At 72.5% G+C, this 57671-nt stretch carries 46 protein-coding genes (1 of these 46 running past the window's edge); 27 read left to right on the top strand and 19 right to left on the bottom strand.

What is annotated here, in order from left to right:
- From ABZ851_RS25490 to ABZ851_RS25475, 4 genes are all read left to right on the top strand, one after another.
- Positions 1-17, top strand: the 3' end of a protein-coding gene (locus ABZ851_RS25490) for an LPXTG cell wall anchor domain-containing protein (RefSeq protein ID WP_361132010.1). Its footprint begins 706 nt before the window's first position; 17 of the gene's 723 nt are visible here — the last part of the coding sequence; its start codon lies beyond the left edge, outside the window; the stop codon is at positions 15-17.
- Between the two features lie 101 nt (positions 18-118).
- Positions 119-1132, top strand: coding sequence for a hypothetical protein (locus tag ABZ851_RS25485; RefSeq protein WP_361131747.1), 1014 nt, complete (start codon positions 119-121; stop codon positions 1130-1132).
- A complete protein-coding gene (locus tag ABZ851_RS25480) occupies positions 1129-2352 on the top strand; it encodes a hypothetical protein (RefSeq protein ID WP_361131744.1) in 1224 nt (407 codons plus the stop codon). The genes ABZ851_RS25485 and ABZ851_RS25480 overlap by 4 nt, the downstream gene beginning before the upstream one ends.
- The gene (locus tag ABZ851_RS25475) at positions 2352-3830 is read left to right on the top strand and encodes a hypothetical protein (protein ID WP_361131741.1); all 1479 of its coding nucleotides are present in this window, start codon (positions 2352-2354) and stop codon (positions 3828-3830) included. Before ABZ851_RS25480 ends, ABZ851_RS25475 begins: the two co-directional genes overlap by 1 nt.
- A gap of 136 nt (positions 3831-3966) precedes the next feature.
- On the opposite strand, the gene ABZ851_RS25470 is transcribed toward ABZ851_RS25475, so the two are convergent.
- On the bottom strand, positions 3967-5472 hold the full coding sequence (locus tag ABZ851_RS25470; protein WP_361131738.1) for an oligopeptide:H+ symporter: 1506 nt from the start codon (positions 5470-5472) through the stop codon (positions 3967-3969).
- A gap of 502 nt (positions 5473-5974) precedes the next feature.
- On the opposite strand from ABZ851_RS25470, the gene ABZ851_RS25465 reads away from it, so the two are divergent.
- Positions 5975-6655 carry a response regulator transcription factor gene (locus tag ABZ851_RS25465; RefSeq protein WP_088797977.1) on the top strand — a complete coding sequence of 227 codons (681 nt, stop codon included), beginning with the start codon at positions 5975-5977 and terminating at the stop codon, positions 6653-6655.
- A 6-nt stretch (positions 6656-6661) separates the two neighbouring features.
- Positions 6662-7909 carry an ATP-binding protein gene (locus ABZ851_RS25460; protein WP_361131735.1) on the top strand — a complete coding sequence of 416 codons (1248 nt, stop codon included), beginning with the start codon at positions 6662-6664 and terminating at the stop codon, positions 7907-7909.
- A 40-nt stretch (positions 7910-7949) separates the two neighbouring features.
- Here ABZ851_RS25460 and ABZ851_RS25455 read toward each other — a convergent pair whose 3' ends face one another.
- Positions 7950-8459 (bottom strand): GtrA family protein, encoded by a 510-nt coding sequence (locus ABZ851_RS25455; protein WP_336050587.1) that lies wholly within the window; start codon positions 8457-8459, stop codon positions 7950-7952.
- 188 nt (positions 8460-8647) lie between these two features.
- On the bottom strand, positions 8648-9073 hold the full coding sequence (locus tag ABZ851_RS25450; RefSeq protein ID WP_361131732.1) for a protease inhibitor I42 family protein: 426 nt from the start codon (positions 9071-9073) through the stop codon (positions 8648-8650).
- Between the two features lie 165 nt (positions 9074-9238).
- Between ABZ851_RS25450 and ABZ851_RS25445 the strand changes: the two genes are divergently transcribed.
- The 3 genes from ABZ851_RS25445 to ABZ851_RS25435 are packed head-to-tail and all read left to right on the top strand — an operon-like array spanning position 9239 to position 12131.
- The gene (locus ABZ851_RS25445) at positions 9239-10378 is read left to right on the top strand and encodes a 5-(carboxyamino)imidazole ribonucleotide synthase (RefSeq protein ID WP_361131729.1); all 1140 of its coding nucleotides are present in this window, start codon (positions 9239-9241) and stop codon (positions 10376-10378) included.
- Positions 10375-10947, top strand: coding sequence for a 5-(carboxyamino)imidazole ribonucleotide mutase (purE, locus tag ABZ851_RS25440; protein ID WP_361131726.1), 573 nt, complete (start codon positions 10375-10377; stop codon positions 10945-10947). The genes ABZ851_RS25445 and purE overlap by 4 nt, the downstream gene beginning before the upstream one ends.
- A complete protein-coding gene (locus ABZ851_RS25435) occupies positions 10944-12131 on the top strand; it encodes a dipeptidase (protein WP_361131723.1) in 1188 nt (395 codons plus the stop codon). The genes purE and ABZ851_RS25435 overlap by 4 nt, the downstream gene beginning before the upstream one ends.
- Before the next feature lie 84 nt (positions 12132-12215).
- On the opposite strand, the gene ABZ851_RS25430 is transcribed toward ABZ851_RS25435, so the two are convergent.
- Both ABZ851_RS25430 and ABZ851_RS25425 read right to left on the bottom strand, forming a co-directional pair.
- Complete coding sequence (locus ABZ851_RS25430; RefSeq protein ID WP_361131720.1) at positions 12216-12587, bottom strand: VOC family protein; 372 nt, start codon at positions 12585-12587, stop codon at positions 12216-12218.
- 563 nt (positions 12588-13150) lie between these two features.
- The gene (locus ABZ851_RS25425; RefSeq protein WP_361131717.1) at positions 13151-14491 is read right to left on the bottom strand and encodes a UDP-glucose/GDP-mannose dehydrogenase family protein; all 1341 of its coding nucleotides are present in this window, start codon (positions 14489-14491) and stop codon (positions 13151-13153) included.
- Positions 14492-14747: 256 nt separating this feature from the next.
- On the opposite strand from ABZ851_RS25425, the gene ABZ851_RS25420 reads away from it, so the two are divergent.
- Positions 14748-15923 (top strand): acyl-CoA dehydrogenase family protein, encoded by a 1176-nt coding sequence (locus tag ABZ851_RS25420; RefSeq protein WP_361131714.1) that lies wholly within the window; start codon positions 14748-14750, stop codon positions 15921-15923.
- A gap of 79 nt (positions 15924-16002) precedes the next feature.
- Here ABZ851_RS25420 and ABZ851_RS25415 read toward each other — a convergent pair whose 3' ends face one another.
- Positions 16003-17319: an LCP family protein gene (locus ABZ851_RS25415; RefSeq protein ID WP_361131711.1), complete on the bottom strand. Its 1317-nt coding sequence runs from the start codon at positions 17317-17319 to the stop codon at positions 16003-16005.
- Positions 17320-17592: 273 nt separating this feature from the next.
- On the opposite strand from ABZ851_RS25415, the gene ABZ851_RS25410 reads away from it, so the two are divergent.
- The gene (locus ABZ851_RS25410; RefSeq protein ID WP_361131708.1) at positions 17593-18147 is read left to right on the top strand and encodes an acyl-CoA thioesterase; all 555 of its coding nucleotides are present in this window, start codon (positions 17593-17595) and stop codon (positions 18145-18147) included.
- Here ABZ851_RS25410 and ABZ851_RS25405 read toward each other — a convergent pair.
- From ABZ851_RS25405 to ABZ851_RS25395, 3 genes are all read right to left on the bottom strand, one after another.
- A complete protein-coding gene (locus tag ABZ851_RS25405) occupies positions 18098-18679 on the bottom strand; it encodes a VanZ family protein (RefSeq protein WP_361131705.1) in 582 nt (193 codons plus the stop codon). The genes ABZ851_RS25410 and ABZ851_RS25405 overlap by 50 nt on opposite strands.
- A 29-nt stretch (positions 18680-18708) precedes the next feature.
- A complete protein-coding gene (locus ABZ851_RS25400) occupies positions 18709-19167 on the bottom strand; it encodes a hypothetical protein (protein ID WP_361131702.1) in 459 nt (152 codons plus the stop codon).
- A gap of 73 nt (positions 19168-19240) precedes the next feature.
- On the bottom strand, positions 19241-20704 hold the full coding sequence (locus ABZ851_RS25395) for an LCP family protein (RefSeq protein ID WP_361131699.1): 1464 nt from the start codon (positions 20702-20704) through the stop codon (positions 19241-19243).
- 246 nt (positions 20705-20950) lie between these two features.
- On the opposite strand from ABZ851_RS25395, the gene ABZ851_RS25390 reads away from it, so the two are divergent.
- The gene (locus ABZ851_RS25390) at positions 20951-21982 is read left to right on the top strand and encodes a glycosyltransferase family 2 protein (protein WP_088797964.1); all 1032 of its coding nucleotides are present in this window, start codon (positions 20951-20953) and stop codon (positions 21980-21982) included.
- A gap of 93 nt (positions 21983-22075) precedes the next feature.
- On the opposite strand, the gene ABZ851_RS25385 is transcribed toward ABZ851_RS25390, so the two are convergent.
- From ABZ851_RS25385 to ABZ851_RS25370, 4 genes are all read right to left on the bottom strand, one after another.
- Positions 22076-23788, bottom strand: coding sequence for an LCP family protein (locus ABZ851_RS25385; RefSeq protein ID WP_361131695.1), 1713 nt, complete (start codon positions 23786-23788; stop codon positions 22076-22078).
- A gap of 71 nt (positions 23789-23859) precedes the next feature.
- Complete coding sequence (locus ABZ851_RS25380; protein ID WP_361131692.1) at positions 23860-25614, bottom strand: LCP family protein; 1755 nt, start codon at positions 25612-25614, stop codon at positions 23860-23862.
- A 227-nt stretch (positions 25615-25841) separates the two neighbouring features.
- The gene (locus ABZ851_RS25375; RefSeq protein ID WP_361131689.1) at positions 25842-27068 is read right to left on the bottom strand and encodes an LCP family protein; all 1227 of its coding nucleotides are present in this window, start codon (positions 27066-27068) and stop codon (positions 25842-25844) included.
- A gap of 264 nt (positions 27069-27332) precedes the next feature.
- Positions 27333-28094 carry a TIGR03089 family protein gene (locus tag ABZ851_RS25370; RefSeq protein ID WP_361131686.1) on the bottom strand — a complete coding sequence of 254 codons (762 nt, stop codon included), beginning with the start codon at positions 28092-28094 and terminating at the stop codon, positions 27333-27335.
- Between the two features lie 128 nt (positions 28095-28222).
- On the opposite strand from ABZ851_RS25370, the gene ABZ851_RS25365 reads away from it, so the two are divergent.
- The 3 genes from ABZ851_RS25365 (at position 28223) to ABZ851_RS25355 (ending at position 32103) form a co-directional block, all read left to right on the top strand.
- A complete protein-coding gene (locus ABZ851_RS25365; protein WP_361131683.1) occupies positions 28223-29587 on the top strand; it encodes a peptidoglycan recognition protein in 1365 nt (454 codons plus the stop codon).
- 362 nt (positions 29588-29949) lie between these two features.
- The gene (locus ABZ851_RS25360; protein ID WP_361131680.1) at positions 29950-31032 is read left to right on the top strand and encodes an NDP-sugar synthase; all 1083 of its coding nucleotides are present in this window, start codon (positions 29950-29952) and stop codon (positions 31030-31032) included.
- A gap of 165 nt (positions 31033-31197) precedes the next feature.
- Positions 31198-32103 (top strand): DNA-3-methyladenine glycosylase, encoded by a 906-nt coding sequence (locus ABZ851_RS25355; RefSeq protein WP_088797958.1) that lies wholly within the window; start codon positions 31198-31200, stop codon positions 32101-32103.
- 19 nt (positions 32104-32122) lie between these two features.
- Here ABZ851_RS25355 and ABZ851_RS25350 read toward each other — a convergent pair whose 3' ends face one another.
- From ABZ851_RS25350 to ABZ851_RS25340, 3 genes are read right to left on the bottom strand one after another with little or no spacing between them, the layout of a single operon-like run.
- The gene (locus tag ABZ851_RS25350; RefSeq protein WP_361131677.1) at positions 32123-33454 is read right to left on the bottom strand and encodes a coenzyme F420-0:L-glutamate ligase; all 1332 of its coding nucleotides are present in this window, start codon (positions 33452-33454) and stop codon (positions 32123-32125) included.
- Positions 33451-34407, bottom strand: coding sequence for a 2-phospho-L-lactate transferase (gene cofD / locus ABZ851_RS25345; RefSeq protein WP_361131674.1), 957 nt, complete (start codon positions 34405-34407; stop codon positions 33451-33453). The genes ABZ851_RS25350 and cofD overlap by 4 nt, the downstream gene beginning before the upstream one ends.
- A 33-nt stretch (positions 34408-34440) precedes the next feature.
- Positions 34441-34950: a cysteine dioxygenase family protein gene (locus ABZ851_RS25340; RefSeq protein WP_361131671.1), complete on the bottom strand. Its 510-nt coding sequence runs from the start codon at positions 34948-34950 to the stop codon at positions 34441-34443.
- A gap of 701 nt (positions 34951-35651) precedes the next feature.
- Here ABZ851_RS25340 and ABZ851_RS25335 point away from each other — a divergent pair.
- The 3 genes from ABZ851_RS25335 to ABZ851_RS25325 all read left to right on the top strand — a co-directional run bounded on the left by ABZ851_RS25335 (position 35652) and on the right by ABZ851_RS25325 (position 41674).
- Positions 35652-35915, top strand: a complete 264-nt coding sequence (locus ABZ851_RS25335) for a WhiB family transcriptional regulator (RefSeq protein WP_003983763.1) — start codon at positions 35652-35654, stop codon at positions 35913-35915.
- Between the two features lie 327 nt (positions 35916-36242).
- Complete coding sequence (locus tag ABZ851_RS25330) at positions 36243-40097, top strand: glycosyltransferase (RefSeq protein WP_361131668.1); 3855 nt, start codon at positions 36243-36245, stop codon at positions 40095-40097.
- On the top strand, positions 40094-41674 hold the full coding sequence (locus ABZ851_RS25325) for a DUF5719 family protein (protein WP_361131665.1): 1581 nt from the start codon (positions 40094-40096) through the stop codon (positions 41672-41674). The genes ABZ851_RS25330 and ABZ851_RS25325 overlap by 4 nt, the downstream gene beginning before the upstream one ends.
- A gap of 33 nt (positions 41675-41707) precedes the next feature.
- Here the strand turns inward: ABZ851_RS25325 and ABZ851_RS25320 are convergent, their stop codons facing one another.
- Positions 41708-42166: a metallopeptidase family protein gene (locus ABZ851_RS25320; RefSeq protein WP_361131662.1), complete on the bottom strand. Its 459-nt coding sequence runs from the start codon at positions 42164-42166 to the stop codon at positions 41708-41710.
- A 259-nt stretch (positions 42167-42425) separates the two neighbouring features.
- Here ABZ851_RS25320 and ABZ851_RS25315 point away from each other — a divergent pair, with 259 nt between their 5' ends.
- From ABZ851_RS25315 to ABZ851_RS25290, 6 genes are all read left to right on the top strand, one after another.
- Positions 42426-42872 carry a DUF3499 domain-containing protein gene (locus tag ABZ851_RS25315; protein ID WP_088797952.1) on the top strand — a complete coding sequence of 149 codons (447 nt, stop codon included), beginning with the start codon at positions 42426-42428 and terminating at the stop codon, positions 42870-42872.
- A gap of 118 nt (positions 42873-42990) precedes the next feature.
- Complete coding sequence (locus ABZ851_RS25310; protein WP_361131658.1) at positions 42991-44349, top strand: phosphomannomutase/phosphoglucomutase; 1359 nt, start codon at positions 42991-42993, stop codon at positions 44347-44349.
- A gap of 232 nt (positions 44350-44581) precedes the next feature.
- Positions 44582-44788: a Trm112 family protein gene (locus tag ABZ851_RS25305; protein WP_336050549.1), complete on the top strand. Its 207-nt coding sequence runs from the start codon at positions 44582-44584 to the stop codon at positions 44786-44788.
- A gap of 76 nt (positions 44789-44864) precedes the next feature.
- A complete protein-coding gene (locus ABZ851_RS25300) occupies positions 44865-46001 on the top strand; it encodes an SIS domain-containing protein (RefSeq protein ID WP_336050548.1) in 1137 nt (378 codons plus the stop codon).
- 79 nt (positions 46002-46080) lie between these two features.
- On the top strand, positions 46081-47328 hold the full coding sequence (manA, locus tag ABZ851_RS25295; protein ID WP_361131654.1) for a mannose-6-phosphate isomerase, class I: 1248 nt from the start codon (positions 46081-46083) through the stop codon (positions 47326-47328).
- Between the two features lie 280 nt (positions 47329-47608).
- Positions 47609-48568, top strand: a complete 960-nt coding sequence (locus tag ABZ851_RS25290) for a cation diffusion facilitator family transporter (RefSeq protein WP_361131651.1) — start codon at positions 47609-47611, stop codon at positions 48566-48568.
- 714 nt (positions 48569-49282) lie between these two features.
- On the opposite strand, the gene ABZ851_RS25285 is transcribed toward ABZ851_RS25290, so the two are convergent.
- Positions 49283-51661 carry a fructose-specific PTS transporter subunit EIIC gene (locus tag ABZ851_RS25285; protein WP_361131648.1) on the bottom strand — a complete coding sequence of 793 codons (2379 nt, stop codon included), beginning with the start codon at positions 51659-51661 and terminating at the stop codon, positions 49283-49285.
- A gap of 625 nt (positions 51662-52286) precedes the next feature.
- Here ABZ851_RS25285 and ahcY point away from each other — a divergent pair.
- Both ahcY and ABZ851_RS25275 read left to right on the top strand, forming a co-directional pair.
- Positions 52287-53744 carry an adenosylhomocysteinase gene (gene ahcY, locus ABZ851_RS25280; RefSeq protein ID WP_336050544.1) on the top strand — a complete coding sequence of 486 codons (1458 nt, stop codon included), beginning with the start codon at positions 52287-52289 and terminating at the stop codon, positions 53742-53744.
- A 178-nt stretch (positions 53745-53922) separates the two neighbouring features.
- Positions 53923-54537: a hypothetical protein gene (locus ABZ851_RS25275; RefSeq protein ID WP_088797944.1), complete on the top strand. Its 615-nt coding sequence runs from the start codon at positions 53923-53925 to the stop codon at positions 54535-54537.
- 274 nt (positions 54538-54811) lie between these two features.
- Here ABZ851_RS25275 and ABZ851_RS25270 read toward each other — a convergent pair whose 3' ends face one another.
- On the bottom strand, positions 54812-56056 hold the full coding sequence (locus tag ABZ851_RS25270; RefSeq protein ID WP_361131644.1) for an RDD family protein: 1245 nt from the start codon (positions 56054-56056) through the stop codon (positions 54812-54814).
- 112 nt (positions 56057-56168) lie between these two features.
- Between ABZ851_RS25270 and ABZ851_RS25265 the strand changes: the two genes are divergently transcribed.
- Positions 56169-57176 (top strand): stage II sporulation protein M, encoded by a 1008-nt coding sequence (locus ABZ851_RS25265; RefSeq protein ID WP_361131641.1) that lies wholly within the window; start codon positions 56169-56171, stop codon positions 57174-57176.
- The last annotated feature ends 495 nt before the right edge of the window (positions 57177-57671 follow it).

Genomic DNA, 57671 nt, shown 5'->3' with positions numbered 1-57671 from the left:
GTCACCAGCGGGTGTGACGCGCCGCGTGGGGCGTCAGGACCCGCGTGGCGCACCGTCGTTCTCCGCCCGCCCCCTGCCCGGCCGGCACGGGGCGGCCCCCTTGCAGCAGGAGCCGCCGATGCCCTCCCGTACCCGCACAGCGGTCAGCGGTGCGGTCCTCGCGACCGCCGCCGTGCTGCTGTGCTCCACGGCGGCCGCGGCCCGGCCGGCCGCCGCCCCGGCGCCACCGGGCTGGTCCGCGGCGCCCGCGCCCGGCGACGGTGCCGCGCCCGGCACGGCGGACCGCCCGTACTTCTACCTGGAGGGCGCGCCGGGCACCGTCATGAGCGACCGGCTGTCCCTGAGCAACCCCACCGGTCACACCGTCACCGTACGGCTGCGCGGCTCCACGCCCGGCGCGTGGCTCGCGCTCGCCTCGACGGAGGTGAAGGTGCCGCCGCACACCCGGGCGAGTGTGCCGTTCACGGTGACCGTGCCGCGCGATGCCGCCCCCGGTGAGCGCTCCGGCTCGCTGCTCGCCACCCGCGGCCGCGGGACCGGCGCGGAGGGGCGGGACGCCGTACCGGTCCATCTGCGGGTGACCGGGCGGCCGTTGTCCGCGCTGACCGTCGAGCAGGTGTCGGTGCGCCGCCGGGGCCCTGCGGCGCTCATCCGGTACACGCTGGTCAACCGCGGCAACACGGTGCTCGCGCCGCGCCTCGCGGTCCGCGCCGACGGGCTTTTCGGCCCCGTGTTGCGGCGGGCCCCCCGCGCCCTGCCGACCACGCTGCGGCCCGGCCAGGGTGTCGGTCTGACGGAGACGTGGGCCGATCCGCCCCGCCTGGACGCGGTGGACCTCCGGCTCACGGCGACAGCGGGCGGCGGCGCCCACGGGTCCGCCACTGCCACGTACACCACGGCCCCCTGGGGTGCGGTGGCGGGCGGGATGCTCCTTCTGGTGACCGGCGTGGGCGGGCCGGTCGTCGTACGCCGGCGGCGTCGGGCACGGGGCGCGAGTGAGGTGCCGGGCGCGCGTGGGGCAGAAGGCGCCGGGACCGCGAGGGGGACGGCCGGTGAGGCACCACCGCCCGGCGGCGACCGGGCGGACGCGGCGGGGCAGTTGGCGGGTACCGGACCAGGAGCGCGGTCGTGACCGGCGGCACCGGGCGGCCCCGCACCGGCCCGGCGACCCGCACCGTACGCGCCGCACGCACCACGCTCCCCGTACGGCAGCGGGCGGTGGCCCTGCTCCTCCTCTGCCTGGCACTCGCGGCGGCTCCGCTCCCGGCCGCCGCCGCGCCCGCGGCCCCGTACACCCCCGCCGCGGCCCCGTACGCCGCCACGGCGGAGGGGCATCCCACCGTCCACCTCTCCCGGAAGGAAGCCGGCAAGGGCGGCTCGCTCACCGTGACCGGCCGTGGCTGGCGGCCCAAGGCGCTGCTCACGCTGCTGATCTGCGGGCAGAACATGATCGGCGGTACCAATTCGTGTGCCAACGGCGACGGCCGGGCGGTCACCACCGACGCCCATGGCGCGTTCCGCAGGCTCCTCCCGGTCGCCGAGCCGCCCAAACCCTGCCCTTGTGTGGTGCATGCGGCGACCGTGACCGGTGAGGCGGCCGCTGCGGAGGCCGCCTTCACGGTGGCGGGCCACCCGGTGGCGCCGCTGCCCGCGGAGCGCACCGGCGGCCGGCTGACCGTGCTCGACCGGCCGCGGCTGGCGGGCAGCAGCGGCCTGCTGACCTGGTTCGGCGCCCCCGCACGGCGTCAGCTGACCCTCACCGTCGGCAATCTCGGCTCGGCACCGGTCAAGGACCCCGCCTTCCGGGTCGGCACCTCACACGGGATCTTCGCGGCGGAGTGGGAGGAGCAGCAGTGGCGGGGGACCGTACCCGCCGGGAAGAAGGCCGAGGTCACGCTGCCGGTCGAGCTGCCGGCCGGCGCGCACGGGGACTATCTGGTCTCGCTCGCATACGGCGGCAAGGTGCTGGCCGAGCAGCCCTGGGGAGTCGGCAGGCCATGGGGCGTGACGCTCTTCTGGGTGCTGCTCTGCGTGGTGGTCCCGACGGCGGTGTTCCGCATCGGGATGGCCCTCGTGGACCGGGTGCGCCCGCGCCGGCCGGGCAACATCCGCAGGCACGGCGCGGGGCGTACGCCCCCGGCCGGACGCACGCCGGCGCCCGGACGCACACGCGCGGCCGGCATCGGACCACGCATCAGGAACCGGACCGCGCGCGAGGGCTCCACGGCCGGCCCCGGTACACCGGGGGACCGTGCCGCGCTGCCGTGGTTCACCCAGGACACCGCACCGTCCACCGCATCAACCGAACGACCGGCATCAACCGAACGACCGACGTCGAAAGGTTCAGCGTGATGAGGCAACGGAGGAGAGCCGCGGTGGCCTCGGTGGCCGCGCTGGTGCTCGCGGGTGCGGGCATCATGGCAGCGGCCGGGACCGCCCAGGCCGCAGAGGTGTCGTACAAGACGGAGTGTCTGCCGCCGCCGATATCGGGGCTGCCGCCGGTCGAGGGCACCACGAAGGTGGCGGTCAGCGCGCCGGAGACGGCCAAGGTGGGCGACGAGATCGAGGTGGTCTGGAAGACCGTGGAGGGGGCCTCGAAGAACCCCGACATCCTCGATCTGGGGGAGAACACCGTCCAGCCGACCGGCACGATCAAGGTGGCCGGGGCGCAGACCGGCGATCTGGCCATGCAGGGGCCGCGGCAGAACCCGCCGATCCCCAAGGGCAGTCCGATGAAGCTGTCCGACATGAAGGGCAAGCTGAAGCTGTCGAAGCCGGGTGAGGTCACGCTGACGCCCGGCTTCTACAACATCAACGTCAACCAGCCGATCTCGACGGACACCAAGTGCTCGCCCAAGGAGACGGTGAAGCCCGCGGTGACCATCAAGGTGACCGACGGCGGGGCCGGTTCCGGCGGCACCACGAGCGGCACGACCACCGGCACGACCAGTGGGACCACGAGTGGGACCACGAGTGGCACCACCACCGGTACGACCACCGGCGGAACCACGACGGGCACGACCGGCGGGTCCACCAGCGGGACCACCGGTGGTGCCACTACGGGCGCCACCACCGGCGGCACCGACGGCGGTGCGACCACCGGCTCGTCCGGCGGTACGACCACCGGAGGCTCCGGCGGCGACCCCGACGGCACCGCGTACAAGGGCAAGGAAGTACTGGTCCCGTATGCCTGCAAGACGCCCATCGGGAACAAGAAGGCGACCTCGCCGGTCCAGATCAACGCGGTGAAGAAGGCCGGCGGTTACGACCTGACGGTGAAGTTCAGCAAGTCCGTCATGGACAGCCCGGCGGACATCCCCAAGGGCTCGGTCAAGCCGTCGATGGACGTCAAGGTCGGTGGCGCGGACAAGGGAGCGGTGAAGGCCGAGGGACCGGCGAACGCCGATCCGATCAAGTCGGGGCAGCCGATTGCCATCCCCGATCTGAAGGGCACCTACAGGCCGGGCGCCACCGGCAAGGCCACGCTCACCCCGGGCGTGCTCACCGTCAACGCCCTCGGGACGACCACCACCTGCACCCCGGAGAAGGACCCGGGAGTCTCGCTCGCCCTGGACACCTCGGCACAGCAGGGCGGCACGTCCGGCGGCACGTCCGGCGGCACGTCCAGTGGCGCCACGGGCGGGGCCGCGTCCTCCGGTGGCGGCGCGGCGGGGCCGGCCAGTGTCTCGGGCGGCAGCGGCGGCCTCGCCGAGACCGGCGCGAGCGACCACGGTGCGCTGACCGCGCTCGGCATCCTCGCCGGGACGGTCATCCTGCTGGGCGGGGCGGTCTTCACCTTCCTGCCCCGGCACCGGGCACGGGTCCGCTGACGCGGCACGTCCCCGACGCATGGGCGGGGTACGTCCCCCACGCAGAGGCGGGGTACGTCCCCAGGGACGCACGAAGGGGGCGTCGCACCGGCGGTGCGACGCCCCCTTCCGCTGTCCGGGGCCGGTCCGGCAGGCGTCAGTTGACGCTGCCCATCAGCTCCTTGATCCGCTTGCGGGACGTCCAGATGCCGAGGCCGGCGATGACGGCGAACACGGCCTCCACGGCGACCGAGGCGGCGGTGTTCAGATCGACGTTCAGCTGCGGCGACGTCAGCAGACCTGACACCGAGTCACCCGCGGTGACCGCGAGGAACCAGACACCCATCATCTGGGAGGTGTACTTGGCGGGCGCCATCTTCGTGGTGACCGACAGTCCGACCGGGGAGAGGCAGAGCTCACTGACGGTCTGGATGAAGTAGATCGCCACCAGCCACATCGGGCTGACCTTGCCGCCATGGGCAGCGGTGTCGATCAGCGGGATGAGGAAGACCGCGAACGAGATGCCGATCAGCGCGAGGCTGGAGGCGAACTTGACGGCGGTGCTGGGCTCCTTGTCCCGCCTGTTCAGCCACAGCCACGCCGACGCGACCACCGGGGCGAGCGCCATGATGAAGAGCGGGTTCAGCGACTGGTACCAGGACGTCGGGAAGTGGAATCCCAGCAGGTCGTTCGTCGTGGAGTTCTCGCCGAAGATCGACAGGGTGGAGCCGTTCTGGTCGTAGATCATCCAGAAGACGGCGGCGACCGCGAAGAACCAGATGTAGCCCGAGAGCTTGGACTGCTCCAGCTCCGTGAGCTCCTTGTCGCGCTTCATGCGGACCAGGACCGCGATCGGGATGACCAGACCGGCGATGGTGATCGGCATCAGCGCCCAGTCGGCGAAGTTCCCGGTCACACCGAGCAGGGTGTAGAAGACGGCCGCGACGGCCAGCCAGATCAGGCCCTTGCGCAGCACGGACGCCTTCTCCTGGTCGGTCGCGGGCTGGGCGACGACGCTGCTCTCCGGGCTCAAGTGGCGGGTGCCGAGCAGGAACTGGGCGAGGCCGAGCGCCATGCCGACGGCGGCGAGCGTGAAGCCGAGGTGCCAGTTGACGTTCTCGCCGACGGTGCCGATGGACAGCGGCGCCAGGAGGGCGCCGATGTTGATGCCGATGTAGAAGAGCGTGAAGCCACCGTCACGGCGCGGGTCTTGCGGGCCGTCATAGAGGTGGCCGACCATCGTGGAGATGTTCGCCTTCAGCAGGCCGGAGCCGATCGCGACCAGCACGAGACCCGCGAAGAAGGACGCCGCGGAGGGCAGGGCGAGTGTGATGTGGCCCGCGATGACGACGAGGGCGCCGATGGCGACCGTCTTGCGCGGTCCCCAGAAGCGGTCGGCCACCCAGCCGCCCGGCATGGCGAGCAGGTAGACCATCGCCATGTACACCGAGTAGATCGCCGTGGCCGTGGTGGCCTGCATGTGCATGCCGCCGGGCGCGATCAGATACAGCGGGAGGAGCGCCTTCATGCCGTAGAAGCTGTAGCGCTCCCACATCTCGGTCATGAAGAGCGTGGCCAGGCCGCGGGGGTGGCCGAAGAAGGTCTTGCCGCCATCCGCAGGGTTCCCCTGCTGGGCCGCGTCCTTCGTCAGGCTGGACGCCATGGATGCTTCCTTGCTGCTACGGGACGCGTTCGCTGGCGGATACGCGCCCGGGTGGGGGGGGACCGGCTCCGGCGTAGCCCCGCCCGCCCCCACGTGCGGGAGGTTCGGCACCCCCGCGAGGGGCCGTCAGGACGGTCGTACTCCGGATTCCACGCCCCCCGTCTAGCTAGCGCGGCGGACCCGGTCGACAGGTCGATCACGGTCCATCAGGGCTGGTGGTTCCAGCCCGGTACACAACGAGGGACCGTTGACATCAGCGGAGAGTCAAAGGTCCCGGTGGTTGAGCGATGGACGTCCTGCCACCATACGTCCGGTGGCAGCGCTGTTGGGCTGCGTGAGACAACGCTCACACCGGCACGGGGAACTGTGAGCGCCCCTGCGGGTACCACGCGCCCAGCCGCGCGCCCGGGGCGTGCCCGGCTCACGCTGCAGGAACGGTCCGTCGTCGGCCATCCGCGCTGGTCCGCCCCTCGGTCCACGGACATCGGACTACCATCGGGCCATGACCCGTGTACTGCTCGCCGAGGATGACGCGTCCATCTCGGAGCCGCTCGCCCGCGCACTGCGCCGCGAGGGTTACGAAGTCGAGGTGCGCGAGGACGGCCCGACGGCGCTCGACGCCGGTATCCAGGGCAATATCGATCTCGTCGTCCTGGACCTGGGGCTGCCCGGCATGGACGGCCTGGAGGTCGCCCGCCGGCTGCGCAACGAAGGCCATTCCTTCCCCATCCTGGTGCTGACCGCCCGCGCCGACGAGGTGGACACCGTCGTCGGCCTGGACGCCGGTGCCGACGACTACGTCACCAAGCCCTTCCGGCTCGCCGAACTCCTCGCCCGGGTACGGGCCCTGCTGCGCCGCGGCTCCACCGCCGAGCCCCAGCAGCCGCCCGCCACCCACGGCGTACGGATCGACGTCGAGTCGCACCGTGCGTGGATGGGTGACGAGGAACTGCAGCTCACGGCGAAGGAGTTCGACCTGCTGCGGGTCCTGGTGCGGGACGCGGGACGGGTCGTCACCCGCGATCAGCTGATGCGCGAGGTCTGGGACACCACCTGGTGGTCCTCCACGAAGACGCTCGACATGCACATCTCCTGGCTGCGCAAGAAGCTCGGGGACGACGCCGCCAACCCCCGCTACATCGCCACCGTCCGCGGAGTCGGCTTCCGCTTCGAGAAGAGCTAGGGGCCCGTGCGCCGCCGCCTGATCAACTCCACGCTCGCCGTGGTGCTCGTCGTGATCGCCGTCTTCGGTGTCTCGCTCGTCATCGTCGAGACCCGCACCATCCAGGCCGGCGCCCAGGAGAGCGTGGCGTCCGAGGCGGTCCGGCTGGTCGGGATAGTGGAGAGCCGGCTGGGGAGCGGCGAGAAGATCACCCCGGACATCCTCTCCGAGCAGATCACCGCCAAGCGGTACGCGAAGATCAAGGTGCCGGGCAAGGCGCCGATCGAGATCGGGACGCGGCCCTCGGGCGATGTCATCCAGTCGCAGGTGAGCGGGGACCGCGGTGAGTCGGTCACGGTCCAGGCCTCGCGCTCCATGGTCAGCGCGGAGATCGGCCGGACGCTGCTGGTCATCCTGGCCGTGGCGCTGCTGGCGATCATCGCTGCCGTCATCCTGGCCGTCCGCCAGGGCCGCCGGCTGACCGCGCCGCTCACCGACCTCGCGGAGACCGCCGAACGGCTCGGCTCCGGTGACCCCCGCCCGCGCCACCGCCGCTACGGCGTCCAGGAGCTGGACCGGGTCGCCGATGTGCTGGACGCCAGCGCCGAGCGGATCGCGCGGATGCTCACCGCCGAGCGGCGGCTGGCCGCGGACGCCTCGCACCAGCTGCGGACACCGCTGACGGCGCTGTCCATGCGGCTGGAGGAGATCACCGTCACCGACGACCCGGACACCGTGAAGGAAGAGGCCACCATCGCGCTGGCGCAGGTGGAGCGGCTGACGGACGTCGTGCAGCGGCTGCTGACCAACTCCCGGGACCCGCGCAGCGGCTCCGCGGTCGCCTTCGACCTGGACGAGGTGGTCAAGCAGCAGATCGAGGAGTGGCGGCCGGCCTACCGCAGTGCGGGGCGGGCCATCGTGCGCTCGGGCAAGAAGGGGCTGCGGGCCGTCGGCACACCGGGTGCGGTCGCCCAGGTGCTGGCCACCCTGATCGAGAACTCGCTGATGCACGGCGACGGGACGGTCGCGCTGCGTACCCGCGTCACCGGCAACCAGGCGGTCGTCGAGGTCACCGACGCCGGGCCCGGGGTGCCGCCGGACCTCGGCTCGCGGGTCTTCGAGCGCACGGTCTCCGGCCGGAACTCCACCGGGCTGGGGCTGGCCGTCGCACGGGATCTGGCGGAGGCGGACGGCGGACGGCTGGAACTGCTCCAGCAGCATCCGCCGGTCTTCGCGCTGTTCCTGGCACGTGAGGCGGAGCCGGCCGAGGAGTGAGGCCGGGGGCGGGCGGGCCCCGGGCGGACGGGCCCCGGGGCTACTTTCGCGAGGCGCTGTGCGGACGGTGTGAGCCGTCGGCGAGGAAGGACTCGGCCCTCTCCACGGCCTCCCGCGCGGGCAGGGCACGGAAGACCCAGGTGCGGTAGGACCAGAAGCGGAAGAGCGTGGCGAAGCCGATGCCGAGGAACTTGAAGACATTGCTCTGCAGCGGGCTGTCCCAGTGGAACCCGTATGTCGCGACGTAGAGCAGACCGTTCTCGATCACCAGGCCGACCGCGCTGAACAGCAGGAAGAGCGTGAGCTCCTTCGTCCGGCCCTGTTTGTCGCGGTCACGGTAGGTGAAGTAGCGGTAGCCGAGGTAGTTGGTACCGGTGGCCACGACGGTCGCGATGATGCTGGCCCGGACGACGGGGACCTCGGTCAGCTGCCGCACGAGGTTGAACACCACGAAGTTGACGACGACCCCCGCGCCGCCGACCGCGCCGAACTTCGCCAGTTCCCGAACGAGCGCCTCCAGCCGCGACCGCAGTGCGCTCCGTTCACTCATGGGGTTCGCTCAGCTCCTGTCGGGGGCGGCGTGCACGGCCGTGGGCCTGTTCTCCGGCCGTTCCGCTTCCTCATGCTAACCAGGCGCCGCGGACGCTGCCTGCCATCTGTCAGGTCTGTGCGCAACGCACGGCGGTCCGCACGGGGCAGCACACAGTGACGACGGCGCGGCCGACGGTGACAACGGGATCAGCCGACCGTGACACGGAAGTTGAGGCTGCGGGCACCCTTCTCCTCGGCGGCGCCGGAGCCGCAGCGCCGGCAGCGCAGCAGCCGTAAGTCCGTACGGCCCGGACGGACGGCCTCGAAGGGGAGGTAGCGGCCCGTGGCGGCCGGGGGAGGGCCGCCGGAGTCCGCGTGCGTATCGGCGGCCCGCAGGACGGCCGGGTCGGGGCGGGGCTCGGCGATGATCCAGCGGTAGCCGCCGGCGGGATCGTCGGGGACCCGCACGCTGAAGCGGTCGCCGGCGGAGACGGTGATCTCGGTGTCGTCCGCGTCATAGACCCTGGGTGCGGATAACTGGCTGAAAATGGAGTGCAGGGCGACCAGCAGCGTGGCGATCGCGACCACGATCACCAGCTTCCCGGAGCCCCCTGATATGCCACTTTTCCCCATCCGGCCTCCCCTTTTGCCGGGCCCGGCCCGGGTGCCGGCCCCGCACCCCGGCCCGAGGGTAACCGCCGGTGTCGATCTTCCACCGGCGATCTTCGAACGTGCGAACTCGGAGGATCATCCAAGCCCGGGTCGGGGCCCGCGGCGCCGTACGGATACCCTGGGGGTGTGACGTTCCCGGTAGTCGGCATGGTCGGTGGCGGTCAGCTCGCCCGTATGACCCACGAGGCGGGTATCCCCCTCGGCATCAAATTCAAGCTCCTCAGCGACACTCCGCAGGATTCGGCGGCTCAGGTGGTCGGTGATGTCGTCATCGGCGACTACCGCGATCTGGACACCCTCCGTACCTTCGCTCGTGGCTGTGACGTGATCACCTTCGATCACGAGCACGTTCCCACCGAGCATTTGCGGGCACTGGAGGCCGACGGCATCCCCGTACGGCCCGGCCCCGATGCGCTGGTGCACGCCCAGGACAAGGGGGTGATGCGGGCGAAACTGGACGCGATCGGCGTGCCCTGTCCACGGCACCGCATCGTCTCCGACCCCGACGATGTCGAGCGGTTCGCGGCCGAGGGCGAAGGCTTTCCCGTGATCCTCAAGACCGTCCGCGGCGGCTACGACGGCAAGGGCGTCTGGGTCGTACGATCCTCCAAGGAGGCCGTCGAGCCGTTCCGCGCCGGGGTGCCCGTCCTCGCGGAGGAAAAGGTCGATTTCGCCCGGGAGCTGGCCGCCAACATCGTCCGCTCCCCGCACGGCCAGGCCGTTGCCTACCCGGTCGTGGAGTCCATCCAGGTCGACGGCGTCTGCGACACCGTGATCGCGCCGGCGCCCGGCCTCGACGCGGAGCTCGCGGGCCAGGCCCAGGAGCTGGCGCTGCGCATCGCCCAGGAGCTGGACGTGGTCGGGCATCTGGCCGTCGAGCTCTTCGAGACCGCGGATGGCCGCATCCTGGTCAACGAGCTCGCCATGCGCCCGCACAACTCCGGCCACTGGACCCAGGACGGCGCGATCACCTCGCAGTTCGCCAACCACGTCCGGGCCGTGCTCGACCTCCCGCTCGGCGATCCCCGCCCGCGCGCCCCCTGGACGGTCATGGCCAACGTCCTCGGCGGCGACTATCCCGACATGTATTACGCGTACCTCCATTGCATGGCGCGGGACCCGCAGTTGAAGATCCATATGTACGGGAAGGATGTGAAGCCCGGCCGTAAGGTCGGCCACGTCAACACCTACGGCGACGACCTGGCGGATGTGCGCGAGCGCGCCGCGCACGCCGCCGGCTACCTGCGAGGAACGATCACCGAATGACGCCCACCTCGTCCGAACCGAAGACCGACGCCCCCGCCGACCCGTCCCCCGTGGTCGGCATCGTCATGGGCTCCGACTCCGACTGGCCCGTCATGGAGGCCGCCGCGCAGGCCCTCGACGAGTTCGAGATCCCCTACGAGGTCGACGTCGTCTCGGCGCACCGCATGCCGCGCGAGATGATCGCGTACGGCGAGGAGGCGGACGGGCGCGGCCTGAAGGCGATCATCGCCGGCGCCGGCGGCGCGGCCCACCTCCCCGGGATGCTCGCCTCCGTCACCCCGCTCCCGGTCATCGGCGTCCCCGTACCGCTCAAGTACCTGGACGGCATGGACTCCCTCCTCTCCATCGTGCAGATGCCCGCCGGAGTGCCGGTCGCCACCGTCTCCGTCGGCGGCGCCCGCAACGCCGGGCTGCTGGCCGCCCGCATCCTCGCCACCCAGGACCCCGAACTCCTCGCCCGGATGCGGGAGTTCCAGCAGGAGCTGAACGACCAGGCCACCGAGAAGGGCAAGCGGCTGCGCAACAAGGTCGCCTCCCCGGCCGGCTTCGGCTTCGGGGGCGGTAAGTGAGCCCTTCCCTGGACGCCGCCCGGGATCTGCTCGCCCGCTGGCCCGTCGTCGACGGCCACAACGACCTGCCCTGGGCGCTGCGCGAGCAGGTCCGCTACGACCTCGACCGGCGCGACATCGCCGCCGACCAGTCCGCGCACCTCCACACCGACCTGCCGCGGCTGCGGTCCGGCGGCGTCGGCGCCCAGTTCTGGTCGGTCTACGTCCGCGCCGACTACGCGGGCGACAAGGCCGTCAGCGCGACCCTCGAACAGATCGATGTGGTGCGGGAACTGGTCGCCCGTTACCCCGAGGACCTGCGCCTCGCACATACCGCCGACGACATGGAGGCGGCCCGCGCCGAGGGCCGGATCGCGTCCCTCATGGGCGCCGAGGGCGGCCACTCCATCCACAACTCGCTGGCCACCCTGCGCGCGCTGCACCAGCTGGGCGTGCGCTATATGACGCTCACCCACAACGACACCATCGACTGGGCGGACTCCGCCACCGACGAGCCGCGCCACCACGGCCTGTCGGCTTTCGGCGAGGAAGTCGTCCGGGAGATGAACCGCTGCGGGATGCTGGTCGACCTCTCCCATGTCTCGGCCGACACCATGCGCGACGCGCTGCGCGTCAGCACCGCGCCGGTGGTCTTCTCGCACTCCTCCGCCCGCGCCGTCTGCGACCATCCGCGCAACATCCCCGACGACGTACTGGCACAGCTGCCCGCCAACGGCGGCGTCGCGATGGCCACGTTCGTCCCGAAGTTCGTGCTGCCGGCCGCCGTCGCCTGGACGCAGCGCGCCGACGAGAACATGCGCGCACACGGCCTGCACCACCTCGACACCACCGAGGCGGGCATGAGGGTCCAGCGGGACTTCGAGGCCGCGCACCCCCGCCCGATGGCCACCGCGGCCACCGTCGCCGACCACCTCGACCACATGCGCGAGGTCGCCGGCGTCGACCACATCGGGATCGGCGGCGACTTCGACGGCACCGCCTTCACCCCGGCCGACCTGGCCGATGTCGCCGGCTACCCGTACCTGATCGCCGAACTCCAAGCCCGCAGGTGGTCCGAGGGCGACCTCGCCAAGCTCACCTGGCAGAACGCCGTCCGCACCCTGCGCGCCGCGGAGGACGTGGCGCGCGCCGAGCGGCAGCGGCGCGGGCCGTCCCACGCGACGATCGAGCAGCTGGACGGCTGACGCGAGCCCGGGCCCGCACTGAGAGGGCCTGGGCCCGCACTTCAAGCGGAGCGGGCCGGGGCCCTCACCTCGGGCACCGGGTCGTCACCTCATGCAGAGGCAGAACGGGTGCCCGGCCGGGTCGAGATAGACCCGCCAGCTCTGCTTCCCCTCGTCGTGCTGGACGAGCTTGGCGCCCAGCGCGACGATCGTGCGCTCGGCCTCGTCGATCTTCGCGCGCGGCACGTCGAAATCGAGGTGCAGCTGCTGCGGCAGGTCCTGGCCGGGCCACTGCGGCGGCCGGTAGCCCTCGGCCACCCGCTGGAAGGCGAGGGTCCGGCCGTCCGGCCCGGCGATCTCGACCCAGTCCTCGTCCTCTTCGGTCACCCGCCAGCCGAGCATGTCCGCGTAGAAATCCGCGAGGGCCCGGGGGTCGGGACAGTCCAGTGCGACAACTCCGAGTGTGATGAGGCTCATGGCGGCCACGATGCCATGCCTGGCGGCGCCGCGGCGTACGTTTTTGGCTGTCCCCGCCGTGGGGGCTTGTCGTCGTTGCGCCTGCGGCGGGCGTGGGTGGTCGGGTGCGGTGCCGCTCCTCCGGACTCCGTCCTGCGGCGCGGCCCCTCCCGTGAGTGGGTGGAAGGGCCGGTGGGGGCGGACGCAGTCCCTGACGCGCGCGCAGCTAGCGGATCACGCCCGCCCCCACTCACCTTCCTCCCACCCCCAAGGGGGAGGGGCCGGACCGCAGGACGAAGTCCGGAGGGCCGGCCCCGCAGCCGAACAGCCCCGCGCAGCGGCACCGGCCCGCCGCAGGCGCAACGGCGGGTCGTCCCGCGGCGGGAAAGCCGACGACGTGGGGTGCGCCGCAGGCGCAACGGTGGGTCGTCCCGCGGCGGGAAAGCCGACGACGTGGGGCGCGCCGCAAAGCGCAACGGCGGGTCGTCCCGCGGCGGGAAAGCCGACGATGTGGGGTGCGCCGCAAAGCGCAACGGCGACAAGCCCCCGCGGCGGGAAAGCCGAAGACGTGGGGAAAATATCCGCTACGCGGAGGGGCGCCCCAGTGCCCGGTACGTCCAGCCCGCCTTGCGCCACAGCTGGGGGTCGAGGGCGTTGCGGCCGTCCAGGATGTGTCGCTCGGCGACGACGTCGCCCAACGCGGCCGGATCCAGTTCGCGGAACTCCCGCCACTCCGTGAGGTGCAGCACGACGTCGGCGCCGCGTACGGCGTCCAGGGCGGTGTCGGCGTAGCTCAGCGTCGGGAAGACGCGCCTCGCGTTCTCCATGCCCTTCGGGTCGTAGACCGTCACCTGGCCGCCCTGGAGGTGGATCTGGCCGGCGACATTGAGCGCGGGGGAGTCGCGGACGTCGTCCGAGTCCGGCTTGAAGGTCGCGCCCAGGACGGCGACCCGCTTGCCGAGGAAGCCGCCGCCGACCGCGTCCCGGGTGAGCTCGACCATGTGGCCGCGGCGGCGCATGTTGATCGAGTCGATCTCGCGGAGGAAGGTCAGGGCCTGGTCGGCGCCGAGTTCGCCCGCGCGCGCCATGAAGGCCCGCAGGTCCTTGGGCAGGCAGCCGCCGCCGAAGCCGATACCGGCCCGCAGGAACTTCTTGCCGATCCGGTCGTCGTGCCCGATGGCCTCGGCGAGCTTCACCACATCGCCGTCGGCCGCCTCGCAGACCTCGGCCATGGCGTTGATGAACGAGATCTTCGTCGCCAGGAAGGAGTTGGCCGAGGCCTTCACCAGCTCGGACGTCGGGTAGTCCATGACGATGAACGGCGAGCCCTCGGCGATCGGGGCCGCGTACACCTCGCGCAGCAGCTCCTCGCCCCGTTCACCGGCCACGCCCACGACGATCCGGTCCGGGTGCAGGGTGTCCTTGACGGCGAAGCCTTCGCGCAGGAACTCCGGGTTCCAGGCCAGCTCGACGGCCGAGCCCGCCGGGGCGGCCGCGGCCAGCCGCTCGGCGAGCCGGGCCGCGCTGCCCACCGGCACCGTCGACTTGCCGACGACCAGGGCGGGCCGGGTCAGATGCGGCGCCAGCGCGTCGAAGGCGCTCTCCACGTAACTCATGTCACAGGCGTACTCGCCGTGCTTCTGCGGGGTGTTCACACAGACGAAGTGGACGTCGCCGAAGGCCCCGGCCTCCTCGTAGGAGGTGGTGAAGCGCAGCCGGCCGGTCGAGCCCTCGATGCCGTCGGCGTGGCGGCGCAGCAGCTCCTCCAGGCCCGGCTCGTACATCGGGACCTCGCCCCGCTGCAGCATCTCGATCTTCTCGGGCACCACATCGAGCCCCAGCACCTCGAAGCCCAGCTCGGCCATGGCCGCGGCGTGGGTCGCGCCGAGGTAGCCGGTGCCGATCACGGTGATCTTGAGGGCCATGGATGCTCCAAACAGGCAATGCGGCGGCGCAGCGCCGGGGGCTGCGGGGTGGTCGGGTCACTTCGCTGGGGAAAACGGCGCTGACCGAGCATAGTCGGGCCGGGAAGGGTCATCTCCAGTCGTCGCGTGGGCAGGTCTGTAACTGTCGGCAACCTCACGTATCCGCAGGCCCGGCCCGGCGCCTAGAATCCGGAGAGGTAAAGGGTTACTTAACGGTAGTTAGCACTGCCGACAGCTCACAGGGGAGTGAGAAAGCGTGGCGGGAACCGCTGATTTCGATCTGTACCGGCCGTCCGAGGAGCACGACATGCTCCGCGAGTCGGTGCGCTCGCTCGCCGAGGCGAAAATCGCGCCGTTCGCCGCCGCGGTGGACGAGGAGGCCCGCTTCCCGCAGGAGGCGCTCGACGCGCTGGTCGCGAGCGACCTGCACGCCGTCCACGTACCGGAGGCCTACGGCGGTGCCGGTGCCGACGCGCTGGCGACCGTCATCGTCATCGAGGAGGTGGCCCGCGTCTGCGGTTCGTCCTCGCTCATACCGGCGGTCAACAAGCTCGGCTCGCTCCCGGTGATCCTCTCCGGCTCCGAGGAGCTGAAGGCGAAGTACCTGGGCCCGCTGGCCAAGGGCGACACGATGTTCTCGTACTGCCTGAGCGAGCCGGACGCCGGTTCCGACGCGGCCGGGATGAAGACCAAGGCCGTCCGCGACGGTGACCACTACATCCTCAACGGCGTCAAGCGGTGGATCACCAACGCCGGCGTCAGCGACTCCTACACGGTGATGGCCGTCACCGACCCGGAGAAGCGCTCCAAGGGCATCTCGGCCTTCGTCGTCGAGAAGGGCGACGAGGGGGTCTCGTTCGGCGCCCCGGAGAAGAAGCTCGGCATCAAGGGCTCCCCCACCCGCGAGGTCTACCTCGACAACGTCCGCATCCCCGCCGACCGCATGATCGGCGCGGAGGGCACCGGTTTCGCCACCGCCATGAAGACCCTGGACCACACCCGCATCACCATCGCGGCCCAGGCCCTCGGCATCGCCCAGGGCGCCCTGGACTACGCCAAGGGCTACGTCCAGGAGCGCAAGCAGTTCGGCAAGCCGATCGGCGACTTCCAGGGCGTGCAGTTCATGCTCGCCGACATGGCCATGAAGGTGGAGGCGGCCCGCCAGCTCACCTACGCCGCGGCGGCCCGCTCCGAGCGGATCTCCGCCGGCGGCAAGGGCGAGGACCTGACCTTCTTCGGCGCCGCGGCCAAGTGCTACGCCTCGGACGCCGCCATGGAGATCACCACGGACGCCGTCCAGCTGCTCGGCGGCTACGGCTACACCCGTGACTACCCGGTCGAGCGGATGATGCGGGACGCCAAGATCACGCAGATCTACGAGGGCACCAACCAGGTGCAGCGCATCGTGATGGCGCGCAACCTGCCGCAGTAAGCAGGGGACAGGAGAGGGGCCCCGGACCGCCACTGCGGTCCGGGGCCCCTCTCTTTGCCCGCTCGTTCCGGGCCGCCGGTCAGTTGCCGGAGACCGTGACCTTCTCGTCGTTGTTCAGCTGCTGGACCAGCTGGTGGAGCTTGGCTTTGTCCCAGACCAGGTTGCCGCCGGCGCTGCCGGAGATCGGCATGTTCATCGACTTGCCGTCGCCGCCGGTGACGCCCTTCATCGCGAAGAACATGTTGCCCAGGGACCACAGGCTCATGTCCTTGTCGACGATGAGCGTGTCCAGGCCGGCGCTCATGGTCGGGTAGAGCTTGAAGGGGTTGAGGACCGTGCTCGGGGTGGCGGTCTGGCTCGCCAGGGTCGCCAGGAACTTCTGCTGGTTCTTCGTACGGTCCAGGTCCTGGCCGGCGAAGGCGTGCCGGGTGCGGACGAAGGCGAGCGCCTGCTGGCCGTTGAGCGTCTGCTCGCCGGCCGGGAAGTCGGCGCCGGAGTTCTTGTCCTTGAACGCCTTGGGGATGTTCATCTCGACGCCGCCGATGGCGTCCACGATGTTGGCGAAGCCGGCGAAGCCGATCTCGACGTAGTGGTCGATGTGCAGCTTGGTGTTGTACTCGACGGTGCGCACCAGCAGCTCCGGGCCGTCCTCGGCGTAGGCCGCGTTGAGCTTGGTGTGGCGCCCGGTGCCCGGGTACTTCTTGCCGGAGGACGAGCCGACGTAGGTGGGTATCTCCACGTCCGAGTCGCGCGGCAGGGATATCAGCGTCGGGCCGTTGCTGCCGTCGTGCAGGATCATCATCGAGTCGGTGCGCTTGCCCTCGGCGGAGCCGGTGTGCAGCTTCTGCTTGTCCGCGGCGGACATGCCCTCCCGGCTGTCCGAGCCGACGATCAGGTAGTTCGTGCCGTCGCCGGTCGCCGGGCGGTCGATGACCTTGCTCAGGTCGACCTTGCGGCGGAGCTTGCCGTCGGCCCAGAAGTAGGTGGCCACCGAGGCGACCGCCAGCACTGCGACCAGGGCGATGACCGTCCACTTGATGCGCCGGCCCCAGTGGGGGCGCGGCCGGCCGGCGCGGCCGTCGTAGCCGTCGCCGCCACCACGGCCGCCGCCGTAGACCTGGCCGGTGTTGTAGCCGTCGTACGCGTCGTCGTAGCCCTGGGACTGCTGCGGCGGCACGGCCGCGCCCCGGCGCGGGGACATCGACGGGGGCAGCGGAGGCTCGTGCCGCTGATAGCCGGGGCCCGCGTCGCGACGCACGTGTGGCATCGCGCGCGCGCCCTCCGGCTCGGCGCTGCCGCTGCCGTGTCCGTACCGGTTGCCGCTCTGGTCGCCGGACCACCCGCCCCCATTCTCGGCTCCGCTCGAACGGGAGGTGCCCCCTTGCCACTGATTCATAGGAGGAAGTGTGCATGCCCCACGGCGGTCCTCCATAGAGCGGGTGCCGGATCGGGCCAGTGCTGTTGCAGAGCTGATGCAAAGCCACGGCGGCAGTCCGCCGCATACCGCACGGGCCCATGACCATTCCGACCTGCACGAATGGAAGCAACCATTCCGGATGGTTTCCGGCGGGGGAGGGGAGACCCATGTCACGGACCTGCGCAAAGGGCGAGACCAGTCTCACGATCCGCGTGGGGCGGGGCCGTAGGGGCGCCGCTTAGGCTGGACTGCATGACCGAACTCGTCACCGACAGCGCCGAGGGCGAGATCGTGGGCAAACCCACGTCCGTGTCCCGCATCACACTCAGCCACATCATGACGGCCGGCGACACCAACCTCCTCGGAACGGTGCACGGCGGCGTGATCATGAAACTCGTCGACGACGCGGCGGGCGCTGTGGCCGGGCGCCACTCCGGCGGGCCCGCCGTGACCGCCTCGATGGACGAGATGGCCTTCCTCGAACCGGTCAGGATCGGCGACCTCGTCCACGTCCGCGCCCAGGTCAACTGGACCGGCCGCTCCTCGATGGAGGTCGGCGTACGGGTGCTGGCCGAGCGCTGGAACGAATCCAGCCCGCCCCAGCAGGTCGGCTCCGCCTACCTGGTCTTCGCCGCCGTCGACGAGCAGGGCAAGCCGCGCCGGGTGCCGCCGGTGCTCCCCGAGACCGAGCGCGACCAGCGCCGCTACCAGGAGGCGCAGATCCGCCGCACGCACCGCCTCGCCCGGCGGCGCGCGATCATGGAACTGCGCGAACGGCGCGTCGCGGAAGGGCTCGACGACGCATAGCGGCGACTGCCAGCTGCCCGAGCAGCGCCAGCCCCGCGCCGGTGACGGTGCCTGCCGCCGCACAGATCACATCGTCGATATCGGCGATCCGCCCGGCCCGCATCAGCAGCTGCGCCGTCTCGACGACCAGGCACAGGCCCACGCCCAGCAGGAACGCGGCGGCCGCCGGGATACGCGGCGCCGCAAACCGCAGCAGCAGTGACGCGGGCACGAACAGCGCGGCGGTGGCGATCTGCCGCCGCACCAGCATCACCAGCTCCCCGGGCTCCAGCTGCGCCCCCAGATCGAACAGCCCCTCACCGGGCCGCCACCACACCGTCGCGTCCCCGGAACCGATGGGCTGGCTCGGCGCGAGCGTCGCCACCAGGAACAGCAGCAGCCAGCCGGCCAGCAGCGTCCGGGCCGTGGTGCGCGGCGCGGTGCCGCCGGAGGTGAGCGCCGTCCACAGGGCCAACGCCACGGCCAGCGCCAGCGCCAGCGCCAGGAAGAGCGTCACCGTGGTGGGGGTGACGTCCAGCACTACCTGCCACACGATGCGCCCCTTTCAGGCCGTCCAGGACATCAGCTGCAGCTCCACTTCGTGACATAGACCGTCTCGCCACGCTCCATGACGCCCCGGATGCATTCGTCCGCGAGCATCTCCACCCGGCCGCTCAGCACCACCGCGCCGCCCTGCGTCCGCCGGGTGCCGAACCACCCGGGGAAGGCGGTGATCCGGTCGTTCTTGCGCTGGTAACCGAGCCGCACGATGATCTCGTCCCGGCCGCTCGCCGCCCCGAGCCGCCGGTAGGCCGCGGTGTACGTGCCGGCGGACCCCACCGGGCCGCGCAGACACAGCTGGCCGCGCACCAGGTCCCCGCAGCCGGTCGGTTCCGGCGGCGCCAGGGGAGCCGCGGCGGCGGTGGCCGCCACCAGGCACAGCGCCGCGACGGCCACCACGGTCCGGCGCGCGTCGCGACGGGCGTCCGGACGGCGCGCGGGCGGCCGGGACGCGGTGCGGCGGGGCGCGGGGACGCTCATGACGGCGCCTCGCTGCGCCCGGCCCCGTCGGCGCCCAGCGCACGCCTTTCGATGAGGAGATCCCTGCGCTCGCTCATGTGCACACCGCCTCGTCACCGGTGATCGTCGCGATGCCGCCCGGTTTCTGCGGCGGTTCCTCGGCCCGTACCCGCTGCACCGCCTGGTGGCCGTGGCCGACCGTCACCTGCATCACCGGCCCCCGCCCGGCCACCGGACGCAGCTCGGCGCCCGGCAGCGCGGCGGCCAGCGAGCGGGCCGAGCGGTCCCAGCGCGGGTCGTAGGCGATGACCGTGCGGGGCGCCCTGCCGAGGGGGGAGGCGCCGGGCGCGCCGGTGGTGGCGAACCCGGTGGCATGCAGTTCCCTGGCCACCGCGGCGTCCGGTCCCGGCCGGGCACTGCCGCCGCCGACCTGCACCTGGACCTGTCCCGGCGGTACGTCCACGACCCTGGCCCGCGGCTGAGTGCGGTCCCGGTGCACGGCGAGCGGCCGGTCCTCGCGGATCGCCTGGAAGAGCTTCGGCGCCTGCACCGGGTCCCACCGCACGGTCGAGCCGACGCCGGGCACCGGCTGGGCCACAGTGCGCAGCGGCACGGACGTGAACTCCGACGACGAGGCGGTGAAGCCGCGCATCGCCTGCCCGAGATCGACCAGGTCGCCCGCCGCGAAGCCCGAGTCGGCGCGTACGGATCCCAGCACCGTGTCGGCCACGTTCCGGAAGCGGACCGGGTTCAACAGCACTCCGGAGGAGGTGATCTTGTGGATGAGGGAGGCCAGGAAGCGCTGCTGGCGCTGCATCCGGCCGAGGTCGGCGGAGCCGTCGACATGCCGGGAGCGCACGTACTGCAGGGCCTGGCCACCGCTCAGCCGCGAGGTGCCGACGGGGAGATCCAGGCCCGTATAGCTGTCGCGCAGCGGCCGTACGGTGCAGATCTCCACCCCGCCGACCGCGTCCACGCTGCGCATGAAGCTGGTGAAGTCGACCTCCAGATAGTGGTCGATGTGCACCCCCGTCATGTGCTCGACGGTCCGCACGGTGAGGCTGGGGCCGCCCTCGGCATAGGCCGCGTTCAGCTTGATGGCGTGCTGGGGGCGCTGCCGGCCGGTGACCGGGTCCGTGTGTGCGGGGACCTCGGCGTAGGAGTCGCGGGGGAGGCTGACCACGCTGGCGCGGTCCCGGTCGGCGGAGAGGTGCACCAGCATCAGGGTGTCGGTGCAGTGGCAGGGCGCGCCGCCGAGGTGGTACTTCCGCTTCTCGCCGGGGGTGAGCTTGTCTCGCCCGTCCGTGCCGACGACCAGGAAGTTCAGCCCGTCGCCGCCCCCGGGCCGGTTGCTCATGCCGGTGAAGGCGTCCACCCGGCCGATGCCGCTCTCCACACCGGTGACCACGGCGTGCCCGACCCCGCTCGCGGCCAGCAGCAGCACGGACGTGACCGCGCCGATCCGCAGCCCCCAGCGCGGGCCCGGCGGGCGCCGGCGCGGGCTCGGCCGGGCGGCCCGGCGCCTGGCCGGACGGGGGGAGCGGAACGGCGCGGTCACGGGGGACACCTCCGCGGCGGGACGGGCGGCTGGAGCAGAGGAAGAAAAGGGGGCAAATCCGTCTGGAGCACCGTAGGTCCATATGATCGGATGTACGGCGCCACACGCCGGGCATCCGCCGGCCGGCCACCCGGCTGCGTCCGACGCTGTCCACCATTCGCGGTAACGTGAGGCGCGATACTGCAGTCTCCCGGCGGGCGCTGCCGTCGCTGGCGGCTCCACCGCGGGCCGTACCCCTGAGGAACCATGCCGCAGCAGCAGCCCCCGGCCGTCTCCGTGATCATGCCGGTGCTCAATGAGGAACGTCACCTGCGCAATTCGGTCCGGCACATCCTGGAGCAGGAGTACGCCGGTGAGATGGAGGTGGTGATCGCCCTCGGCCCGTCCACGGACCGTACGGACGAGATCGCCGCCGAGCTCGTCGCCGAGGACGCCCGGGTGCACACGGTGCCGAACCCCACCGGCCGTACCCCCGCCGCGCTGAACGCCGCGATCAAGGCGTCCCGGCACCCCATCGTGGTCCGCGTCGACGGCCACGGCATGCTCTCGCCGAACTACATCGCCACTGCCGTGCGCCTCCTGGAGGAGACCGGCGCCGCGAACGTCGGCGGCATCATGCACGCCGAGGGGGAGAACGCCTGGGAGGACGCAGTCGCCGCCGCGATGACCTCCAAGATCGGTGTGGGCAACGCCGCCTTCCACACGGGCGGGCAGGCCGGCCCCGCCGAGACCGTCTATCTCGGGGTGTTCCGGCGCGAGGCGCTGGAGCAGCAGGGCGGCTACAACGAGGAGTTCATCCGCGCCCAGGACTGGGAGCTGAACTTCCGTATCCGTGAGGCCGGCGGGCAGATCTGGTTCTCGCCCGAGCTGCGGGTGCAGTACCGCCCGCGGCCGAGCGTCAAGGCGCTGGCCAAGCAGTACAAGGACTACGGCAAGTGGCGCCATGTCGTCGCCCGCTACCACGCCGGTTCGATCAACCTGCGCTACCTCGCGCCGCCGACCGCGGTGTGTGCCATCGCGGCGGGCCTGGTGGCCGGTGCGGCGGTCACGCCCTGGGCGCTGATCGTCCCGGGCGGCTATCTCGCGGCGATCGCCGCGGGGTCGGTGCCCGCCGGCAAGGGCCTGTCGCTCAAGGCGCGCGCCCAGATCCCCCTCGCCCTGGCCACCATGCACATGGCCTGGGGCGTGGGCTTCCTGACCAGCCCCCGCTCCCTCGCCAAGAGGGTCATCGCCAGCCGCCGCCCGGCGGTCATGGCGGCGGCGGCCGCGAGCGAATAGGGGCATTCCCCGGCGGTGATCACCGCCGGGGACGGCTCCGGGCCCCCTTGAGCCGGCTCCGGGGAAGAGCCGGGAAGGCCCCGGACCGCCCACCTAGAAGCTGTACTGCGGATTCACCTTCATGCAGGCCTTGGAGTCCTCGCCGTTGAGCGCATCGGCGCTCTCCGGTGCCTTGTCGGCGCCCTTCTCCTCGCCCGACTGCTTCGGGTACGCCGAGCCGCTGCGCCAGTCGCTGCCGACCACCAGCCGCATCCCGGTGGCCGAACTCGACTCCCGGACCGCGCCCTTGGGCAGCCCCAGCGCCTTCGCCAGCGCCAGCGCGTCGCCCCGCTGCCCCTTGTCCTGGTAGGTGAGGGTGGTGTCGGCCTGGGTGGTGAGCGCGGAATCGGTGCTCGCCGCGGTGTAGCCGAGGCCGGACAGCCGCTGCTGGATGACCGCCGCGCGGCCGGAGACCGGGCCGTTCACCGTGCTGTTGGTGCCGTTCTGCACCACCACCTTCAGCTGCCCCTTGGGAGCTGACGGCTTCGGGTCCGGCGCCGGCTTTTTCTTCTTGTCCTTGCCGTCCAGCGCGGTGTCGTTGCGCAGCAGCGCGAAGGTCGCGTCCGCGTCGCCGGGCTTGGGCATGACGTACGACTCGTCGGGGCTGTACTGCCAGGGCATGGTGACCATCGTGAGGCGCTTGGCCGGCACCCGGTTGAGGTCGCTGCCCAGGTCGTAGAGCTTCTTGACGGTGTCGAGGCCGTCGTCGACGGTCAGCGCCTTGGTCGCGGCCTCCGCCAGGTCACGCAGCTGCCCCGGGTCGGTGAGCTTGGTGCCCTTCTTCAGCTGGCGGACCATCGAGTTCATGTACATGTGCTGGGCCTTGGCCCGGCCGATGTCGGTGTTGTCCTCGAAGCCGTAGCGGGTGCGCAGCCACTGCAGGGCCTGGACGCCCTTGACGGAGTGGGTGCCCTTGGTGAGCTTGAGTCCGCTGCCGTGGCCCTTGCTGTCGTGCGAGTAGACGTTGTTGTCGACACAGACCGGGACGCCGCCGATGGCGTCGGCCATGTCCACCACGCCGGAGAAGTCGACCATCATGAAGTGGTCGATGTAGATGCCGGTCAGCTCCTGCCAGGTGGCGAGCGTGCAGCCCGGACCGCCGTGCTGGAGCGACTGGTTGATGGCCGCGGAGGTCTGCGGATAGACCTGGTGGGTCTTCGGGTCGGTGCACTGCGGGATCGTCACCCGGGTGTCGCGCGGGATGGAGATCACCGACATGTTGCTGCGGTCCGCGGAGACGTGCAGCAGCATCTGCACATCGGCGAGCGGTTTGCGGTCCGCGTCCTGCCGGGCCCCGCCGAGCTCGATGTTCTTCTTGCTGTTCCGGCCGTCCGAGCCCAGCAGCAGGATGTTCAGCGGGCTCTGCCCGAAGGCGTTGGGATCCGGCTTCTTCAGACCGTCCCCGGCCAGGGACCGCGGGGCCTTGCGGAGGTTCGCGTTGAGGTGTTCGTAGTACCAGTACCCGGCGCCCGCGCCGCCCACTATGAGGACGGCGAGGGTCAGGGAGGTCCAGCGCACCACCTTGCGGCCCTTGCCGCGGCGCGGACGGCCTCCGTTGCGGTGACCGTCGCCCTCCGCGGGCCCGTCCCCGTCGCCACCGGACGCGTCGTCGCCCGCGGAGGGCGTCCAGCCGGGAGCGTCCGGCGGCAGGCCCTTGTCCTCGTACAGCCCGTCGTTCCAGCCCAGATCCTGTGCATCCGGTGCCTTCGGTGCATCCGGCCGGCGTTGCCGGCGTGATCGGTCACCGCGCAGACTGCTCTGCCGCATTGGGCCCTCTCCCCGTTATGAGTCCGATGGTGCGTTCGGCGCCTCGGCGGGGCGGCCGGAGCCCGCTCAGGTCACTTCGCGCAGACGTTCTTGTCATCTGCATTGACGTTCTGCACCCCGTCCGGGGTTTCGGTCGGCGCGTCGATCGGTGTGCCCGGCGCCTTGAAGTCCTTGCCGAGCGTGAGCTTCATCGGCTCCCGGGCACCGGCGTTGTGCGACGACTTCTTCAGCGCGCTCTTGGGCAGCCCCATCCAGTCGGCCAGGGTGGCGGCCTGGTCGGCCTGGTTGGGCCCGTATTCGAGGCGGGTGGTGGCCAGCTTCGCCGGGGCGTTGCCGGCGTTGGTGGAGAGCTTGGCGGCCTTGCTGTTCTGCAGCCAGTCCACGGTCTCCTGCGCCGAACCGATCGGCCCGCCACCGTTGGTGACGTCGACCCGCACCTGCTCGGGCGGGGCCTTCTTCACCGGAGCGGACTTCTTGCCCTTGCCCTTCTTGCCCTTGGCCAGGGCGTGGTCCGCCCGGACCATCGCGAACAGCGGGTCCGCGGCGGTCTTGTTGAGGATGACGGTGGCCGGGTCGTCGGGGTTGTCCAGCACCGGCACCGTGGCGAAGGTGACCTTGTCGATGTCGACCTTCTTGAGGTCGGTGCCGAAGTCCAGGAGCTTGTTCGCGGTACCGATACCGGTGTCGACGGTGAGCGCCTTGGTCGCCGCCTGGCTGACGTCGTAGAGCTTGCCGGGGCTGCTGAAGGCGCTGGACTTCAGCTTGCGGATCAGCGAGCTGAGGAACTGCTGCTGCATCTTGATCCGGTCCAGGTCGCTGCCGAACCCGATGGCGTGCCGGGTACGGACGAAGGCCAGCGCCTGCTCGCCCTTGACGATGTGCCGGCCGGCCTTCAACTTCAGGTGCGACTTGGGGTCGTTGAGGTCCTTGCCCGCACACACCTCGACGCCGTCGACCGCGGTGGACAGGGCCTTGACCGCGTTGAAGTCGGCCATCATGAAGTGATTTATCTTCAGCCCGGTCAGCTTCTCGACGGTGCGCCAGGTGCAGCCCGGGTCCCGGCCCTCCTGGCCCAGGCTGGTGTTGAAGCGCACCCCGTGCTCGCCCGGGATGTTCTTCGTCGAGCCGTCCTTCTGCTTCGTCGGGCAGGTCGGGATGTCGGTGATCATGTCGCGCGGAATGCTCAACGCGGTGGCGTTCGTCCGGTCCTTGGAGATGTGCATCAGGATCGTGGTGTCCGCGTGACCCACGCTGCCGGCGTCGCCGTAGCCGGAGTTGCCCTTCCCGGAACGCGCGTCCGTCCCGATGATGAGGACGTTGACCGGGCCTTCGGAGACCGCGTCGTTCTCCACGCCGACATCGACCTTGGAGATGTTGCCGTTCAGCTGCTGGTAGAGGTAGAACGCGCCACCGCAGCCGGCGACGAGGACGAAGCCCACCACACCGGCCGTCCAGTACAGCGCCTTCTTCTTCCCGGACGCCTTCGGCTTGCGCTTGCGGCGGCTCGCCGGGCCCGCGGCCACCGCGGACGCCGTGCGGCTGCCGGCCGCCCGCCGGGCCGCCCGCCCGCCACCGGCGCGCTCGTCGCCCTCGGCGTCCTCGTCCCGGCGGCCGCGCTGGGTCGGCAGCGGCCGGGTGTCGGTGTCGCCGCCCGACTGGCGCGCGGCACGTCTGGAGCCGGCCGGCTTGCGGTCGGCGGGCCGAGCGTCGGCTTGACCGGCATGGTCAAGCCGCAGCTCGTAGTTGCCGGTGTTCGGGTCGAACACCCACTGATCGGCGGGATCGACATTGTTGTCGCCCGCGCGCCCACGGCCTTGCGCGTCCACGGTGCCTTGAGTCCTCCGTCGGTGCCACGCGGCGCCATCCCCTCAAGGCGCTCGGTCGGTCGATCGATCGTTTATTGCATGGTCATCGGTCAGCTGGTCCTGCGACCGGATCGCTCACACTATCCGCCCAGTTCAGCGCCCCGCGACGCCCGTGACAAATTCCACTTGCCTACAACTGGGCAATCCGCCCAATCCATTCGAGTCACCAGGCTTACTTTGCGGCATCTTTATCCGCAGACCCCGTGTCCCGCTCTCGTCCCGGGAAAGGACGGGTCCGGACCCGCCGACGGCGAGGGAGCTCTGCCCGCCCGCCCCGCCGGTGCCCCGGCTCCCGCGCGGACCGGCTTCTTCCCGGTGTCGGGCGGGGGTTTCACCGTCACCGGACGATCGTTGTGCAGCTGCCCGAAGAGCCGGCCGGCGTCCGGCTGGACCAGCTCATCACGATTGGGATCGTAGCGGTACTCCCGGCGCGGCACGGTCATGAACAGAACCCGGCCGGTGGGAATGCTGCGGGTACTGCGCACCAATTCGTACAGCCCCTTCAAGGAAGCCAGCGCGGCGTCCGTGGTCAGTGAACTCGTCGCGGCATCCAACACCGGATACAGCCGGGTCGGATTGAGCAGCACACCGTTGCTCTGCACTTTCTTCACGAGAGCGGCAAGAAAGTCTTGTTGTCGCTGCATCCGCTGGGTATCGCTGCCGTTACCCAGGCTCTTGCGGGCCCGGACGAATCCGAGCGCGGCCTCGCCGTGCAGGGTCTGCCGGCCCGCGGGCAGGGTGAGGTGTGCCGCGGGGTCGTGGACCGGGCGGGGCAGGCAGACCTCCACGCCGTCCACCGCATCCACCATCTTCTTGAAGCCCACGAAGTCGATGATCAGGTAGTGGTCGATGCGGATACCGGTCAGCTTCTCGACCGTACGGATCATGCAGGCCGCCCCGCCGACCGCGAACGCCCAGTTGAACTGGGCCGCCCGCGGTGCGGTCTCCGTGCCGTCCGGGCGCTTGCAGTGCGGCACCTCCACCATCAGGTCGCGCGGGATGCTCACCGTGGTGGCGCTCTTCCGGTCCGCTGCCAGGTGCAGCAGCATCGTGGTGTCCGAGCGCTGGCCGGCGTCGTGGCCGTACCGGCGGTTGTCGCCGCTGCGGGTGTCGGAGCCGATCAGCAGCACGTTCACGGCGTTCGGCGGGCCCGCGGGGGGCCGTTCGGACTCCCACTTCCGCAGCTCCTTCTCGGTGGCGCTGTCGGTGCGGATGTTGCTGTTGAGCTTGGCGTAGACCGCCCAGCCGCTGCCGGCGCCGGCCAGCATGACGCCGGTGACCCCCAGCGCGGCCCAGCCCCGCCAGCCCCGCGGGCGGCGCGCGCGGCGCGAGGACCCCGGCCGGCGCGACCCCAGCCCCCCGGCCGGGCGTTCGTCCCAGCCGGTGAACCGGGGAGGCTCGGGGGTCTCGGTCACCTGTGCGTCCATCCCTCATGGAGTCGGCGTCGCGCCCGCACGAGGGCCCGGACGGAACAAGAGACGGACGAACCCCGCGCATGGTTGTACGTACTCAAGATCCTGGACCGAAACGGGCGAACCGGCCCGCCACGGGCGCCACCGGTCCGCCGGACGGGGGAGGACCGCCCGGTGCGGCGACGGGGGCTTGCGCTCGTGCGGTGACGGGGCCGTGAGCGCGGTGCGGACGGCGCCTGGGCTCGGGACGGTGACGGCGCCCTGGGCTCAGTGCGGTGACGGCGCCCTGTACGTGATCTTCTCGCTGGTCTCCCGGGCGTCCGCGGCGTCCGCGTCCAGCCGGTCAGGGTGGCGGCACAGCACCACGGAACCGCCGGCCGCCAGCGGGGCGTAGAGCCCGTACGACAGGCCCTGCCAGGTGTCGTACGGCAGCCCCGACAGCACCCGGGGGGACGGGGGCATCCCGGCCGCCGCCGCGTCGGCCAGGGCGCGCGCCCCGATGCCCGCGCCGGTCAGCTCCTCGCCGCCCACCACCAGGGCCACGTCCGCCGGGTCCACCGGCGCGAACGGCGCGAACCGGTCGCCCTGGCCCGGCGCCTCGACGGCGAAGTCCGCGAAGCCCGCGGGCGGCTGCGGGAAACGGCCGCCCAGCGGGCGCAGCGCCAGCGCCACCCGCTCCCCGGAGCAGGCCCGCGCCGCCTCCAGCCGGTCGGGCCCGGCGACGACGAGGTCGGCGGCGGCCGGATCGCCCTCCACCTCCGCGACCACGCCCACCGAGGAGCAGGCCAGCAGCCAGACGGCGGTCTGCCAGTGCGTGGGCAGCAGCAGCGCGAGCCGGTCGCCGGGCCCGGCGGCCAGATCGCCCTGGAGGTAGTTGGCGGTCTTGGCCACCCAATTGGCGAAGGTCGCGACGGACAGTTCCACGCGCTCGCCGGTGGCGTCGTCGTAGAAGGTCACCAGCGGGCGGGCCGGATCCGCGGCGAGCGCGGAACTCAGCAGGTCGGCGGGGGTGCGATCGGTGGCGTTCATCGCGGCCAGGGTACGCGCGGCGGCGGCCGGCGGCGGGGCGGGCGCCGCGGTACCGGCCACCGGATCGGCCGATGCACCGTCAGGTCACCATTGGCGCGTTCGGTCCGGACATGTCCAGGATTTTATTCATGCGCCCTTTCCTCGTGACCTGCCTCGGCGCCGTGTGCACCGCCGCCCTCGCCCTGTCCCTCGCGCCGGCGGCCGGTGCGCATGCCGTCGCCGCCCCGGCCCCGGCCCCGGCGCCGCGCGCCACGAGCACCATCGAGCTGCCCGGCAGCACCCAGTCCCTGCCGGTGCCGACGCCCGGCGCAGCCGCCCCCGACACCACCGACCGCGACGCCGCCACGGTGCCCGCGCCCGGCACGCTCGGCCTGCCCGCCCGCACCGTCCGGCCGTTCTCCCTCCTCGGGGTGGTCTGGGACGACGCCGCCGCCGAACTGCACGGCCGGGTCCAGGTCCGCACCCGCGCCACCGGCACCACCCGGTGGTCCGGCTGGCAGGACGTCCAGGTCCACAACGACGACGCCCCCGACCTCGGCTCCGCCGAACGGCACGGCGGCGGCGTCAGGGGCAGTACCTCTCCGCTGTGGGTCGGCGACTCCGATGCCGTCCAACTGCGGATCACCCCCGGGAGCAGCGACCGCGCGGCGGCCGCCGTCCCGGCCGGCCTGCGGCTGGAACTCGTCGACCCCGGCAGGGCCCCGCGCGGCCTCCGCGGGACGCACGCCGACCCGCCGGCCCCGGTCAGCGCCGGGGCGGCCACGGCCGCGGCCTCCGCCGCCAACGCGCTGCTCGCCCCGCTCGGCGCCACCGAGATCCCGGCCCTCGACCAGGTCGCCTCGCTGGCCGATATCGCCGCTGCGGGCCTGCTGTCCCCGCCCCGCGCCTACGTCGGAGCGCGCCCCCGGATCGTCACCCGGGCAGGCTGGGGCGCCGACGAGGACCTGCGGGAGAAGGACTTCATCTATACCCGCACCGTCCGTGCCGCCTTCGTCCACCACAGCGGCTCCGGCAACGACTACAGCTGCGACGAGGCCCCCGCGATGATCCGCGCCATGTACCGCTTCCACGTCAAGAGCAACGGCTGGCGGGACATCGGCTACAACTTCCTCATCGACAAGTGCGGCACGGTCTACGAGGGCCGGGCGGGCGGCGTCGCCAAGCCCGTCATGGGCGCCCACACCCTCGGCTTCAACGCCGACAGCACCGGCATCGCCGTCCTCGGCACCTTCACCGACACCGAGCCGCCGCGGCGCGCCATCGACGCCATCGCCCGCCTGGCGGCATGGAAGCTCGGCCTCTACGGCGTCGATCCGCGCAAGATGACGAAGCTGAAGTCCGCCGGGGGCAACCGCTTCCCCAAGGGGGCCAAGGTCCCGCTACATGTCATTTCCGGCCACCGCGACGGCTTCACCACCGACTGTCCGGGCCTGTACCTCTACAACAAGCTCGGCGCCACGCGGGTCGCCGCGGCCGGGCTCCAGGGCCGCTGACCACCGCCGTTCCCGCCGTTGACGTGCCCTCACGACCACGACAACCGCGCCCCGGCCCCGCCCCGCCCCGTGGCCTGAACAGCACGGGGCCGGGCGCACCGCCGGGGGCGTCCGGATGTCCTGTCTGCCTACACTGGTCCGCCGATCGGCCGACCCCAGCAGGAAGCAGACAAGACACCCGTGAGCGTCGCACGTGCAGCCGCCGGGCTGTGGTCGACGACGAGAGCCGCACCGCTGCGCTGCACGGGCGGAGAAGCGAACAGAGGACACCGTGAGCGTCGCACGTGCAGCCGCCGAGCTGTGGTCGACGACGAGAGCCGCACCGCTGCGCTGCACGGGCGGAGAAGCGAACAGAGGACACAGTGACTGAAGCGATCCTCCTGGTCGGCGGCAAGGGCACGCGGCTGCGGCCGCTGACGGTGCATACGCCCAAGCCGATGGTCCCGGCGGCCGGCGTGCCGTTCCTCACCCATCAGCTGGCCCGCGCCCGGGCCGCCGGCGTCGAGCACATCGTCCTCGCCACCTCCTACCTCGCCGAGGTCTTCGAGCCGTACTTCGGCGACGGGTCGGCGCTGGGCCTGCATCTGGAGTACGTCACCGAGCACGAGCCGCTGGGCACCGGCGGCGCCATCCGCAATGTCGCCGGGCGGCTGCACTCCGGCCCCGACGAGCCGGTTCTGATCTTCAACGGCGACATCCTCACCGGCCTGGACATCCCGGCCCTGGTCGAGACCCACCGCACCGCCGGCGCCGATGTCTCGCTGCACCTCACCCGGGTCGAGGACCCGCGCGCCTTCGGCCTGGTGCCCACCGACGACACCGGCAAGGTCACTGCCTTCCTGGAGAAGCCGCAGACCCCCGAGGAGATCGTCACCGACCAGATCAACGCCGGCGCCTATGTCTTCAACCGGTCGGTCATCGACACCATCCCGGCCGGGCGCCCGGTCTCCGTCGAACGCGAGACCTTCCCCGGCCTGCTCGCCGAGGGCGCCCACCTCCAGGGCATGGTCGACTCCACGTACTGGCTCGACCTCGGTACCCCGCAGGCCTTCGTCCGCGGCTCCGCCGACCTGGTCCTGGGCCGCGCCCCGTCCCCGGCGGTGCCCGGCCGCCGCGGGGACCGCCTGGTCCTGGAGACCGCCGAGGTCGCCCCGGACGCCAAACTCACCGGCGGCACCGTCGCCGGCGCCCGCACCGTCATCGGGTCCGGCGCCCGGATCGACGGCAGCGCCGTCCTCGACGGCGCGGTCATCGAGGAGGGCGCCCAGATCCGCGACTCGCTGATCGGCGCCGGCGCGCGCATCGGGGCCCGTACGGTCCTGGACGGTGCGGTCATCGGCGACGGTGCGCGGATCGGCGCCGACAACGAGCTGCGGGGCGGCATCCGCATCTGGTGCGACGCCGACATCCCGGCCGCATCGGTGCGCTTCTCCTCCGACCAGTAGCCGGTGGGCCGGAGGCCGGCGGGCCGGTAGCCGGTGGGCCGGGAGCCGGTGGGGCCGGCAACCCGTCGGCCGGCAGGTCCGCGGGCCGGCCGGCCGCTCACCGCCCGGCCCGACGTTGTCCACAGGCCCCGGCGCCGCCCCGGCCCGATCGCCTAGCCTGGCCGCATGCCCGCCCGTACCTGGCTTCCGCCCGGCCCGTTCGACCTGCACCGCACGCTGGGTGTGCTGCAGCGCGGCCCCGGCGACCCCGCGTTCGCGGTGCGCGGCGGCGAGCTGTGGCGCGCCTGCCGTACGCCGCAGGGACCCGGCACGCTGCGGCTCGCCGCCCGCCCGTCCGCCGGCGGCATCGAGGCCGAGGCCTGGGGCCCGGGCGCCGACTGGCTGCTGGACCGGCTGCCCGAGCTGCTGGGGGCGGGCGACGACCCGGCAGAGTTCACCGCCCGGCACCGCATCGTCCATGAGGCCCGCCGCCGCCACCCCGGCGTCCGGCTCGCGAGGACCGGTCTGGTGCTGGAGTCGCTGATCCCCTCGATCCTGGAGCAGAAGGTCACCAGCGACGAGGCGTACCGCGCCTGGCGGCTCCTGCTGTGGCGGCACGGCGAGGCCGCCCCCGGCCCCTGGGACCGGATGCGGGTGATGCCGGACCCGCGCGGCTGGGCGCTGATCCCCTCCTGGGAGTGGCACCGCGCGGGCGTCGACGGCAAGCGCTCGGCCACGATCCTGCGCGCGGTGCGGGCCGCCCGCCGGATGGAGGAGGCCGCGCGGATGGACCTCGCGGACGCCACCCGGCGGCTGACGGCCCTCCCGGGCATCGGCCCCTGGACCGCCGCCGAAACCCTCCAGCGCACCCTGGGCGCACCGGACGCGATCACGGTCGGCGACCTGCATCTGCCGAAGATCATCGGCTATGCCCTCACCGGCCGCCGCGGCACCACCGACGAGCAGATGCTCGAACTCCTCGCCCCCTACGAGGGCCAGCGGCACCGCGCGGCCCGGCTGATCCTGCTGTCCGGCCGCGTCCCGCCGCGCCGCGCCCCGCGCTTCCCCGTGGGGGACATCGCCCGGCTCTGACCCCGGGCGAGCGCGCAGCTCAGCGCACGACCACGAACTCGTCGGCGGTCCGCGCCGGACGGGGCGCCGGTGCCGCCGCCGGACGCCCGATGGCCACCGCCCCCATCGGCTCCCAGTTCCCGGGAAGTCCCAGCACCTCGCGGACCACGTCCCGGCAGAACATCGTCGACGAGATCCAGGCGGAGCCCAGGCGCTCACCCGCCAGCGCGACCAGGAAGTTCTGGATGCCCGCGCCATGGGCCACCACGAACATCTCGCGCTCCGCGGCGCTCCGCCGCGCGTCGGGGTAGTCGTGCGCGCCGTCCGTCACCATGCACGGCACCGCGAGATACGGCGCCCGGCGCAGCACATCGCCCCGCCGCACCCGCTTGGCGATGGACTCCTCCGTCTTGCCGTCCGCGCGCAGATCCGCGATCCAGGCGTCCCGCATCGCGTCCAGCAGCCGCGCCCGCGCCTGCGGGGACTCCAGGAGGACGAACCGCCACGGCGTGGTGTGATGCGGCGCCGGGGCGGTGAGCGCCGCGGCCACCGCGCGCCGGACCGCCCCCGGATCGACCGGCTCGTCGCGGAAGGCGCGGACCGTACGCCGCGCCGTCACCGCTTCGCGTACGGCCTCCGAGGTGCCCAGCCGGAACATGTCGTCCTCGGCGCCGCGCACCATGGCGCCCGCCCCGGCGCCGTCGCCCGTCTCCTCGACGACATGGGGGAGCCCGCGCACCACCGCGACCGGCAGCCCGGCGGCCTTGCCCTTCACCAGGTCACCCGCGGCGGCCAGTTCGTCGGCGGTGGCCACCACCGTCGCGCTGAGCGGATTGCCGTACGCGTCCGTGCCGCCGCGCAGATCGTCCAGCACCCGCACCCCGGCGGCCCCGATGGCGACATCGGTGAGGCCGCTGCGCCACGGCCGCCCGAAGGTGTCGCTGATGACGACGCCGACGTCGACGCCGAGCTCGGTGCGCAGGCCCGCCCGCAGGGCGCGTGCCGAGGCGTCCGGGTCCTGTGGCAGCAACAGCACCGTTCCCGCCGGGGTGTTGGAGGCGTCCACACCGGCCGCGGCCATCACCAGGCCCTGCCGGTTCTGCACGATCCGCAGGGTGCCACGCCGGGCCACCACCCGCACCGTCTCCGCGTCGATCGCCGCCTCGCGGTCGGTGGCCTCGACCACCCGGCCCTCGGCCTTGCTGACGATCTTCGAGGTCACCAACAGCACGTCGCCGTCGGCGAGTTGGGGCATGCCCTCGGCCGTGGCCGCCGCGGCGATCAGCTTGACGAGGTCATCGCCGGGCCGCACCTCGGGCACTCCCGGCAACGCCCACACCCGGTACCCGGGCACCCCCTCGGGGTGGTTCACGCCCGGACCTCCTCGGCCATGGCCAGCGCCTCGCGCACCATCGCGGCCGTGGCATCCAGGTCGGTCATCATCAGCGGCACGGCCCGGCAGCGGATCCCGGCCGCCTCGACCTCGGCCACCGAGCCTTCGTCCACGGAGTCCACCAGCCAGCCGTCCAGCAGCCCGGAGCCGTAGTGGCGGGCGACGGCCGCGGCGGTCGACTCCACGCCCACCGCCGCCAGCACCTTGTCGGCCATCCCGCGCACGGGGGCGTCGCCGACGATCGGGGAGAGGCCGATCACCGGCACCCCGGCGTCCGCGATGGCCTCCCGGATGCCCGGCACCGCCAGGATGGTCCCGATGCTGACCACCGGGTTGGACGGCGGGAACAGCACCACGTCCGCGTCGGCGATGGCCTCCAGCACGCCCGGCGCCGGCTTGGCCTGGTCCGCACCGACCGGCACCACGGCATGCGCCGGCACCGAGGCGCGCAGCCGCACCCAGTACTCCTGGAAGTGGATCGCCTTGCGCTCGCCGTCTTCGTCGACCGCGACATGGGTCTCGACCCGGTCGTCCGACATCGGCAGCAGCCGTACGCCGGGCTTCCAGCGCGCGCACAGCGCCTCGGTGACCGCGCTGAGCGGATATCCCGCGCCCAGCATCTGGGTCCGCACGATATGGGTGGCGAAGTCCCGGTCACCGAGCCCGAACCACTCCGGGCCGACGCCGTAGGCGGCCAACTCCTCCTTCACCCGGAAGGTTTCGTCGGTGCGGCCCCAGCCCTGCTCCTCGTTGATGCCGCCGCCGAGCGTGTACATCACGGTGTCGAGGTCGGGGCACACCTTGAGCCCGAACAGATGGATGTCGTCGCCGGTGTTGCCGATGACGGTGAGGTCCGCGTCCGGAGCCGCTGCCTTCAGTCCCCGCAGAAAGCGGGCGCCGCCGATACCGCCGGCCAGAACCACGATTCGCATGGCCCCAGCATGGCAGGGGCCGGCGGGTGGGCGTCAGGGGGCCAGTACCTCGGACGGGGCGGCCGCGCCTCCCGGGGCCGCGGCCTGGCCGGGGTGCATCGGCATGGCGGTCAGGCCCGGGGAGTAGAGGTGCAGGCTGACCGCCGGGGTCAGGGCGTCGTTGACGACCTCGTGGACGTAGCCCGGGGCGAACACCCGCTGGGCGCCGGCCGCGAGCGTCCGGGGCCCGGTCGCGGTGTGCTCGGTCAAAACGCCCTCCAGGACGGTCAGCACACCGGAGGACGCCCCGTGGTCGTGCCGCCCGCTGCCCTGCCCCGGCACCCAGCTCAGCAGCCACACCTCGTAGCCAGGGCCCCGGCGCAGCCGGTAATACCAGCGGGTGGTGGTGTCGTAGCGGACGAGCGGCGCCCAGGCGGCGCGGTCGGCGGCGATCGAGCGGGCCAGTCCCGCGAAGCCGGCGACGGTGGTGGGGTGCGAGGGAACGGGCGGCAGCAGGTGGGGGAGGGCGAGCGGGTCGCCGGCGATCTGGACGTCGCTGTTCATGGGATGTCGGTTCCTCGGCCAAGGTGCTGGGGTCCCAGCCGTAGCTGGGGGAGGGCTGCGGCACGGCGCGGGCTCTCCCTGTGGGGGGCGCGGCGCGGCGACGCGGAGCAGGGGCGCTGCGGGGTGGTGCGAGCGAAAAGCTGGAGCTCAGTGGCTACGACAGCTGGAACAGCGACAGCGGGCCTGCGCAGCGCAGAGCGACCCGTAGGCACGGGTCAGTCGGAGCGCGGGGGTCGCTGGCATGCGGTCCAGGAGACCGGTTTCACGCGGCGATGTCAACTTGGTGACTGGTTTGCCGTAAATCTTTCACCTCATCCGGTTACTCCGCCCGAAGAAAGGTTTGTGCAGTCGTTGGCACGGAGACATCGACCGGCAACCGCCCCTTCAAACGCCGCTGCGGCCCCGTGATCCGTCTGTGATCTCCCCCGCTTCGGCGCGCGGGGTGCAACGTGAATGCCGCCTGATCGCGTCTTGGTGAGCGACTGAGGATGTGCCGGGTGGCACGCCCGGGGAAGTGTCCTGGTTTTTACTGATTTGAACACTTTCCGCATACGCTTGGTTCCGCCGAGTGAATAAGAGGCCCAATAGCAGATCTCGGCTTGACTGGCCCGGATCACCACACTTGTAATTTCACTCGTGTCGTTCAGCCGAAATCGATCACGGCTTGATCACGGGGACGTAAAGACAGACGAGGGGCGCACATGACCGAGCTGTTCCAGGAATTGCTGGTCGAGGAGGCGGACGAGGAGCTCGGCTGGCAGGAGCGCGCACTGTGCGCCCAGACCGACCCCGAGTCCTTCTTCCCGGAGAAGGGTGGCTCCACCCGCGAGGCCAAGAAGGTCTGTCTCGCCTGCGAAGTCCGGTCCGAATGCCTGGAGTACGCGCTCGCCAATGACGAGCGCTTCGGTATTTGGGGCGGCCTGTCCGAGCGCGAGCGGCGCCGGCTGAAGAAGGCCGCCGTCTGACGATGACAGCGCAGCCGGCCGGACCGGACGGGCGGGGCCTCACGGGCCACGCCGCCGTACCACCTCAACTCCCCATATCCCCCTATAGCGAACACTCCGCCTCCTGCGACTCGTGCGCCGGAGGCGGACTGCTGTGTGCTGCTTCGTACGGGCCCGGTCGGGGGACCGGCGCGAACCATTAGTGTGGGGCCCCGTCCGAGATGCGCCGCCGCCCTGCCGGGCGCGCGCGTCGCCTCGTAGTCCGTCGCAGTGTCTTCCGGGGGCGGGGCCTTAGCGCGACTTCGCCGCGGGCCTTCGAACTCCCGGGTCCGGAGGGCCCGTACCTCGATGTCCGTGCACAGCCAGCCGGCGGCCCAGGCCGCCTCATACGCAGCCGCCACCCCAGAGTTCCCGAGGCACGTCGTCACCGCCGTGATCGTCTCCCATGACGGTGCCCGCTGGCTGCCCGACGCGCTCACCGGCCTGCTCGGCCAGGAGCGGCCGGTGCAGAACGTCATCGGCGCCGACACCGGCAGCGCGGACCGCTCCGCCCAGCTGCTCGCCGAGGCCATCGGGGACGAGCGGGTGCTGCACCTCGCCCGCCGCTCCGGATTCGGCACCGCCGTCGACGAAGCCGTCCGCACGGCCCCCGAACTCACCCCCGACGACCTGCCGTACCTGCGCCGCCCCAGCGGCTGGGACCCGGTCAGCCGCACCTGGCGCGACGAGGCCTACGACATGCCGGAGCTGCCGCACGGCGAACCGGTCCAGTGGCTGTGGCTGCTGCACGACGACTGCGCGCCCGAGCCGGACGCGCTCGCCGAGCTGCTGCGGGTCGCCGACGCCAGCCCCTCCACCGTGATCGTCGGCCCCAAGCTGCGCAGCTGGTACGACCGCCGGCAGCTGCTCGAAGCCGGCGTCAGCATCGCCCGCAGCGGCCGCCGTTGGACCGGCCTGGACCGCCGCGAACAGGACCAGGGCCAGCACGACCAGGTCCGCCCCGTGCTGTCCGTCTCCACCGCCGGCATGCTCATCCGCCGTGACGTCTACGAGGAGTTGGGCGGCTTCGACCGCCGGCTGCCGCTGATGCGCGACGACGTCGACCTGTGCTGGCGCGCCCAGGCCGCGGGACACCAGGTCCTGGTCGCACCGGACGCGATCCTGCGGCACGCCGAGGCCGCCGCCCGCGAGCGCCGCCCCATCGACTGCGTCGGCCGGAGCGTGGCCAACCCGCACCGCGTCGACAAGGCCGGCGCCGTCTACACCCTGCTCACCAACACCCGCGGCGCGATCCTCCCGTACGTCCTGCTGCGGCTGCTGATCGGCACCTTCCTGCGGGTCATCGCCTACCTCGTCGGCAAGGTCCCGGGCCAGGCGCTCGACGAACTCGCCGGCCTCTTCGGCACCCTGCTGCGGCCCGGCAAGATCCTCGCCGCACGGAAGAAGAGAGGCCGCCCCGCGGTCGACACCGGCGAACTGCGGCCGCTCTTCCCGCCCCCCGGCGCGACCGTGCGGGCCACCGTCGAACAGGTCGCCGGCAACCTCGCCGGGCGGGCCGCACCGGATGTGGCCTCGGCCGGCCGGCACGGCGCGGTCGAGTCCGGGCCCGGCGGCGACGACGCCGACTTCCTGGAGGTCGAGCAGTTCGCCCGGCTCAAGCGGATCGCCCGCAAGCCCGCACCGGTGCTCTTCCTCGTCCTGCTGCTGGTCTCGCTGGTCGCCTGCCGCGGCCTGCTCGGCTCCGGCGCGCTGACCGGCGGGGCGATGCTGCCCGCGCCCGGCAGCGTGTCCGATCTGTGGTCGGCCTACCTCGACAGCTGGCACGCCGTCGGCGTCGGCGGCAGCGCCTCCACGCCGCCCTACCTGGCCGTCGTCGCCCTGGTGTCGAGCATCTTCCTCGGCAGCACCGGCTTCACCGTCACCCTGATGCTGGTCTGCTCCGTCCCGCTGGCCGGCCTCACCGCCTACTTCGCCTCCCGCCCGCTGGTCGCCTCCCGGCTGCTGCGTGCCTGGGCGAGCATCGCGTACGCCTTCCTGCCCGCGGCCGCCGGTGCGCTGGCCGGCGGCCGGCTGGGCACCGCGGTGCTCGCCGTGCTGCTGCCGCTGATGGCGCGCGCCGCCGTCGCGGCGAGCGGACTGCGGCTGCCCGCGGGCACCCGGCCCAGCTGGCGAGCCACCTGGGCATATGCGCTGCTGATCACCTTCACCATGGCCTTCACCCCGGTCGTCTGGCCGATCGCGGTGCTGCTCGGCACCGGCCTGCTGGTGCTGCGCCTCGCCGGTGGCCGGCGCGACCAGCTGGGCGCTCACGGGCTGCGGTTCCTGGTCGTGCTCCTCGCGCCGCTCGTCGTGCTCGCCCCCTGGTCCCTCTCGCTGCTGACCCGGCCGGCCCGTTTCTTCCAGGAGGCCGGCCTCGGCTACGGCGCGGGCTCCGCCTCCGTCCTCGACCTCATCGGGCTCAGCCCCGGCGGCCCCAAGGCCGTCGGCGGGGTGCTGCTCTTCGGCATCGTGGCGGCCGCGCTCGCCGCGACCCTGCGCGACGAGCGGCAGCGCGCGATCCGCATCGCCTGGGCGGTGGCCCTGGCCGGCCTGCTGTTCGCGGCGCTGGGCAACGGCTCCGGCTGGACCGGGCCCGCGATGCTCGTCTACGGGCTGGCGCTGCTGTGCGCCGCCGCGATCGGCGCCGAGGGCATCCGCACCCGGATGGCCAGCCTCGGCTTCGGCTGGAAGCAGCCGGTCGCCGTGCTGATCGCGCTGGCGTCGGTGCTCGCCCCGCTCTACGCCGCGGTCAGCTGGATGATCACCGGTGCCGCCGGTCCGCTGGAGCGGCGCAACCCGGAGCAGGTCCCGGCCTTCGTCGCCGAGGAGGCCGGCACCTCCGACCGGGCCCGCACCCTGGTCCTGGACGGCACGCCGGGCCATGTCGACTACTCCCTCGTCCGCGGCTCCGGAGCCGAGCTCGGTGACGCCGACCTGGCCGCGGCGGCGGGTGAGGACAAGCGGCTCGGCGGCATCGTCGCCCACCTGGTGGCCGGCTCCGGCGCCGACCAGACCAACCAGCTCGGCGGCTACGCGGTCCGCTACGTCCTGGTCAGGGGCGGGGCACCGCGCGAGATGGGCCGGGTGCTGGACTCCACCCCGGGACTGACCCGGCTCAGCCAGGACGACGGCAGCGCCCTGTGGCGCGTCGACCGCCGGGTCTCGCGGGTCTCGATCGTCGCGGGCGAGGCCAAGGACGGCACCAGCGCCGGCGAGGCCGCCGCGCCCGTCCCCGTACCGTCCGGACCCGTCGAGGCGCACACCAAGGTGCCCGCCGGTGCCGACGGCCGGGTGCTGCGCCTCGCGGACGCCGCCGACGAGGGCTGGCAGGCCACGCTCAACGGCACCCCGCTCAAGCCGCAGAAGGTCGACGGCTGGGCCCAGGGCTTCGCGCTCCCCGCGGGCGGCGGCACCCTCGACCTCACCCACGAGAACCCGGTCGGCCACACCCTCTGGCTGTGGACGCAGGGCCTGCTCGCCGTCGTCCTGGTGGTCCTGGCGCTGCCGGGCCGCCGCCGGGAGATCGACGACGACCTGCCCGAGGACACGGCCGCCGCGCAGGCCGCCGCGGCGACCGGCGACGGCCGCCGGGCCCGGCGCCTGCGGGCCCAGGCCGAGGCCGCGGGCGCCCCCGAGGGGGCCGGTCCCGGCATCCCCGCGGCCCGGACGGGGGAGCAGCCGCAGGGCCCGGCCGCCACCGATCCGATGGCCCCTGCCGACCCGATGGCCCCCGCCCAGGCCGCGGACGGCATGCCCGCGCCCGCCGGCCCCATGGGGGGCGCCGACGCGTACGGCGCCGTGCCGCAGCAGCAGGAGTACGACGCCTGGCAGGCGGCCCCGCAGGGCGAGCCCGGTGTGCCCGGCCACCCCGGCGAGCCGCAGCCCTACGCCCCCGGCGAGCCGCAGCCCTACGCCCCCGGCGACCCCTACCAGGCCGGGCCGTACGGCCGGCCGCCCTATCCGCCGGGCGACCCCTACCAGGCCACGGGCCCGTACGCCGCGGACCCCTACCAGGCGGGCGCCTACGACCCGTACGGGTACGGGCAGCAGCAGTACGGCGACGGCGGGCCGCAGCACCAGCAGCCCTACGACGACGGCACCGAGTACCCGGGGTACTCCGGCTCCCACCCCGAGCCGCGCCGTGACGGGAGCGACCAGCAGTGAAGCGCACCATGATGTCCCTGATCGGCGTGAGTGCGGCGCTGGCCGCCGTCACCGGCGTCGCTGCCGTGACCGCACCGGGCGGCGCCGCCCCCGACGCACCGCGCGGCGGCACCCGGCTGCCGGTCCAGCGCTCCGCGCTGCTGTGCCCCGCCCCGACCTCCTCCGAGGTCGGCGAGACCGCCTACACCGCCTTCGCCCCCCAGGGAGCCGCCGCCATCGCGGACGGCAAGAAGGGCACCGCCCAGCTGCTGCCCGCCGGGACCGTCAAGGACACCGGCGGCACGGGCGAGGGCAAGGACAAGGGCAAGAAGGGCGCCAAGGGCGGCGCCGCGGACTCCGCCGCCGGACAGGCCGTCCCGCCCCGCGACACCAAACCCGTCGTGCCCCTCCGGCAGGCCGGGCGGCCGGTCACCACGACCACCGACAGCGCCGACGCCCCCGCCCTCGTGGGCACGGCGGACGGCACCCTCGCCCCCGGCTGGACCGTCCAGCAGACCACCTCGGTCGCCGCGGGCGCCGGCCGCGGTCTCCTGGGCCTGGGCTGTACCGCCCCCGACACCACGTTCTGGTTCCCGGGCGTCAGCACCGCCACCGAGCGCCAGGACTACGTCCACCTCACCAACCCCGACTCGACCCCGGCCGTCGTCGACCTCGAACTGCGCGGCAAGGACGGGGCGTTGGCGGGCTCGGGCGGCGAGGACATCTCCGTCCCGCCGCACACCACGGTCCCCGTCCTGCTCTCCACCCTCACCGACACCCCCACCACCAACGCGACCCTGTATGTCGTCGCCCGCGAGGGCCGGGTGGGCGCCGCGGTCCAGGCGAGCGACAGCAAGCTCGGCAGCGACTGGCTGCCGCCCGCCGCCGACCCGTCGCCGAGCGTGGTGCTGCCCGGTGTCCCCAAGGACGCCACCTCCGTCCGGCTGGTCGCCCTCGCCCCCGGTGAGTCCGACGCCGACCTGAAGGTGCAACTGGCCACCCCGACCGGGATGATCACCCCGGCCGGAGTGGAGACCCTGCACCTCAAGAGCGGGATGACCACGGCGGTGGACCTCAAGGACCTGACCAAGGGCGAAGCCGGCTCGCTGGTGCTCACGCCCTCCGACAGCGGCTCCAAGGTCCCGGTCGCGGCCGCGCTGCGGGTGACCCGCGGCAAGGGCGCCAAGCAGGAGATGGCGTTCATCCCCGCGACCCGGCCCGTCGAGAAGCGCGCCACCGCCGTCGACAACCGCGGCAAGGACGCCACCCTCTCGCTGGTCGCGCCGGAGAAGGGCAAGGACGCCAAGGTGAAGGTCACCGCGTCGGCCGGCAGCGGCGGCGGGACCCCGGTCACCAAGACGTACACGGTCAAGGGCGGTACCAGCCTCGATGCCGTCCCGCCCCGTCCGACGGGCCTGAAGGGGAGCTACGCCCTGACGGTGGAGCCGGCGCCCGGCAGCGGCCCCGTCTACGCGTCCCGCATGCTGGCCCGGCCCCAGGGCGGGGTGCCCGCCTTCACCGTCCAGCCGATGCCCGACGACCGGGGCTCGGTCCTCGTGCCGACCGCGGGCCAGGACCTGTCGGTCCTCACCGGCTGAGCGCACCGGCTCCGGCGGACCCGCGCGACGGCCTCAGTCCTGGCCGTAGCGCGGGTCCACCGACTCCGGGGCCAGCCCCAGCAGTTCGGCGACCTGCTCGACCACGACCTCGTGCACCAGCAGCGCCCGCTCGTCACGGCTCTTCGTCCGGATCTCCACCGGCCTGCGGTAGATCACGATCCGGTCGCGATATCCGCCCGCGGCCGGCGCCACCCGCCCCAGCGGCACGGTCTCCTCGCCGTCGGCCGCGTCCGGCCCGTCGTCCGGCCCGGCCCCGGGCACCTCCAGGACGAGGAAGTCGACCTGGGAGAGCTGCGGCCAGCGCCGCTCCAGCCGGTCCCGGGAGTCATAGACAAGATCCACGAACGCGTCGGCGCGGGTCACCGACAGCGGCACCTGGGGCGGCGCGATCGGGCCGCGCATGCCGCGGCCGTGGCGGTCGCGGCGGCGGATCCGCGGCTGCGCCGGTCGAGGAGGTACGGGAGCGTCCATCAGCATCGAGCGTAGCCGTCCGGCACCGCCGCACACCGGGGAGCGCGGCAAGACGTGGCATGTCGCCGGCTGACCGGAGCTGTCCGCATCGAGTCCGTTTGCCTGCCCGCACGAGATCACGGACCGGCCCCGGAATGGCAGGAAATGTATCGAGTCGTCACCGGATTCCGCGCCGCGCGGCGTCCGCCCCGGCGTGCCCGGCCCAGGTCAGGTCGAGCGGGTGCAGGTCAGACGCATCGGACGAAGCGGGACGACACGGTTGGGTGAGCCGGGGGAGAGTCGTCGCGGCCCGCTCAAGAGTGCGGTACCGTCCAACGTCGTGAGCCCTGTACGTCGCTGTTCGCGCACTGCGTGCGGCCGCCCCGCCGTCGCAACGCTGACGTACGTCTATGCGGATTCGACCGCCGTGCTCGGACCGCTCGCCACCTACGCCGAACCGCACTGCTACGACCTGTGCGCCGAGCACTCCGAGCGCCTGACCGCGCCCCGCGGCTGGGAAGTTGTCCGCCTCGCCCTCGACTCCGGCCCGCCCCGCCCCAGCGGCGACGACCTCGAAGCCCTCGCGAACGCCGTACGCGAGGCGGCCCGCCCCCAGGAGCGCGCGGCCGGCGCCGGCGGCACCCCGGATCCGGGCGCCCGCGACACCCACCCCATGGAGGTCGCCCGCCGGGGCCACCTCCGGGTGCTGCGCTCGCCGGATTCCTGACCCCGGCGGGCCGTTGCGCCTTCCCGCCGGGTCCGCGACGGCAGGACCGGCCGGCCCGCGTGCCGCGCCGCCGCCCGGTAGGTTGGGAGTCCGTAATGACTCTCCAGGAGGGCTGGCTGTGACTGATCTGTCGCAGATCGTGAAGGCGTATGACGTACGCGGCGTCGTCCCCACCCAGTGGGACGAGACCCTGGCCGAGCTGTTCGGAGCGGCCTTCGCCGAGATCACCGGCGCGGACGCGATCGTGACCGGACACGACATGCGGCCCTCCTCGCCCGGCCTGTCCCGCGCGTTCGCCCGCGGCGCCGCGGCCCGCGGCGCGGACGTCACGGAGATCGGTCTCTGCTCGACCGACGAGCTGTACTTCGCCAGCGGCGCCCTGGGCCTGCCCGGCGCCATGTTCACCGCCTCGCACAACCCCGCCCGGTACAACGGCATCAAGATGTGCCGGGCGGGCGCGGCGCCGGTCGGCCAGGACACCGGTCTCGCCGAGATCCGCGCACTGGTCGAGCGCTGGTCCGACGAGGGCGCCCCGGAGCCGGTCGCCGCGACGGGCAGCGTGACCCAGCGCGATGTCCTCGGTGACTACGCCGCCCACCTGCGCGGCCTGGTGGACCTCAGCGGTATCCGCCCGCTGAAGGTCGTGGTCGACGCGGGCAACGGCATGGGCGGACACACCGTCCCCACCGTCTTCGAGGGCCTGCCGCTCGAACTCGATGCGATGTACTTCGAGTTGGACGGCTCGTTCCCCAACCACGAGGCCAACCCGCTGGATCCGAAGAACATCGTCGACCTCCAGGCGCGGGTGCGCGAGACGGGCGCCGACCTCGGCCTCGCCTTCGACGGCGACGCCGACCGCTGCTTCGTCGTCGACGAGAACGGCGACCCGGTCTCCCCGTCCGCGATCACCGCCCTGGTCGCCGCCCGCGAGCTGGCCAAGCATCCCGGCGGCACGGTCATCCACAACCTGATCACCTCCTGGTCGGTGCCGGAGGTCGTCAGGGAGAACGGCGGCGAACCGGTCCGCACCCGCGTCGGACACTCCTTCATCAAGGAGGAGATGGCCAAAACCGGCGCGATCTTCGGCGGTGAACACTCCGCGCACTACTACTTCCGCGACTTCTGGAACGCCGACACCGGCATGCTCGCCGCGATGCACGTCCTGGCGGCCCTCGGCGGCCAGCAGGGCCCGCTGTCGCAGCTGGTCGCGCAGTACGACCGGTACGCGGCCTCCGGCGAGATCAACAGCACCGTCGACGACCAGACCGGACGGCTCGCCGCGATCAAGGCGGCCTACGAGGGCCGGGCCGGCGTCACCCTCGACGAACTGGACGGACTGACCGTCACCGCCGACGACTGGTGGTTCAACGTGCGCGCCTCCAACACCGAGCCGCTGCTCCGGCTGAACGTCGAGGCCCGCGACCGGGCGAGCGCCGACCGGGTCCGCGACGAGGCCCTGGGGATCATCCGCGCCTGAGGCCCCGCACCCCGCGCCCGGCGCCGCCGGGACCGGGCTGCCCCGCACCCCGCGCCCGGCGCCGCCGGGACCGGGCCGGGACCGCCCCGTGCGCGCGGTGCCGGCCCCCGGCGGTGGCGGGCGAGCGCGGCACCCCCGCCGCCCGCCACCCCCAATCTCCTCCGAGCACGCCCCCGCCCCCCGCCCGGCGGTAGGCTGGCCACGCCGCAACCGCCCCGAAGGAGCACCGTCCATGCCGGTCGACGCCAGCTTGATCCAGATCCTCGCCTGCCCGGCGTGCCACGCCCCGCTCGACGACCGGACCGCCGACGACCCCGCCGAGCTGCGGTGCACCTCCGGCGACTGCGGCCTCGCCTACCCCGTCCGGGACGGCATCCCCGTACTCCTCGTCGACGAGGCCCGGCACCGGGGCACGGAAGGCACCCCCAGCCCCGCCTGACCGGGCGCCGCCGGGCCCGCCCCGGCCCCGCCCCGTGTTCCCCCGCCCGTACCGGCGATCGGAGGCCGCGCCCACCATGCTCGACGAGTCACTCCTCGACACCCCTGACGCACTGGCGGGCGCCGACCGCTTCGGTCTGCTGCGCGGCGTCGCCGAATCCGGCGCCCGGGTCCGCACCGCCGCCCGCAGCGCCGCCGAATCCGGCATCCCCGAGCTCACCCCCGACGGGCGGCCGCGCGCCGTCCTCGTCGCCGGGCCGGGACCCGCCGCGGCCGGGGTCGCCGACCTCCTGCGGGCGCTCGGCGGCGGCAGCTGCCCGGTCACCCTGATCCCGCCCACCGGAGTCGCCCCGCTGCCCGGCGCCCTGCGCTGGACCCTGCCCGGCTGGGCCGGCCCCCTGGACCTGCTGCTGCTCCCCGGCCCGGACGCCGCCGACCCCGGCCTCGCCGAGCTGGTCGAGCAGGCCTACCGCCGCGGCTGCGCCGTCGTCGCCGTCACCCCGGCCGGCGGTCCGCTCGCCGACGCCGTCACCCAGGCCCGCGGCCTGGCCGTCCCGCTGGCGACCACCCCCTACGACGCCGAATTCGACGTCGAGGGCGCCCCGCCGGCCGCCCCCGGCACCCTCTGGTCGGTGCTCATCCCGCTGCTCTCGCTCGCCGACCGGATCGGCCTGCTCAGCGCCCCGCCGGAGGACCTGAGCAAGCTCGCCGACCGCCTCGACCAGCTCGCCGAACGCTGCGGCCCGGCCATCCCGACGTACACCAACCCCGGCAAGACCCTCGCCGCCGACCTCGCCGACTCCTTCCCGCTGATCTGGACCGAAGGCACCATCGCCGGCGCCATCGGCCGGCACTTCGCCACCGAGCTGTCCGGGCTCGCCGGCCGCCCCGCGCTCGCCGCCGAGCTGCCCGAAGCGCTCGCCACCCACCGCACCCTGCTCGCCGGAGCGCTGGCCGCCGGCGCCGACCCCGACGACTTCTTCCGCGACCGGGTCGAGCAGCCAGCCGCGATGCACGCCAGAGTGGTGCTGCTGCGCGAGCAGGAACCCGGCCCGCTGTCCGCCACCCGCGCCGCCCAGGCGCTCGCCGAGGAGCGCGACACCGCCGTCAGCGAACTGGAACCGGACGCCGGCACCGATCTGGAGAAGGCCGCGGAACTACTCGCCATCGTGGATTTCGGCGCCGTTTACCTGGCGCTCGCCGGCACCGAGTGATCTGTGACGGCCGGTCCGCACCCGCAGGCCGGCCGCATGACTGCGCAGCCACGTACGTCCCTCAGGAAGCAGTAGTCCCATGGACCGCCTCGCCAATACCGTGCGCCCCTACGCCTGGGGTTCCACCACCGCCCTCCCGGAACTCCTCGGCACCGCACCGACCGGCGAACCGCAGGCCGAGATGTGGATGGGCGCCCACCCCGGCGCCCCCTCCCGCATCGACCGCGGCGCGGGCCCCGTCTCCCTGGCCGAGGTGATCGACGCCGCCCCGGAGACCGAACTCGGTGCCGACACCGTCCGCGCCTTCGGCCCCCGGCTGCCCTTCCTGCTCAAACTGCTCGCGGCCGGCTCCCCGCTCTCCCTCCAGGTCCACCCCGATCTGGCGCAGGCCGGGGAGGGCTTCGCCGACGAGGAGCGGCGCGGCATCCCCGTCGACGCCGCCCACCGCAACTACAAGGACGCCAACCACAAGCCCGAACTGATCGTCGCGCTCACCCCCTTCGACGGGCTGTGCGGCTTCCGGCACCCGGCGCAGGCCGCCGACCTCCTCGCGGGCCTGGACCTCGACGACCTCACGCCGTACGTCGACATCCTGCGCGCCAGCCCGGAGGAGGACGCGCTGCGCGAGGTGTTCACCGCCGTCCTGAGCGCCGAGCACCACGCGATCGCCGGCACCGTCGAGCGGGCGGCCCTCGCCGCCGACCGGCTGGCGGACAAGGGCGGTCCGTACGCCGACGACTACGCCGCCTACGCCGGCATCGCCCACCACCACCCGGGCGACCCCGGCGTGCTGGCCGCCATGCTGCTCAACCACGTCCGACTCCAGCCCGGCGAGGCGCTGTTCCTCGGCGCCGGCATCCCGCACGCCTACCTCAGCGGCCTCGGCGTCGAGCTGATGGCCAACTCGGACAATGTGCTGCGCTGCGGTCTGACCCCCAAGCACGTCGACGTACCGGAACTGCTGCGGGTGGTCCGCTTCGAGGCCGGCGACGCGGGGGTGCTGCGCCCCGAAGCGGTGGACGGGGAGGAGATCTACGAGACCCCCGTCGACGAGTTCCGCCTCTCCCGCTTCGCCCTGGCCCCCGGCGCCGCCCCGCACCCGCTCGTCTCCCGCACGCCGCAGATCCTGCTGTGCACGGCGGGGACGGTCCGGGTGCGGGGCGGCGGGGACGCAGGTGACGGGGTCGGCGCCGGCGGTTCCGGCGGTTCCGCCGAGACGGAGGGTGAATTGACCTTGTCGCCCGGTGAGTCCGCATTCGTACCGGCCGGTGAGCACCTGACGATCGCCGGCGAGGGCACGCTCTTCCGCGCGACGGTGGTGGCCTGAGCTCCTACGGGGCGACGGCCGGGCGACTGCCGGGGTGGGAAACCGCCGCCGGATCGTGGAAACCCTCGACCGAGGGCCGGAAAGGCGTCCCCCGGGCGTCGCAAACCATCCCCCGGGCGTCGCAAACCATCCCCAGGGCGTCGCAAACCGTCCCCCCGGGCGTCCAGAACCGTCCGCCAGGTGGCCTCCTGGCGGACACCCGCCGCGGGGCTGCAACAATGACCGCCGCAGCATTAAAGCGGCGGTAAAGGCCGGACGACGGAAGGGACATGCGGCACCTATGAGCGCATCAGGCGGGACAAAGGCGATCGTTGCGGCGCTGGGCGCCAACCTGGCGATCGCCGCAGCGAAGTTCGTGGCCTTCGCCTTCAGCGGCTCGTCCTCGATGCTGGCCGAAGGCGTGCACTCCATCGCGGACTCCGGCAACCAGGGCCTGCTGCTGCTCGGCGGCAAGAAGGCCAAGCGCGCGGCCACCGCCGAGCACCCCTTCGGCTACGGCCGCGAGCGCTACATCTACGGCTTCCTCGTCTCCATCGTCCTGTTCACCATCGGCGGCGTCTTCGCGCTCTACGAGGGCTACGAGAAGATCCACGAGCCGCACGCGCTGGACAACTGGTACTGGCCGGTCGGCGTCCTGGTCTTCGCGGTCATCGCCGAGGGCTTCTCCTTCCGTACGGCGATCAAGGAGTCCAACGAGCTGCGCGGCAAGCAGACCTGGGCCCAGTTCGTCCGCCGCGCCAAGGCCCCCGAGCTGCCGGTCGTACTGCTGGAGGACTTCGGCGCGCTGGTCGGTCTGGTCCTCGCGCTGGGCGGCGTCGGCCTCACCCTCGCCACCGGCGACGGCATCTGGGACGGCATCGGCACCATGTGCATCGGTGCGCTGCTGGTGGTGATCGCCCTGGTCCTGGCCGCCGAGACCAAGTCGCTGCTGCTGGGCGAGGCGGCCGGCCCCGAGCAGCTGGCCAAGATCCGCGAGGCGGTCGTCGACGGCGACGTCGTCACCCGCGTCATCCACATGCGCACGCTCCACCTCGGCCCCGAGGAACTGCTGGTCGCCGCCAAGATCGCGGTCCAGCACGACGACACCGCCACCCAGATCGCCCAGGCCATCAACGCCGCTGAGGCCCGCATCCGCGAGGCCGTACCGATCGCCCGGGTCATCTACCTGGAGCCGGACATCTACAACGAGGCCACCGCCGCCGCCGGCGCCGACCCGTCAAAGACCCCGGGCGGAGCCTGAGCCCGACGCCGGCCACCCGCACCGGGGCCCGAGCCCCACGGCAGTCGCCGGTGCCGGGGCCCGAGCCCCGGGCAGGCACCGGTGGCAGGGCCCGAGCCCCGGGCAGGCACCGGAACCGAGCCCGGCGCCGCCCCTGTGAACGAGCGGCCCCCGCCCTCCTGGCGAGCGCGGGAGCCTTCGCCGTATGACGCCCGGCTTGTCGACCACGCCCGTCGTCCGCGCCTCATCGCTCACGCTCATCGCTCACGCTCATCGCTCACGCTCATCGCTCACGCTCATCGCTCACGCTCATCGCTCACGCTCATCGCTCACGCCCGTCGACCATGGCCCGGGACGTGGCCTGTCGACGGCATCTGTCGCCCACGCCCGGCGATCGCGGCCTGTCGACCGCGGACCTATCGCTCACGCCCGTCGGCCGCGCTCTCACGACTACCGCCCAACGGCCAGGGCCCAGAAACCACGGCCTGACGACTACGGCCTGACGACCACGGCCTAACGACCACGGCTGGTGATCGCTGGCCTACGGACATGGCCCCTCGACCACTGGTGAGCCGCGGAATCGAGCCGCGGAATACCGCCCCGGACCGCCGCGTTCTAGGCCCCGAGGGGGCCCTCGCACCCCCTACGGGATCTGTTCGCCCACGCCCTAGTGGTGCCCCGAAGACGCGCCGTTGTGCACCCAGGGCCGCACAACGGCGCCGCGCCCGGGGGGCCTTAATGGATCTCACCAAGGACGCGCAGAATCGCCGCCTCGTCTTCCGCCCCCTGCAGTCGGGCCCGGAATTCCGCGTCCATCAGCTTCCGCGACAGCAGCGCCAGGATGCGCAGGTGCTCGTCGCCGGCAGCTGCCTCCGGCACCGAGATCATGAAGACCAGCCTGGCGGGCGTGCCGTCCGGCGAGCCCCAGTCGATACCGTCCGCCGAGCGCGCGAAGGCGACGACCGGAGCGGTCACCGCATCCGTCTTGGCATGCGGAATGGCGATCTCCTCACCGAGCCCGGTAGTGCCCTGTGCCTCACGCGCCAGCGCCACCCGGACCAGTTCGTCGACGTCCGCCACCCTGCCGGTGCCGGCCGCCAGCTCGGCCATCTCCCGGATCGCCGCTTCCTTCCCGTCGGCGTCGAGCTGCGTCCTGACGGTCCGCGCGGTCAGATAGCCGGAGAGCACCTGGGTGGCGCCATCGCTGCCGCCCCGGTAGCCGTTGGTGTCGCCTTCGGCACCGTCCCCGCTGACCTCGTCGTCACCACGGGCCTCGGAGACATCGCCGTCCGCGGCATCACCCTCCGCCACCTGCTCAGGAATGGCGGCCCTCCCGGGGAGGTCGGAAACTGCCGCGGCTATACGGGCCGCGCCACCCGCCCCAGCAGCACCGGCACCCCCTTCACCGACAACGACCACGGGCTCCGCCCCCGGTGCCGCGCCGGACTCCACATCCGACACAGCTCTTGCCGACCCCGCCGACACCACACCGGCAGCCGTTGCACCAGCAGCCGTCACACTGGCGTCCGTCGCGTCGCCAGCCACCACACCGGCAGCTGTAAGACCAGCACCGCCCCCGGCCACCCGCACGCCCCCGTCCCTCCTCCGCCCCGAAACATCCACCAACATCACCGTCGTCAGCGCCGTGACCACCGCCCCGATCACCACGGCGACGAAGAACACCGGCACCCCGTCGACCGCACCCAGCAGCGCCACGATCGGCCCGCCGTGCGGCACCGCGTCCGCCACCCCGGCCATCCCCGCCACGGCCCCGGCCACCGCGCCGCCGAGCATGTTCGCCGGGATGACCTGCGCGGGCCGTGCCGCGGCGAACGGGATCGCGCCCTCCGAGATCCCGAAGAGCCCCATGAACAGCGCCGCCATCCCCGTCTCCCGCTCCTGCTCGGAGTACAGGCGCCGGCGGATCAGCGTGGCCAGCCCCTGCCCGAGCGGCATCACCGGGATCGCGGCCGCGCACATGCCCATGACCGTCTGGTTTCCGGAGGCGATCAGGCCGGAACCGAACAGGAACGCCGTCTTGTTGACCGGTCCGCCCATGTCGAAGGCGATCATCAGCCCGAGGATCGCCCCCAGCACGATGGCGCTGGTCCCGGTCATGCCGCTGAGCCAGCCGGTGAGATGCGTGAACACCCAGGAGATCGGCTTGCCGAGCACATAGATGAAGAAGAGTCCGAGTGCGGTCGTCGCCACGATCGGGATCACGATGATCGGCATGATCGGCCGGGCGAACTTCGGAACCTTGACCTTCTTGATCCACACGACCAGATACCCGGCCAGAAAGCCCGTGACGATCCCGCCGATGAAGCCGGCGCTCGCGTCCTTCATCCCGTACAACTCGCCGTGCGTGGCGATCCACCCGCCGATCATGCCCGGTACCAGCGCCGGCCGGTCACCGATCGCATAGGCGATATAGCCGGAGAGGACCGGCACCATCAGCTGGAAGCCGATGGTGCCGATGTGGTTGACGTCCTCCCAGAACGAACCGGGGGCGATCTTCAGCCCCTCGGGCGCCGGATGACCGCCCACCGCCAGCGAGATCGCGATCAGCAGACCGCCGACCACCACGAACGGAATCATGTAGCTGACGCCGTTCATCAGCGCTTTGTACGCAATGCTGCGCTCCCGGCCGCCACCGGCACCCCCGGCACCCGGCGCCGCACCGTCCTCGGCTCCGGCCCCGGCCCCAGCTCCTGCCCCGCCTCGGGCTCCGGCCCCGTCACCCTCCGCGCCCCCGTACACCGGCGCACTCCGCACTCGCTCGATCAGCCGCTCGGGGCGGCGGATGCCCTCGGCCACTCCGACGGCCAGGACCCGCTTGCCGACGAACCGGCTGCGGTCCACCTCCTTGTCCGCGGCGATGATGACGCCGTCCGCCTCTCTGACATCGTTGTCAGACAGGACGTTCTCGGCTCCGATCGACCCCTGTGTCTCCACCTTGATCTCGTGCCCGAGGGCCCGGGCGGTCTGGGTCAGCTTCTCCGCGGCCATGTACGTGTGGGCGATCCCGGTCGGGCAGGCGGTCACTGCGAGCAGTTTCAGCCCCTGCCCGCTCTTCCCCGTGCCCTCGGGGGGATCCGCTGGAGTGGTGGTCACGCGAGTCTCCTTACGAACGTGCGCGCGGGGGTGCATCCGTTCCCGCGCTGCCAGGCATCCTGCATGACGTCGCAGCACGCGCCAACCCCTCCGGGCCCGCGGCCCCAGCAGCCGGAACGCGTGTCGCCGGCGCCCCGGATGCCGATAGGCAACATCCGTCCCACTGCCCCGGGTCCCGGAAGACAACGGCGGTCCCGCTTGCCCCGGATCCCGGGAGAAACCGTCCGTCCCGCTTGCCCCGGATCCGGGAACCAACGTCCGTCCCGCCGCCCCGGAACCCGAAAGACAACGCCCGCCCCGCCACCCCGCAACCCGGGAAACAGCCCCGTCCCGCCACCCCTCCCCGACCGGCAGCGCCCCCACCCCGGCCCCTCCTGGCTGGGGTTCACCGGGCCGATCGGTGTAGATTCGTGACCAGTGCCAGACGTCGCTGCTGATGGCGGTCGGTCGGCCCGCACCGCGGACCGGCCGAGGGAGAGAGGGCCTCCGACGGACTGCGCTGCGGCCAACGGGAGGGGTGCGTCCGCTTCCGCGTACGCTCGTATACGCCCCGGTCAGCACCGGGGACCCGGCCCGCGCCGCAGACTGCCAGCCCATCCACCTCGACGCTCGAGGAGCAGCCCGCATGACGACAGCAGCCACCGGCCAGGACTTCAAGGTCGCCGACCTGTCCCTCGCCGCCTTCGGCCGCAAGGAGATCACCCTCGCCGAGCACGAGATGCCCGGCCTGATGGCGATCCGCAAGGAGTACGCCGCCGCCCAGCCGCTGGCCGGTGCCCGGGTCACCGGTTCCCTGCACATGACCGTGCAGACCGCCGTCCTGATCGAGACCCTGGCCGCCCTGGGCGCCGAGGTCCGCTGGGCGTCCTGCAACATCTTCTCCACCCAGGACCACGCCGCCGCGGCCATCGCGGTCGGCCCGAACGGCACCCCGGACGACCCCCAGGGCATCCCGGTCTTCGCCTGGAAGGGGGAGTCGCTGGAGGAGTACTGGTGGTGCACGGAGCAGGCGCTGACCTGGCCGAACTCGCCCACCGGCGGCCCGAACATGATCCTTGACGACGGTGGTGACGCCACCCTCCTGGTCCACAAGGGCGTCGAGTACGAGAAGGCCGGCAAGGTCCCGGCGCTGGAGACCGCGGAGAGCGACGAGCACCGCGCGATCCTGGAGCTGCTGACCCGCACGCTGGACGAGGCCCCGCAGAAGTGGACGAACCTGGCCTCCGAGATCCGCGGTGTCACCGAGGAGACCACGACCGGCGTGCACCGTCTGTACGAGATGCACCGTGACGGGGACCTGCTCTTCCCGGCGATCAACGTGAACGACGCCGTGACGAAGTCGAAGTTCGACAACAAGTACGGCTGCCGTCACTCCCTCATCGACGGCATCAACCGTGCCACCGATGTCCTGATCGGCGGCAAGACGGCCGTGGTCTGCGGCTACGGCGACGTCGGCAAGGGCTGCGCGGAATCCCTGCGCGGCCAGGGCGCCCGCGTCATCATCACCGAGGTCGACCCGATCTGCGCCCTGCAGGCCGCGATGGACGGCTACCAGGTCACCACCCTCGAGGACGTCGTCGAGACCGCCGACATCTTCGTCACCACGACCGGCAACAAGGACATCATCATGGCGTCGCACATGGCGCAGATGAAGCACCAGGCGATCGTGGGCAACATCGGCCACTTCGACAACGAGATCGACATGGCCGGCCTGGCGAAGATCGAGGGCATCGTCAAGGAGGAGGTCAAGCCCCAGGTCCACACCTGGACCCACCCGGACGGCAAGGTCCTGATCGTGCTGTCCGAGGGCCGCCTGCTCAACCTGGGCAACGCCACAGGTCACCCCTCCTTCGTCATGTCCAACTCGTTCGCGGACCAGACGCTGGCCCAGATCGAGCTGTTCACCAAGCCCGAGGAGTACCCCACCGACGTCTATGTGCTGCCCAAGCACCTGGACGAGAAGGTGGCCCGTCTCCACCTCGACGCGCTGGGCGTCAAGCTCACCGAGCTGCGTCCCGAGCAGGCCGCCTACATCGGCGTCCAGGTCGAGGGCCCGTACAAGCCCGACCACTACCGCTACTGAGCCGGCTCCAGCGGGCGATCGCCGACCGGTCGGCCCCGCCGACCGCTGGTGCTCCCCACAGCAGCCGGTGATCCCAGGCCCTCGCCCCTCATGGCGGGGGCCTGGCCCATGAGGACCCCGGACAGACCCGCCGCCCCCGACGCACCGGCACGTCACCGCCCGAAGGACTCGACGCCCTATGCCCCGCGGCCACTACTCCCTCCACGACCCGCACGATCACACCCCCCTCGGTGAAGAGCACTTCCACTGCGCCACCGGCCCCTCGGGCTGGCGCTATGTCTCCCAGATCGTCAACCCTTCCGGCGACCACACCGGCTCCGTCGACCTCACCCTCGACGAACTCGGCCGGCCCCTCCGCCTCGAACTCCACGCCTCCGCCTGGCAGGTCCGCGGCGCCGCCCTGGAGGGCGTCACCTGGGTACGCACCGATCCGACCGGTGAACACGCCACCGAAGGCAACGTCCCCGCCCACGCCTTCACCGGCGCGTCCCCCGCGTTCCTCATCGCCACCGCGCGCCTCCTGCGCCCCGCCCTCGGCGCCGGCGCCGTCCGTACCCGCCTCGTCGCCTTCACACCCCCCGTCCTCGCCCCCCGCACGCTCGACCAGTCCTGGGCCCTGCTGAAAAGCACACCACACGCCACTGACAACGCCCCCCTGATCGCCGACGAATACCAGGTCAACGACCTGGAGACCGGCGAACAGCACACCGTCCACATCGCCGGCGACGTGGTCCTCTCCGCCCCCGGCATCGAGCTCGAATCCCTCGAATCCCCACCGTCGACGTTCCCCTGACACGCCGGCTCCGCCGGTCTCCGCCCTTCACCGTCGCGGCCGGCCCGTCGCGGTGTCTCCGTCGCCGCAGTCCCCGCGACGGCGGGCCTCCGCACTCATGCTCGTGCCAGGCTCTGCGCACGACCTGCCACGGCACCCCATGGGCCGACGCGGCCCGCGCTCTGGCCCGACCACCGAACACGCCAGGCCCGAACCGGCGCACCACCGCCCCACGCTCACCGCCCCACGCCCGCCGGGCCTACCTGCCGGCCGTCCCCCACCCCTCACCGGCACCTCACACCGGCGGCGCGAACCCCGTACGCGGCTGCCTCCCCGCTCCGCCGCTCTCCTCATCACCCCGACGCTCCCGCCGCTCCGGCACCCCGAGCGCCCCCACACCGTCCCGGCACGCCGACTCGCCCCGGGCCGTGACACCACCCCCGGCCCCGGGAGTCCCGGCCTCGGGAGCCCAGGCCCCACCCCCGGGCGCCGCCCAGCCCCCAGCCGCAGCCGACGACACCGCTGCCGAGACCGATGACACCGCATCCCCTGCCGTCACCAGGCCCCCTGCCGCCCCCGGGCGCCCCGCCCCACCAGGCGACGCGGCCTCCGTACCCACCCCCACAGCCCGAACCGACCCCTCCGGCTCCCCAGGCCAAGACTCCCTACCACCGGCAACGCCCCCACCGCCCGCTACTTCTCCGAAGGCCGTCGTCCCGCCTGCTGCCGTCGCTGCCCCGTAGCCCCCCGCCGTACCTCCGGCCGCTGCCGTCCCGCCCGCCACCACGGACCCCCCGAACGCCCGCCGCGACTCCCGCGCCTGCCGTTCCCCGACCACCGCCGCCAGATACGCCGCCGGATGCACCCCCGCAGGCCCCGGCACCCCGGTGAACTCCCGCAGATCCTCCGCCAGCCGCCCCGCCATCGCCCCGCCGACCTCCGGATCGAGCTGCCCCATCCGCGTCAGGTACTGCCGCACCGTCAGCCACCACGCGTCGGGCACCCGCGACAGATCCAGCGCCCCGAGCTCCGCCACCAGCCACGAAGGCGGAGGCGGCAGTGCCGTCCCCGCCTCCGCCTCCGGCATCCGCTCCCGTATGACCAGCGTCCCCGCGAACACATCCCCCACCCGGCGCCCCCGCTCCGACAGCAGGGAGGCGACGGCCGCCACCACCCCCATCGTCATCACGATCTCGATGGCCCCCATCCCCCCGCGCACCAACGCGTGCCGGAACCGGATCGGCCCGCCGTCCTCCCGTACGACCCGCAGACCGCAGACCAGCTTCCCCAGCGACCGCCCATGGCTCAGCGTCTCGATGACGATGGGTATCCCGACCTGCACCAGTACGAACGTGGCCACCGATACGGCCGCCACCGCCGCACTGTCCATCGACGAGGTCGCGCTCAACAGCAGCAGTGAGGCGCCGAGGTAGACCGCCCAGGCCACCGCCACATCGACGGCCACCGCCAGCCCCCGGCTGGGAAGCCTGGCCGGCCGCAGCCCCAGCACCACCGCTTCACCCGTGACGAGTCCACTCACGCCGCGCTCACTCCCTCTCGCTCCCCGATGTCCCGCCCACCCCACGCCGGACACGGCCAGTCTGCCAAGCTGATCCGGCCCCCACCCACGGCGCTGCGAGGAGCGACACCACATGGACCTCGATGTCTTCGTCACGGCCCATGGCGCCGAATGGGACCGCCTCGACACCCTGCTCCACCGCAAACGCCGCCTCACCGGAGCCGAGGCCGACGAACTGGTCGCCCTCTACCAGCGCACCACCACCCACCTCTCCCTCCTCCTCTCCAGTGCCCCGGATCCGGTGCTGACCAGCCGTCTCACCTCTCTGGTGGCCCGCGCCCGCAGCACGGTCACCGGCGCCCGCAAGGCCTCCTGGCGCGACACCGCCCACTTCTTCACCACGGCTTTCCCCGCGGCGCTCTACCGCCTGCGCCACTGGTGGATCCCGACCGCGATCCTCTCCACCGCGGTCGCCGCCCTCCTCGGCTGGTGGATCGCCGCCCACCCGGACGTCCAGGCGGCGATCGGCGCCCAGGAGGACCTACGCAACATGACCCGCCCCGGTGGCGAGTACGAGACGTACTACTCCAGTCATCCCGCCGCCTCCTTCGCCGCCCAGGTATGGACGAACAATGCCCAGGCCGTCGCCCTGTGCCTGGTCCTCGGAGCCTTCGCCGGCCTCCCCGTCCTGTGGATCCTCTTCCAGAACATGCTCAATCTGGGCGTCGGCATCGGCCTGATGTCCTCGGCCGGCCGCCTCGACACCTTCCTCGGGCTGATCCTTCCGCACGGTCTCCTCGAACTGACCGCCGTCTTCATCGCGGCCGGCATCGGCCTCCGCCTGGGCTGGACCCTCATCGACCCGGGCCCCCGCACCCGCCGAACCGCCCTGGCCCAGGAAGGCCGCTCCGCCCTCGGCGTCGCCATCGGACTCGCCGCGGTCCTCTTCATATCCGGCGCCCTTGAAGGCTTCGTCACCCCTTCCGGCCTGCCCACCTGGGCCCGCATCGGCATCGGCATCGCCGCCGAACTCGCCTTCCTCCTCTACGTCTACGTCCTGGGCGGCCGCGCCGTACGTGCCGGAGCCACGGGCGACGTGGACCTCACCGACCGCGAAGCCACCGTCCCGACCGCCGCGTGATGTGCATCGGGCCCCGCTGGCCTGCTAATCTCCTCTTCGCCCCAGGAGCCCGTTGACACGAGCACCAGGGGGAGGTAGATTCGAACGGTTGCAACGAACTGGACAAGTTCATCCGCGACGGTTAGCATCATCTCCGCTTCGGTCGGAATTTCTCTTCGACGAGGCGCAACCGACCACTTACCGGAAGCCCCGGTCGATCAATTCGACCGAATCCCTTCTGATAAAGTCGGAAAAGCCAAAAGGCAAACCCCCTCCGACGGGGAATCGGAAACGAATTCGGACCGGCAACGGAACGAAATCGGGTCTGCTAGAGTCGGAAAGGCCAGAAAGCGAAAGCCGGACGGCCGACCCGCTCCAACACGGGGCCGGAGACGGAAACGGATCTGGTAAGGTTGGAAAAGCGAAGAAGCCGAAAGGCGGAAACGCACCGGCGAAAATCGGGCCCGCAAGGATCTGATAGAGTCGGAAACGCAAGACCGAAGGGAAGCGCCCGGA

It is taken from the genome of Streptomyces sp. NPDC047049, assembly GCF_040643995.1.
Lineage (GTDB): Bacteria > Actinomycetota > Actinomycetes > Streptomycetales > Streptomycetaceae > Streptomyces > Streptomyces mooreae.
This window is presented reverse-complemented; position numbering and strand designations above follow the sequence as displayed.

Excerpts from the sequence above, each read along its gene's own strand:
- ABZ851_RS25485 (WP_361131747.1), top strand. The coding sequence starts at position 119 with ATGCCCTCCCGTACCCGCACAGCGGTCAGCGGTGCGGTCCTCGCGACC.
- ABZ851_RS25475 (WP_361131741.1), top strand. The coding sequence starts at position 2,352 with ATGAGGCAACGGAGGAGAGCCGCGGTGGCCTCGGTGGCCGCGCTGGTG.
- ABZ851_RS25470 (WP_361131738.1), bottom strand. The coding sequence starts at position 5,472 with ATGGCGTCCAGCCTGACGAAGGACGCGGCCCAGCAGGGGAACCCTGCG.
- ABZ851_RS25465 (WP_088797977.1), top strand. The coding sequence starts at position 5,975 with ATGACCCGTGTACTGCTCGCCGAGGATGACGCGTCCATCTCGGAGCCG.
- ABZ851_RS25455 (WP_336050587.1), bottom strand. The coding sequence starts at position 8,459 with ATGAGTGAACGGAGCGCACTGCGGTCGCGGCTGGAGGCGCTCGTTCGG.
- ABZ851_RS25450 (WP_361131732.1), bottom strand. The coding sequence starts at position 9,073 with ATGGGGAAAAGTGGCATATCAGGGGGCTCCGGGAAGCTGGTGATCGTG.
- purE (WP_361131726.1), top strand. The coding sequence starts at position 10,375 with ATGACGCCCACCTCGTCCGAACCGAAGACCGACGCCCCCGCCGACCCG.
- ABZ851_RS25430 (WP_361131720.1), bottom strand. The coding sequence starts at position 12,587 with ATGAGCCTCATCACACTCGGAGTTGTCGCACTGGACTGTCCCGACCCC.
- ABZ851_RS25425 (WP_361131717.1), bottom strand. The coding sequence starts at position 14,491 with ATGGCCCTCAAGATCACCGTGATCGGCACCGGCTACCTCGGCGCGACC.
- ABZ851_RS25415 (WP_361131711.1), bottom strand. The coding sequence starts at position 17,319 with ATGAATCAGTGGCAAGGGGGCACCTCCCGTTCGAGCGGAGCCGAGAAT.
- ABZ851_RS25410 (WP_361131708.1), top strand. The coding sequence starts at position 17,593 with ATGACCGAACTCGTCACCGACAGCGCCGAGGGCGAGATCGTGGGCAAA.
- ABZ851_RS25400 (WP_361131702.1), bottom strand. The coding sequence starts at position 19,167 with ATGAGCGTCCCCGCGCCCCGCCGCACCGCGTCCCGGCCGCCCGCGCGC.
- ABZ851_RS25390 (WP_088797964.1), top strand. The coding sequence starts at position 20,951 with ATGCCGCAGCAGCAGCCCCCGGCCGTCTCCGTGATCATGCCGGTGCTC.
- ABZ851_RS25385 (WP_361131695.1), bottom strand. The coding sequence starts at position 23,788 with ATGCGGCAGAGCAGTCTGCGCGGTGACCGATCACGCCGGCAACGCCGG.
- ABZ851_RS25370 (WP_361131686.1), bottom strand. The coding sequence starts at position 28,094 with ATGAACGCCACCGATCGCACCCCCGCCGACCTGCTGAGTTCCGCGCTC.
- ABZ851_RS25365 (WP_361131683.1), top strand. The coding sequence starts at position 28,223 with ATGCGCCCTTTCCTCGTGACCTGCCTCGGCGCCGTGTGCACCGCCGCC.
- ABZ851_RS25355 (WP_088797958.1), top strand. The coding sequence starts at position 31,198 with ATGCCCGCCCGTACCTGGCTTCCGCCCGGCCCGTTCGACCTGCACCGC.
- cofD (WP_361131674.1), bottom strand. The coding sequence starts at position 34,407 with ATGCGAATCGTGGTTCTGGCCGGCGGTATCGGCGGCGCCCGCTTTCTG.
- ABZ851_RS25340 (WP_361131671.1), bottom strand. The coding sequence starts at position 34,950 with ATGAACAGCGACGTCCAGATCGCCGGCGACCCGCTCGCCCTCCCCCAC.
- ABZ851_RS25335 (WP_003983763.1), top strand. The coding sequence starts at position 35,652 with ATGACCGAGCTGTTCCAGGAATTGCTGGTCGAGGAGGCGGACGAGGAG.
- ABZ851_RS25330 (WP_361131668.1), top strand. The coding sequence starts at position 36,243 with ATGTCCGTGCACAGCCAGCCGGCGGCCCAGGCCGCCTCATACGCAGCC.
- ABZ851_RS25320 (WP_361131662.1), bottom strand. The coding sequence starts at position 42,166 with ATGGACGCTCCCGTACCTCCTCGACCGGCGCAGCCGCGGATCCGCCGC.
- ABZ851_RS25305 (WP_336050549.1), top strand. The coding sequence starts at position 44,582 with ATGCCGGTCGACGCCAGCTTGATCCAGATCCTCGCCTGCCCGGCGTGC.
- ABZ851_RS25300 (WP_336050548.1), top strand. The coding sequence starts at position 44,865 with ATGCTCGACGAGTCACTCCTCGACACCCCTGACGCACTGGCGGGCGCC.
- manA (WP_361131654.1), top strand. The coding sequence starts at position 46,081 with ATGGACCGCCTCGCCAATACCGTGCGCCCCTACGCCTGGGGTTCCACC.
- ABZ851_RS25290 (WP_361131651.1), top strand. The coding sequence starts at position 47,609 with ATGAGCGCATCAGGCGGGACAAAGGCGATCGTTGCGGCGCTGGGCGCC.
- ahcY (WP_336050544.1), top strand. The coding sequence starts at position 52,287 with ATGACGACAGCAGCCACCGGCCAGGACTTCAAGGTCGCCGACCTGTCC.
- ABZ851_RS25275 (WP_088797944.1), top strand. The coding sequence starts at position 53,923 with ATGCCCCGCGGCCACTACTCCCTCCACGACCCGCACGATCACACCCCC.
- ABZ851_RS25265 (WP_361131641.1), top strand. The coding sequence starts at position 56,169 with ATGGACCTCGATGTCTTCGTCACGGCCCATGGCGCCGAATGGGACCGC.